The 55793-nt window shown below is 64.8% G+C and carries 52 protein-coding genes (1 of these 52 running past the window's edge); 25 read left to right on the forward strand and 27 right to left on the reverse strand.

Going from position 1 to position 55793, the window contains the following annotated elements:
- Positions 1-98 precede the first annotated feature (98 nt).
- From JQC81_RS09180 to JQC81_RS09215, 8 genes are all read right to left on the reverse strand, one after another.
- Positions 99-290 carry a hypothetical protein gene (locus JQC81_RS09180; protein ID WP_203271515.1) on the reverse strand — a complete coding sequence of 64 codons (192 nt, stop codon included), beginning with the start codon at positions 288-290 and terminating at the stop codon, positions 99-101.
- A gap of 124 nt (positions 291-414) precedes the next feature.
- Entirely contained in the window at positions 415-594 is a 180-nt protein-coding gene (locus JQC81_RS09185; protein WP_036347973.1) for a YqaE/Pmp3 family membrane protein, read from the reverse strand.
- A gap of 76 nt (positions 595-670) precedes the next feature.
- Complete coding sequence (locus tag JQC81_RS09190) at positions 671-1435, reverse strand: SDR family NAD(P)-dependent oxidoreductase (RefSeq protein WP_203271516.1); 765 nt, start codon at positions 1433-1435, stop codon at positions 671-673.
- Positions 1432-2673: an acyl-CoA dehydrogenase family protein gene (locus tag JQC81_RS09195; RefSeq protein WP_203271517.1), complete on the reverse strand. Its 1242-nt coding sequence runs from the start codon at positions 2671-2673 to the stop codon at positions 1432-1434. Before JQC81_RS09195 ends, JQC81_RS09190 begins: the two co-directional genes overlap by 4 nt.
- Positions 2674-2685: 12 nt before the next feature.
- A complete protein-coding gene (locus tag JQC81_RS09200) occupies positions 2686-3834 on the reverse strand; it encodes an acyl-CoA dehydrogenase family protein (protein WP_203271518.1) in 1149 nt (382 codons plus the stop codon).
- 120 nt (positions 3835-3954) lie between these two features.
- Positions 3955-5151: a pimeloyl-CoA dehydrogenase large subunit gene (gene pimC, locus JQC81_RS09205; RefSeq protein ID WP_203271519.1), complete on the reverse strand. Its 1197-nt coding sequence runs from the start codon at positions 5149-5151 to the stop codon at positions 3955-3957.
- A gap of 47 nt (positions 5152-5198) precedes the next feature.
- On the reverse strand, positions 5199-6872 hold the full coding sequence (gene pimA, locus JQC81_RS09210) for a dicarboxylate--CoA ligase PimA (protein ID WP_203271520.1): 1674 nt from the start codon (positions 6870-6872) through the stop codon (positions 5199-5201).
- A complete protein-coding gene (locus JQC81_RS09215) occupies positions 6869-7882 on the reverse strand; it encodes an NADPH:quinone oxidoreductase family protein (RefSeq protein WP_203271521.1) in 1014 nt (337 codons plus the stop codon). Before JQC81_RS09215 ends, pimA begins: the two co-directional genes overlap by 4 nt.
- Positions 7883-8144: 262 nt before the next feature.
- Here JQC81_RS09215 and JQC81_RS09220 point away from each other — a divergent pair, with 262 nt between their 5' ends.
- The 3 genes from JQC81_RS09220 to JQC81_RS09230 all read left to right on the forward strand — a co-directional run bounded on the left by JQC81_RS09220 (position 8145) and on the right by JQC81_RS09230 (position 12516).
- A complete protein-coding gene (locus JQC81_RS09220; protein ID WP_203271522.1) occupies positions 8145-9347 on the forward strand; it encodes an acetyl-CoA C-acyltransferase in 1203 nt (400 codons plus the stop codon).
- Between the two features lie 82 nt (positions 9348-9429).
- A complete protein-coding gene (locus JQC81_RS09225) occupies positions 9430-11499 on the forward strand; it encodes a 3-hydroxyacyl-CoA dehydrogenase NAD-binding domain-containing protein (protein WP_203271599.1) in 2070 nt (689 codons plus the stop codon).
- An 18-nt stretch (positions 11500-11517) separates the two neighbouring features.
- Entirely contained in the window at positions 11518-12516 is a 999-nt protein-coding gene (locus JQC81_RS09230; RefSeq protein ID WP_203271523.1) for an alpha/beta fold hydrolase, read from the forward strand.
- On the opposite strand, the gene JQC81_RS09235 is transcribed toward JQC81_RS09230, so the two are convergent.
- The gene (locus JQC81_RS09235) at positions 12414-13706 is read right to left on the reverse strand and encodes a TetR/AcrR family transcriptional regulator (protein ID WP_203271524.1); all 1293 of its coding nucleotides are present in this window, start codon (positions 13704-13706) and stop codon (positions 12414-12416) included. The two genes, JQC81_RS09230 and JQC81_RS09235, sit on opposite strands and share 103 nt — an antisense overlap.
- Positions 13707-14135: 429 nt before the next feature.
- Here JQC81_RS09235 and JQC81_RS09240 point away from each other — a divergent pair, with 429 nt between their 5' ends.
- The 10 genes from JQC81_RS09240 to JQC81_RS09285 all read left to right on the forward strand — a co-directional run bounded on the left by JQC81_RS09240 (position 14136) and on the right by JQC81_RS09285 (position 23329).
- A complete protein-coding gene (locus JQC81_RS09240; protein ID WP_203271525.1) occupies positions 14136-15002 on the forward strand; it encodes a branched-chain amino acid ABC transporter permease in 867 nt (288 codons plus the stop codon).
- On the forward strand, positions 14999-16015 hold the full coding sequence (locus tag JQC81_RS09245) for a branched-chain amino acid ABC transporter permease (RefSeq protein ID WP_203271526.1): 1017 nt from the start codon (positions 14999-15001) through the stop codon (positions 16013-16015). Before JQC81_RS09240 ends, JQC81_RS09245 begins: the two co-directional genes overlap by 4 nt.
- Positions 16008-16772: an ABC transporter ATP-binding protein gene (locus tag JQC81_RS09250; RefSeq protein WP_203271600.1), complete on the forward strand. Its 765-nt coding sequence runs from the start codon at positions 16008-16010 to the stop codon at positions 16770-16772. The genes JQC81_RS09245 and JQC81_RS09250 overlap by 8 nt, the downstream gene beginning before the upstream one ends.
- Positions 16759-17466 (forward strand): ABC transporter ATP-binding protein, encoded by a 708-nt coding sequence (locus JQC81_RS09255; RefSeq protein WP_203271527.1) that lies wholly within the window; start codon positions 16759-16761, stop codon positions 17464-17466. Before JQC81_RS09250 ends, JQC81_RS09255 begins: the two co-directional genes overlap by 14 nt.
- A gap of 117 nt (positions 17467-17583) precedes the next feature.
- Positions 17584-18750, forward strand: a complete 1167-nt coding sequence (locus JQC81_RS09260) for an ABC transporter substrate-binding protein (protein WP_203271528.1) — start codon at positions 17584-17586, stop codon at positions 18748-18750.
- Positions 18751-18817: 67 nt separating this feature from the next.
- Positions 18818-19297, forward strand: a complete 480-nt coding sequence (locus JQC81_RS09265; protein ID WP_203271529.1) for a PaaI family thioesterase — start codon at positions 18818-18820, stop codon at positions 19295-19297.
- 40 nt (positions 19298-19337) lie between these two features.
- Positions 19338-20978 carry a long-chain-fatty-acid--CoA ligase gene (locus tag JQC81_RS09270; protein WP_376772385.1) on the forward strand — a complete coding sequence of 547 codons (1641 nt, stop codon included), beginning with the start codon at positions 19338-19340 and terminating at the stop codon, positions 20976-20978.
- Positions 20979-20985: 7 nt separating this feature from the next.
- Complete coding sequence (locus tag JQC81_RS09275) at positions 20986-21816, forward strand: SDR family NAD(P)-dependent oxidoreductase (RefSeq protein WP_203271530.1); 831 nt, start codon at positions 20986-20988, stop codon at positions 21814-21816.
- A complete protein-coding gene (locus JQC81_RS09280) occupies positions 21813-22289 on the forward strand; it encodes a MaoC family dehydratase (RefSeq protein WP_203271531.1) in 477 nt (158 codons plus the stop codon). The genes JQC81_RS09275 and JQC81_RS09280 overlap by 4 nt, the downstream gene beginning before the upstream one ends.
- A gap of 5 nt (positions 22290-22294) precedes the next feature.
- The gene (locus JQC81_RS09285) at positions 22295-23329 is read left to right on the forward strand and encodes a phosphotransferase (RefSeq protein ID WP_203271532.1); all 1035 of its coding nucleotides are present in this window, start codon (positions 22295-22297) and stop codon (positions 23327-23329) included.
- 4 nt (positions 23330-23333) lie between these two features.
- Here JQC81_RS09285 and JQC81_RS09290 read toward each other — a convergent pair whose 3' ends face one another.
- The 6 genes from JQC81_RS09290 to JQC81_RS09315 form a co-directional block, all read right to left on the reverse strand.
- Positions 23334-23531 carry a hypothetical protein gene (locus tag JQC81_RS09290; protein ID WP_203271533.1) on the reverse strand — a complete coding sequence of 66 codons (198 nt, stop codon included), beginning with the start codon at positions 23529-23531 and terminating at the stop codon, positions 23334-23336.
- 131 nt (positions 23532-23662) lie between these two features.
- On the reverse strand, positions 23663-24463 hold the full coding sequence (gene iolB / locus JQC81_RS09295) for a 5-deoxy-glucuronate isomerase (protein ID WP_203271534.1): 801 nt from the start codon (positions 24461-24463) through the stop codon (positions 23663-23665).
- A gap of 12 nt (positions 24464-24475) precedes the next feature.
- The gene (gene iolE, locus JQC81_RS09300; protein ID WP_203271535.1) at positions 24476-25360 is read right to left on the reverse strand and encodes a myo-inosose-2 dehydratase; all 885 of its coding nucleotides are present in this window, start codon (positions 25358-25360) and stop codon (positions 24476-24478) included.
- A gap of 21 nt (positions 25361-25381) precedes the next feature.
- On the reverse strand, positions 25382-27229 hold the full coding sequence (gene iolD, locus JQC81_RS09305; RefSeq protein WP_203271536.1) for a 3D-(3,5/4)-trihydroxycyclohexane-1,2-dione acylhydrolase (decyclizing): 1848 nt from the start codon (positions 27227-27229) through the stop codon (positions 25382-25384).
- The gene (locus JQC81_RS09310) at positions 27226-28323 is read right to left on the reverse strand and encodes a hypothetical protein (protein WP_203271537.1); all 1098 of its coding nucleotides are present in this window, start codon (positions 28321-28323) and stop codon (positions 27226-27228) included. The genes iolD and JQC81_RS09310 overlap by 4 nt, the downstream gene beginning before the upstream one ends.
- 12 nt (positions 28324-28335) lie before the next feature.
- Positions 28336-30249, reverse strand: a complete 1914-nt coding sequence (locus JQC81_RS09315; RefSeq protein WP_203271538.1) for a bifunctional 5-dehydro-2-deoxygluconokinase/5-dehydro-2-deoxyphosphogluconate aldolase — start codon at positions 30247-30249, stop codon at positions 28336-28338.
- A 143-nt stretch (positions 30250-30392) separates the two neighbouring features.
- Between JQC81_RS09315 and iolG the strand changes: the two genes are divergently transcribed.
- The gene (iolG, locus tag JQC81_RS09320) at positions 30393-31382 is read left to right on the forward strand and encodes an inositol 2-dehydrogenase (RefSeq protein WP_203271539.1); all 990 of its coding nucleotides are present in this window, start codon (positions 30393-30395) and stop codon (positions 31380-31382) included.
- A 263-nt stretch (positions 31383-31645) separates the two neighbouring features.
- Here the strand turns inward: iolG and JQC81_RS09325 are convergent, their stop codons facing one another.
- Entirely contained in the window at positions 31646-32491 is an 846-nt protein-coding gene (locus JQC81_RS09325; protein WP_246520326.1) for a MurR/RpiR family transcriptional regulator, read from the reverse strand.
- 282 nt (positions 32492-32773) lie between these two features.
- Here JQC81_RS09325 and JQC81_RS09330 point away from each other — a divergent pair, with 282 nt between their 5' ends.
- The 4 genes from JQC81_RS09330 (at position 32774) to JQC81_RS09345 (ending at position 37305) form a co-directional block, all read left to right on the forward strand.
- Complete coding sequence (locus tag JQC81_RS09330; protein ID WP_203271541.1) at positions 32774-33715, forward strand: sugar ABC transporter substrate-binding protein; 942 nt, start codon at positions 32774-32776, stop codon at positions 33713-33715.
- A gap of 73 nt (positions 33716-33788) precedes the next feature.
- Positions 33789-34931, forward strand: a complete 1143-nt coding sequence (locus JQC81_RS09335) for an ABC transporter permease (RefSeq protein WP_246520327.1) — start codon at positions 33789-33791, stop codon at positions 34929-34931.
- Positions 34931-35716 carry an ATP-binding cassette domain-containing protein gene (locus JQC81_RS09340; RefSeq protein WP_203271542.1) on the forward strand — a complete coding sequence of 262 codons (786 nt, stop codon included), beginning with the start codon at positions 34931-34933 and terminating at the stop codon, positions 35714-35716. The genes JQC81_RS09335 and JQC81_RS09340 overlap by 1 nt, the downstream gene beginning before the upstream one ends.
- 464 nt (positions 35717-36180) lie before the next feature.
- A complete protein-coding gene (locus JQC81_RS09345; RefSeq protein WP_203271543.1) occupies positions 36181-37305 on the forward strand; it encodes a Gfo/Idh/MocA family protein in 1125 nt (374 codons plus the stop codon).
- Positions 37306-37478: 173 nt separating this feature from the next.
- On the opposite strand, the gene recQ is transcribed toward JQC81_RS09345, so the two are convergent.
- Positions 37479-39281 carry a DNA helicase RecQ gene (gene recQ / locus JQC81_RS09350; RefSeq protein WP_203271544.1) on the reverse strand — a complete coding sequence of 601 codons (1803 nt, stop codon included), beginning with the start codon at positions 39279-39281 and terminating at the stop codon, positions 37479-37481.
- A complete protein-coding gene (locus tag JQC81_RS09355) occupies positions 39278-40549 on the reverse strand; it encodes a BaiN/RdsA family NAD(P)/FAD-dependent oxidoreductase (RefSeq protein WP_203271545.1) in 1272 nt (423 codons plus the stop codon). Before JQC81_RS09355 ends, recQ begins: the two co-directional genes overlap by 4 nt.
- A 151-nt stretch (positions 40550-40700) precedes the next feature.
- Here JQC81_RS09355 and JQC81_RS09360 point away from each other — a divergent pair, with 151 nt between their 5' ends.
- Both JQC81_RS09360 and JQC81_RS09365 read left to right on the forward strand, forming a co-directional pair.
- Positions 40701-41165 carry a CAP domain-containing protein gene (locus tag JQC81_RS09360; protein ID WP_203271546.1) on the forward strand — a complete coding sequence of 155 codons (465 nt, stop codon included), beginning with the start codon at positions 40701-40703 and terminating at the stop codon, positions 41163-41165.
- 61 nt (positions 41166-41226) lie between these two features.
- Complete coding sequence (locus JQC81_RS09365) at positions 41227-43005, forward strand: SLC13 family permease (protein ID WP_203271547.1); 1779 nt, start codon at positions 41227-41229, stop codon at positions 43003-43005.
- Position 43006: 1 nt separating this feature from the next.
- Here the strand turns inward: JQC81_RS09365 and JQC81_RS09370 are convergent, their stop codons facing one another.
- Positions 43007-43270 (reverse strand): hypothetical protein, encoded by a 264-nt coding sequence (locus tag JQC81_RS09370; protein WP_203271548.1) that lies wholly within the window; start codon positions 43268-43270, stop codon positions 43007-43009.
- 215 nt (positions 43271-43485) lie between these two features.
- Here JQC81_RS09370 and JQC81_RS09375 point away from each other — a divergent pair, with 215 nt between their 5' ends.
- Together JQC81_RS09375 and JQC81_RS09380 are read left to right on the forward strand one after the other, a co-directional pair.
- Positions 43486-44232, forward strand: coding sequence for a hypothetical protein (locus tag JQC81_RS09375; protein ID WP_203271549.1), 747 nt, complete (start codon positions 43486-43488; stop codon positions 44230-44232).
- A gap of 68 nt (positions 44233-44300) precedes the next feature.
- The gene (locus tag JQC81_RS09380; protein ID WP_246520328.1) at positions 44301-45260 is read left to right on the forward strand and encodes a DMT family transporter; all 960 of its coding nucleotides are present in this window, start codon (positions 44301-44303) and stop codon (positions 45258-45260) included.
- On the opposite strand, the gene JQC81_RS09385 is transcribed toward JQC81_RS09380, so the two are convergent.
- Positions 45223-46176, reverse strand: a complete 954-nt coding sequence (locus tag JQC81_RS09385; protein WP_203271550.1) for a hypothetical protein — start codon at positions 46174-46176, stop codon at positions 45223-45225. The two genes, JQC81_RS09380 and JQC81_RS09385, sit on opposite strands and share 38 nt — an antisense overlap.
- 251 nt (positions 46177-46427) lie before the next feature.
- Between JQC81_RS09385 and ribA the strand changes: the two genes are divergently transcribed.
- Positions 46428-47540 carry a GTP cyclohydrolase II RibA gene (gene ribA, locus JQC81_RS09390; RefSeq protein WP_203271604.1) on the forward strand — a complete coding sequence of 371 codons (1113 nt, stop codon included), beginning with the start codon at positions 46428-46430 and terminating at the stop codon, positions 47538-47540.
- A gap of 203 nt (positions 47541-47743) precedes the next feature.
- Complete coding sequence (locus JQC81_RS09395) at positions 47744-48463, forward strand: DUF4198 domain-containing protein (protein WP_203271551.1); 720 nt, start codon at positions 47744-47746, stop codon at positions 48461-48463.
- Positions 48464-48532: 69 nt separating this feature from the next.
- Here the strand turns inward: JQC81_RS09395 and JQC81_RS09400 are convergent, their stop codons facing one another.
- Both JQC81_RS09400 and JQC81_RS09405 read right to left on the reverse strand, forming a co-directional pair.
- Positions 48533-49702, reverse strand: coding sequence for a M20 aminoacylase family protein (locus JQC81_RS09400; RefSeq protein WP_203271552.1), 1170 nt, complete (start codon positions 49700-49702; stop codon positions 48533-48535).
- 91 nt (positions 49703-49793) lie between these two features.
- A complete protein-coding gene (locus tag JQC81_RS09405) occupies positions 49794-51005 on the reverse strand; it encodes a peptide ABC transporter permease (protein ID WP_203271553.1) in 1212 nt (403 codons plus the stop codon).
- 125 nt (positions 51006-51130) lie between these two features.
- Between JQC81_RS09405 and JQC81_RS09410 the strand changes: the two genes are divergently transcribed.
- Positions 51131-52264, forward strand: a complete 1134-nt coding sequence (locus JQC81_RS09410; protein ID WP_203271554.1) for a slr1591 family oxidoreductase — start codon at positions 51131-51133, stop codon at positions 52262-52264.
- Here JQC81_RS09410 and mmsB read toward each other — a convergent pair.
- The 5 genes from mmsB to JQC81_RS09435 form a co-directional block, all read right to left on the reverse strand.
- Complete coding sequence (gene mmsB, locus JQC81_RS09415) at positions 52261-53151, reverse strand: 3-hydroxyisobutyrate dehydrogenase (RefSeq protein WP_203271555.1); 891 nt, start codon at positions 53149-53151, stop codon at positions 52261-52263. The genes JQC81_RS09410 and mmsB overlap by 4 nt on opposite strands.
- Positions 53148-53582 (reverse strand): DUF4267 domain-containing protein, encoded by a 435-nt coding sequence (locus tag JQC81_RS09420; RefSeq protein WP_203271556.1) that lies wholly within the window; start codon positions 53580-53582, stop codon positions 53148-53150. Before JQC81_RS09420 ends, mmsB begins: the two co-directional genes overlap by 4 nt.
- Positions 53579-53959 (reverse strand): DUF5367 family protein, encoded by a 381-nt coding sequence (locus JQC81_RS09425; protein WP_203271557.1) that lies wholly within the window; start codon positions 53957-53959, stop codon positions 53579-53581. Before JQC81_RS09425 ends, JQC81_RS09420 begins: the two co-directional genes overlap by 4 nt.
- A 140-nt stretch (positions 53960-54099) precedes the next feature.
- The gene (locus tag JQC81_RS09430; RefSeq protein ID WP_203271558.1) at positions 54100-55251 is read right to left on the reverse strand and encodes an isobutyryl-CoA dehydrogenase; all 1152 of its coding nucleotides are present in this window, start codon (positions 55249-55251) and stop codon (positions 54100-54102) included.
- Positions 55252-55401: 150 nt separating this feature from the next.
- Positions 55402-55793, reverse strand: partial view of a CoA-acylating methylmalonate-semialdehyde dehydrogenase gene (locus tag JQC81_RS09435; protein WP_203271559.1) — the 3' portion only. 1105 nt of this gene lie beyond the right edge of the window; 392 of the gene's 1497 nt are visible here — the last part of the coding sequence; its start codon lies beyond the right edge, outside the window — the gene reads right to left on this strand; the stop codon is at positions 55402-55404.

The following is a 55793-nucleotide window of genomic DNA, read 5'->3' on the forward strand; positions in this document are numbered from 1 at the left end:
GCGTCCGTCAAGACATAGCGATCCATCAAGAGCTTGAATCATAAGCCCAACCTCATGTGAATCCCCACAGACCTTAGGCGGGAAGTCCTTTCAACAGCTTATGCTTTGAAGCGTTTGCGGGAGTGGCTCTGAGACAAATCAGGAGACTTCGATCCTTCTCCCGATGCCTGGCCTGCACGAAACCGCTGCTCTCCTCCGGTAGGGCCTTCCTGTCTGATAATTGGCCGGTATGGCTTTTCTGAAAGATTGATCGTGATCTGACAGCCGGAGATGGGATCGAAGATCGTCATGAAGGTCTGCTCTCGTCGCGGCGCGAGGATCTCGCGGCCTGCATGAGAGAAACGGCCGGACCTGAACTCTGTTCGGGTGACTCATCCTGCGGTGTGCGCTCCAGCACCAGGATGAATGAGGGCTTCAGCGATAGGGCGATGGGTTCCGGCGCGCGATGATCCAGACCGCGTGGACGATGCCGGGAATGTAGCCCAGGATCGTCAGCAGGATGTTGAGCCAGAATTGACCGCCGAGGCCTACGGTGAAGAACACGCCGACCGGTGGCAGGAGGATGGCGAGGATGATACGGAGCAGGTTTCCCATAGGTCAGATCATTGGGCTCAGGTCTTGATGAGGGTCATCAGTGGAACGGTATCGCGCCCCTCCTGTTCCACCCTCGTCACGCAATCGTCACGCCGCCGTCCACGACCACGGTCTGCCCCGTCATGAAGCTCGATGCCGACGAGGCCAGGAAGGCGGCCACGGGGCCGATCTCGTCGGGCGTGCCGATCCGGCGCAGGGGTGTCTGGCTGTTGCGCTGCTCCAGCGCCTGCGGATCTTCCCAGAGGGCGCGGGCGAAATCCGTTTTGACCAAGCCCGGCGCGATGCAGTTGATGCGCACGTTTTGCGGGCCCCACTCCACCGCGAGATTGCGGGCGAGGGCAAAGTCCGCCGCCTTCGAGATGCCGTACCCGCCGATCACGCCGGTGCCGCGCAGGCCCGCAATCGACGAGACGATCACCACCGACCCGCCGCCACGCGCGGCCATCTCCGGCATGACGAGGTTGCAGAGCCAGAGATTGCTCTTCACGTTGGCGCCCATGATCTTGTCGAAGGCCTCATCGGTGAGGCTGCTCATGGGACCGTAGACCGGATTGACGGCGGCGTTGCAGACCAGGACATCCACTGGCCCGAGCCGCTCCCGCGTCTGAGCGACGAGCGCTTCGACTTCCGCTTTGCGCGAGATGTTGCAGGCAATGGCAATGGCCTCGCCCCCTCTCGCGCAGATACCCTCGACCACAGGCTCGCAGGCCTCGATCTTGCGGCTCGACACCACAACCCTGGCTCCGAGCGACGCCATAGTTTCCGCAATGGAACGGCCGATGCCGCGGCTCGATCCAGTGACGATGGCCACTTTTCCGGAGAGGTCGAAAGGGTTGGTCATGCGGCAGGCCCTGCATTGTGCGGCCGGTCGGCCGTCTTGTATTTGGCGAGCTCGATCTTGGCGACGGTCTCGCGATGCACTTCGTCGGGACCGTCCGCGAGTCTCAGCACGCGGGCGCGGGCATAGGCGTAAGCCAAGTGGAAGTCTTGGCTGACGCCGCCGCCGCCGCAAACCTGGATCGCCCGGTCCACCACCTTCTGCGCCACGTTCGGCGCCACCACCTTGATCATGGCGATCTCGGCGCGCGCCGCCTTGTTGCCGACCTCGTCCATCATGCGGGCGGCCTGAAGCGTCAGCAGGCGTGCCTGGTCGATCTCCATGCGCGACTCGGCAATCCAGTGGCGCGTCACCCCATGGTCGGCCACTGGCCTGCCGAAGGTGCTGCGGGACATTGCACGCTTGCATAGGGTCTCCAGCGCACGCTCGGCCAAGCCGATGGAGCGCATGCAGTGGTGGATGCGGCCAGGGCCGAGCCTGCCTTGAGCGATCTCGAAGCCGCGTCCCTCGCCGAGCAGGATGTTGGAGGCGGGCACGCGCACGTTCTCGAACACAACCTCCGCATGGCCGTGCGGCGCGTCGTCATAGCCGAACACGGTGAGCGGCCGAACCACCGTCACGCCGGGCGTGTCCATCGGCACCAGGATCATCGATTGCTGCTGGTGCTTGGACGCATCAGGGTTCGTCTTGCCCATGACGATGGCGATCTTGCAGCGCGGGTCCATGGCGCCAGAGGTCCACCACTTGCGACCGTTGATCACGTATTCGTCGCCCTCGCGGCGGATCTCGGTGCGGATATTGGTGGCGTCCGACGAGGCAACTTCCGGCTCGGTCATGGCAAAGCACGAGCGGATCTCGCCGTTCATCAGAGGCTTGAGCCAGCGCTCCTTGTGCTCCTCCGTGCCGTAGAGGATGAGCGTTTCCATGTTGCCGGTATCGGGCGCGGAGCAGTTGAACGGCTCGGCTCCGATGGGCGAGCGCCCCATGATCTCGCACACCATGGCGTATTCCAGATTCGATAGGGAATCCGGGTAGTGGCGCTTAGGGAGAAACAGGTTCCACAAGCCTTGAGCCTTGGCGCGCGCCTTCAGGTCCTCCATGACCGGCGCCACGCCCCAGCGGTTCGGCATGGCGTTGAGCTGCTGCTCGAAGATCTCTTCAGCCGGATAGACATGGGCCTCCATGAATTCCGTGACGCGGTGGCGCAATTCTTGAGCCCGCGGGCTTATGGGAAACAGCATCGGTCCCTCCTATCAGGCCGCAATCAGACCACCGGTTTCGGCAAGCTTGGAGAGATGATGATCGGCATCGCCGAACAGGGTGTCGATCATCGTCACGCGCTTGAAGAGGTGGCCGACCTTGTATTCCATGGTCATGCCGACGCCGCCATGCAGCTGGATCGCCTGCTGGCCGACGAAGCGGCCGGAGCGGCCGATCTGCACTTTCGCGGCCGAGATCGCCTTGCGGCGCTCCTCGGCATTCTTCTCCTGCGCCATCATGGCGGCGAACATTGCCATGCTGCGCCCTTGCTCGACGGCAATGAACATCTCGGAGGAGCGGTGCTGCAGCACCTGGAAGGATCCGATGGTGGTGTTGAACTGCTTTCGGGTCTTGAGGTAGTCGACCGTGAGCTTGAGCATCTCGTCCATGGCGCCAATGGCCTCGGCGGCGAGAGCCGCGATGGCGATGTCGGTCACCTTCTCCACGACCGGCAGGGCGCCTTCCGGATTGCCGATGACGTTCCCGGTATCGACGCGCACGGATTCCAGCGTCACCTCGGCGGCGCGCTGCCCGTCCTGCGTCGGGTAGCCCCGGCAGGAAACCCCAGGTGCATTCGCATCGACGAGAAAGAGCCCTATGCCTTCCCGGTCGCGGCGCGAGCCCGCGACGCGTGCCGTCACCAGGATCTTGTCGGCGGTGTCGCCGTGCAGCACGACGCTCTTCTGCCCGTTGAGGATGAAGCTGCCGCCGTCACGTTGTGCCGTTGTGCCGACGTCGAAGAGATCGTAGCGCGACTGCCGCTCCGTGTGCGCGAAGGCGAGGCGAAGATCGCCTGCAGCAACTTGAGGCAGGTAAGCCGTCTTCTGCTCCTCGCTGCCGCCGTGATGCAGCAGGCCGCCGCCGAGAATGACGGTGGCGAGATAGGGCTCGAGTGCAAGCGAGCGCCCGAACGCCTCCATGATCGTCATTGTTTCCACGGGCCCGCCGCCGAAGCCGCCATGGGCCTCGTCGAAGGGAAGTGCGAGAAGGCCCAACTCCGCATAGGCGCTCCACAGCGCCTGACTCCAGCCCTCCGGCTCCTTGGCGTAGCGCTGGCGCCTTTCGAAGTCGTAGCGGTCCGCCATCAGGCGATCGACGCTGTCCTTCAAAAGGCGCTGTTCTTCGCTGAGATCAAAGTCCATGTCGTGTCTCCTTGTCATTCCCGGCCGGAGCGCAGCGGAGGGGAAGGAAATCCATCAATTCGAGTGTACGGGTGGATCCCCTTCCCGGTCCTTTCGAACCGCCGGGGATGACATTCATCGTCAGAACCCCAGGATCGCCTTGGCGATGATGTTCTTCTGAATTTCGTTCGAGCCGCCGTAGATCGAGATCTTGCGCCAGTTGAAATAGGTCGGCGCCGCGGTGCTCGCCCAGTCCGGCCCGTCGGTGGGCTCGTTGCGGCCCTCTTCCTCCGGGTGGTAGGGCATGGCGAAGGGACCGACGACCTCCATCAGCAGCTCGGTCGTGGCCTGCTGAATCTCCGAGCCCTTGATCTTCAGGATCGAGGAGGCCGGGTCGGGTTTGCCCTTCTCGCGCCGGCTCTCGGCAGCCACCACGCGCAGCTGCGTCATCTCGAGCGCCTTCAGCTCCACCTCGACGGCCGCGAGCTTCTCGCGGAAGCGGGGGACATCGATCAGCGGCACGTCGCCGATGCGCTCCAGGCTTGCGAGTTCGCGCACGCGCTTCAGGCGCGCCTTCGAGATGCCGATGCGGGCAATACCCACGCGCTCGTTGCCGAGCAGGAACTTGGCGTAGTCCCAGCCCTTGTTCTCCTGGCCGACAAGATTCTCGACCGGCACGCGCACGTCGTCGAAGAACACCTCGTTGACCTCGTGTCCGCCGTCGATGGTCTGGATCGGACGCACGGTGATTCCCAGCGTCTTCATGTCGATGAGCAGGAACGAGATGCCCTCCTGCTTCTTCACGGCGGAATCCGTGCGCGCGAGGCAGAAGATCCAGTCCGCATGCTGGGCCAGCGTTGTCCAGGTCTTCTGGCCGTTGACGATGTAGACGTCGCCCTCGCGTTTCGCCGTGGTCTTGAGCGAAGCGAGATCCGAACCGGCGCCCGGCTCCGAGAAGCCCTGGCACCACCAGTCGTCGAGATTGGCGATGCGCGGCAGGAAGCGGCGCTTCTGATCCTCGTTGCCGAAGGTGTAGATCACCGGTCCGACCATGCTGACGCCGAAGGCAAGCGGTTCAGGAGCTGGCGCCTGCTGCAGCTCGTCACGGAAGATATATTGCTTCACCGGGCTCCAGCCCGTGCCGCCCCATTCCACCGGCCAATGCGGCACGGCCCAGCCTTTGGCATTGAGGATGCGGCTCCAGGTGACGAGGTCGTCCTTGCTCGGATGATGGCCCTCGATCATCTTGCGGCGGATCGAGTCGGGCAGGGCGGTGCGGAAGAATTCACGAACCTCGTCGCGGAAGGCGAGCTCCTCATCGGTGAAGCGCAGATCCATGGGCGATATCCTCTAGGCAGAGAAATGAAGGGAATGGGGGCGGCTGGTCATGGAGCGGCGTTTTCCGCCTTGCGCCGTTCGTCATCGCGCAGCTCGATCTTCGACAGCTTGCCGACGGAAGTGCGCGGAAGCGCGTCGCGGATTTCGAGAGCTGCCGGCATTTCGTGCTTGCCGACCTTGTCGGCGAGAAACGCCTGCAGCTCTTCCAGGGTGAAGCCTGGGGAATCGTTCTTCAGCTTCACGAACACCTTGGCGGCTTCGCCCCGATAAGTGTCCGGAATGCCGATCACGAGAGCTTCCTCGACCTGCGGGTGCTCGTAGACCGCCTGCTCGATCATCTGCGGGTAAACGTTGAAGCCGCCGGAAATGATCATGTCCTTGCGGCGATCGACGATGAAGAAGTAGCCGTCCTCGTCGCGATAGCCGATGTCGCCGGTGAGAAAGCCCTCGGGGGTGAAGGCCTCGGCCGTCTCCTGCGGCTTGTTCCAGTAGCCGCGGCTGACGTTGAGTCCCCGGACGCGAAGCTCGCCCGTCTCGCGCACCCCGAGCACGCGGCGGGGCTCGTCGAGAGACACGATGTCGAGCTCGACCCCCGGCATGGGGATGCCGATGGAGCCGGGCTTCGGTGGCCCGTTCATCGGCAGGTTCGTGCCGGCAGGAGACGTTTCCGTCATGCCCCAGCCGCCGAGAAGCCGCTGCCCTGTGAGACGATGGAAGCGCTCCCCGACCTCGACCGGCAGGGGCGCTCCGCCTGAGCTGAGATGGATCACCGAGGAGAAGTCGCGGGTCTCGATCCCCGGATAATTGGCCAGCGCGATCCACATGGTGGGAACGCCCGGAAAGGCGGTCGCCCGCTTCACCTCGATGTCGCGCAGCGTGGTCTCGGGGTCGAAGCGCAGGCGCAGCAGGATCTGGTTGCCGTTCCGGATCTGGCGCAGCAGGATCGTGGTCAGGGCGAAGATGTGGAACAGCGGCAGGACGCAGATCACCTTCTGCTCGCCGGGCCGCGTGTTGAGCTGCGGGCCGAACCACACCTCGTACATGGCGACAGCCGCCGTGAGATTCCCGTGAGTGAGAATGGCGCCTTTCGGCGTGCCCGTGGTGCCGCCGGTATATTGCAGAAGCGCAATGTCGTCCGGCGTGATCCTGGGCCATTGCGGCGGTGCAGCCGTATCGCGCGTGAAACCCTCGAAGGTGACGACGTCGGGCCGCTCCGGAATCGGCATCGTGAGTGCCAGGCACGGCCCCCACACAGCATCCTCGCCGACGATCAACCGATCCACATGTCCGGCATCCAGGAGCTTGAGCGCCATGGACAGCATGCCGGCGAGATTGGTCGTCACGAGAACGCGCGCGCCGCTGTCGTGCAGCTTGTGCGCCAGCTCCCGTTCGGCATCGAGCGGGCTCAGGTGAGCGAGCCTGATTCCGGCCTTGGCGGCGCCGAAGAAGGCATATGGGTGATAGGGCGTGTTCGGCAGATAGAGCGCGACCGCTCCCGTGACGTCGATTGCCGAGCGGAGGAGGGCGGCGGCGAACGCATCGGCCTGGCGGCCGATTTCGGTGTAGCTGATGGGCCGGTCCCGGTATTCGATGGCAGGCCTGTCGCCATAGGCCGCCACTGCCTCATCGAGGAGCTTGGGCAGCGTCGACGGCACGATGGGAGCATCCCAGCGGACGCCGGGCGGATAGGAGCGCTCCCAGGGAAAGGCCGTCCGGCTCATGATGCGTCCGCCCCGTTCATGGTGACGACGATCTTGCCAAGAGCCTTGCGCGCGCTCAAGGCCGCAATGGCCTCGCCGGCGCGGGCGAGGGGCACGCGCTCGGAGATCACCGGCTTGATTTTTCCGTCTGCATAGAGATCGAGAAGTTCTCTCAGATTGGCTGCGTTGGCCTTCGGGTCGCGCTTGGCGAAGGCACCCCAGAACACGCCGACGATCTGGCAGGATTTCAGGAGCGGCAGGTTGAGAGGAAGCTTCGGGATCCCGGCCGGAAAGCCGACCACGAGGAAGCGCCCTTCCCAGGCGATGGCGCGCAAGGCCGCTTCCGAGTAATCGCCGCCTACGGGGTCATAGATCACGTCGGCACCGTTCGGACCGCAGGCTGCCTTGAACTGCTCGGCCAGAGCCTTGACGCCATCCTTGTCGAAGGGACCGGACGCATAAACGAGGCTCTCGTCGGCGCCGTGCTGTTTTGCAAGGGTCGCCTTCTCGTCCGACGAGACGGCGGCGATGACTCTCGCGCCCATTGCCTTGCCAAGTTCTACAGCCGCGAGCCCGACGCCTCCGGCTGCGCCCAGCACCAGCAGGGTCTCGCCTGCCTTCAGCCCGGCCCGGTCCTTGAGGGCATGGTAAGTGGTGCCATAGGTCATGACGAAGGCGGCTGCTTCGTCGAAGGGCATGGCGTCCGGCATCGGGATGCAGCGGTCGGCCGAGAGGGTGAGCTTCTCGGCCATGCCGCCCCAGCCGCAGGAGCCGATCACCCGGTCGCCGGCTTTCAGGAACGACACGCCTTCGCCCACCGCCTCGACGATGCCGGAGACCTCGCTGCCGGGGGCAAAGGGGCGCTCGGGCTTGAACTGGTAGCGGTCCTCGATGATCAGCGCGTCGGGATAGTTCACCCCGCAGGCCTTGACGGCCAGCAGGATTTCGCCCGGCTTCGGGCTGGGCTCGGCCACGGATTCCAGCACGAGCGTATCGGGTCCGCCCGGCTGTTTGCTGAGTAGGGCCAGCATCCTTCGCTTCCTCCCCAGAAAGCGCATAATCTTTATGAGAGGTAGGGTATCCGGGCCGTCTCCAGATGCAAGCCGATTTTTCGAAAAAATTTGGAGGCGTGAATTTTCCTCATATTTTCAAAAGGATTTGGGCTAGACAAAAACATACCGCTTTTGTCATTAATAGCACCAGACAAGGTCAGGAGCGCTCGCCGCCGCCGGCGCCGGGTGGCTTGGAATGAAGGGGCTGCAACCGCCCCAGCGATCCAGGGAGGATCCCAAGATGCGTGAAGCTGTCATCGTTTCCACCGCCCGCACCCCCATCGGAAAAGCCTATCGCGGCGCCTTCAACGACACCCAGGCTCAGGCGCTGGGCGGCCATGCCATCGCCGAGGCGGTCAAGCGCGCCGGCATCGATCCGGGCGAGATCGGCGACGTGGTGATGGGCGCGGCGCTGCAGCAGGGCTCGACCGGGTCGAACATCGCCCGCCAGGCGGCCCTGCGCGCGGGCCTGCCGACAACCGTCGCCGGCATGAGCATGGACCGGCAATGCGCTTCGGGGCTCATGGCGATCGCAACCGCCGCCAAAGAGATCGTCGTCGACGGGGTCGGCATCGCAGTGGGCGGCGGCCTCGAATCGATTTCCCTGGTCCAGAACGAGCATGCCAATCGCTATCGCGCCAAGGACCCGGCGCTCGTGGAGACGGTTCCGGCGCTCTACATGAGCATGCTCGAGACGGCCGAGACGGTGGCCGATCGCTATGGCATCTCCCGCGAAGCGCAGGACGAATACGCCTTGCAGTCGCAGCAGCGCACAGCTCAAGCCCAGGCCGAGGGTCGCTTCGCCGCCGAGATCGTGCCCATGACGACCAACATGGTCGTGGTCGACAAAGCCACTGGCGCCACCTCCCAGCGGGAGATCACGCTCTCGCAGGACGAGGGCAACCGGCCCCAGACGCGGCTCGAGGACCTCAAGGCGCTGAACCCGGTCTTCAAGGATGGGCTGCGCGTGAAGGAAGGCCGCTTCATCACGGCAGGCAACGCCTCGCAATTGTCCGATGGCGCGTCGGCGGCCGTCCTGATGGAAGCCAAGGAGGCAGAGCGTCGTGGCCTGCAGCCCCTCGGCGCCTATCGCGGCATGGCGGTGGCCGGCTGTGATCCGGACGAGATGGGCATCGGGCCCGTCTTCGCCGTACCGAAGCTGCTCAAGCAGCATGGCCTGACGGTGGACGACATCGACATTTGGGAATTGAACGAGGCCTTCGCCTGCCAGGTGCTCTATTGCCGCGACCGGCTCGGCATACCCAACGAGAAGCTCAATGTGAGCGGCGGCGCCATCTCCATCGGCCATCCCTATGGCATGTCGGGGGCGCGCATGACCGGGCACATCCTCATCGAGGGCAAGCGCCGCGGCGCGAAATACGGCGTCGTCACCATGTGCGTGGGCGGCGGCATGGGGGCTGCCGGTCTCTTCGAGATCTACTAAGACACGTCCTCAAGACAAGCGCACCGAATCAGGGGAGGAGAGCAGCATGAGCAGCGCGGCCGAGACGAGTTCCGCAACCCGCATCAATCCCGTCGTCGAGCTGAGACGCGACGGCGAGATCGCCGTGCTCGCCGTCAACTCGCCTCCCGTGAATGCGCTCTCGGCGCAGGTGCGCGAGGGCATCGTGGAAGGCATCCGGCAAGCCGGAGCGGATGCGAGCGTCAAGGCCGTGGTGCTGCATTGCGAGGGACGCACCTTCTTCGCCGGCGCCGACATCAGCGAGTTCGGCAAGCCGCCGAAGCAGCCAATGCTGCCGGAGGTGGTGGACTTCATCGAGGCTTCGTCGAAGCCGGTGATCGCCGCCCTTCACGGCACGGCGCTCGGCGGCGGTCTCGAGACGGCACTCGCCTGCCATTACCGCGTGGCCGTGCCCTCAGCCAAATGCGGCTTTCCGGAAGTGAAGCTGGGGTTGCTCCCGGGTGCCGGCGGCACGCAGCGCCTGCCGCGCCTCGTGGGGCCGGAGCGGGCCATGGAGATGGTCACCTCTGGCAGCCCGATCTCGGCGAAAGCCGCAAAAGAGATGGGCATCGTCGACGAACTCGTGGACGAGAGTGATCTTCTGGCGAGCGCTATTGCCTTCGCGCGCAAGGTGGTCGCCGAGAACCGTCCGCTCAAGAAGGTGCGCGACCTCGACGACAAGATTGCTGTGGCCCGCGGCAAGCCCGAAATCTTCGATGCATTCCGCAAGGCGAACGCGCGCAAGTTCCGCGGCTTCCAGGCGCCGGAATACAACGTCCGCTGCATCGAGGCGGCCGTGAACCAGCCCTTCGACGAGGGCATCAGATTAGAGCGCCAGCTGTTTCAGGAACTCGTGAGCGGCGAGCAGTCGGCGGCCCAGCGCCACGTGTTCTTCGCCGAGCGCCAGGTCTGGAAAATTCCGGATATCTCCGACGACACGCCCACCCTGCCGGTGAAGAAGGTCGGCGTCATCGGCGCCGGCACCATGGGCGGCGGTATCTCGATGAACTTTGCCAATGCAGGCCTGCCCGTCACCATCGTCGAGGCGAAGCCCGAGGCGCTGGAGCGGGGCCTTGGTGTGATTCGCCGCAATTACGAGAGCACGGCCAAGAAGGGCCGCATGAGCATGGAGGATGTGGAGCGCCGCATGGGGCTCCTCACCGGCAGCCTCAAGCTCGAAGACCTCGCCGATTGTGATCTCATCATCGAGGCGGTGTTCGAGAACATGGCGATCAAGAAGGAGATCTTCTCCAAGCTCGATGCCATCGCCAAGCCCGGGGCGATTCTGGCCAGCAACACGTCTTATCTCAACGTGAACGAGATCGCCGCGATGACGAAGCGGCCGGAATACGTTCTCGGCATGCACTTCTTCTCGCCGGCGAACATCATGCGCCTGCTGGAGGTCGTGCGCGGGGAGAAGACCGACAAGCGCGTGGTCGCCACCGCCATGCAGCTCGGCCGTCAGATCGGCAAGATCGCCGTGCTGGTGGGCGTCTGCCACGGCTTCGTCGGCAACCGCATGCTCGAGCCGCGCCAGCGCGAGGCCAATCGCCTGATTCTTGAGGGCGCGATGCCGTGGGATGTGGACCGCGTTCTCTACGAGTTCGGCTTCCCCATGGGGCCCTTCGCCATGGCCGACCTTGCCGGCCTCGACATCGGCTGGTCGCGCGAGACCTCTAAGGGCGAGACGGCCCGCGAAATCCTGTGCGAGCAGGACCGTCGCGGCCAGAAGACGGGCGCGGGCTTCTACGATTACGACGAGAACCGCAACGCCAAGCCGTCAAAACTCGTGGAGCAGATCATCCTCGACCTCTCGGCCAAGAAGGGCATCACGCGCCGGGAGATTTCCGATCAGGAGATCCTGGAGCGCTGCGTCTATACGATGATCAACGAGGGCGCGAAGATCCTGGAGGAGGGCATTGCCATCCGCTCCTCCGACATCGATATCGTGTGGATCAACGGCTACGGTTGGCCGGTCTATCGCGGCGGGCCGATGTTCTATGGCGAGCAGGTGGGCTTGGGCAAAGTGCTCGACCGGTTGCGCGCCTACGAGGCCAAGTTCGGAGCTGACTTCAAGCCGGCCGCGCTGCTCGAACGTCTCGTTGCCGAAGGCAAGGGGTTTCGCGATCTCTGACCAGGGATCGCGCCTGCCATGAACGACACGGCTCCCAACCTGCGGCGTCAGACGCTGCTTGCATCGCTGGCCGGTGCACGCCCGAGCGCGCCGCCTTGGTTCGATCAGGCCTTGGCGGATGCGCCGGAGCGCGGCTTTACCGAGGCAGCGGGCGCCCGGATCGAGACGCTCACCTGGGGCGAGCGCGGCAGGCCCGGGCTCCTGTTCCTGCATGGCAATGGGGCGCATGCGGATTGGTGGAGCTTCATCGCGCCGTTCTTCTCAAGTGAGTATCGTTGCACGGCTCTGTCCTGGTCGGGCATGGGCGGGTCGGACCGGCGCGAGCGCTATTCTTTCGATATCTTCGTCAAAGAGGCGATGACGATTGCCGAGGCGACAGGGTTGTTCGAGAACGGAGCTAAGCCTGTCTTCATCGGCCATTCCTTCGGAGGCTTTCCCATCATCGAGGCGGCCGCGCGGCATGGGGAGCGTCTCGGCGGCGGGATCATCATCGACACGCCGATCTTCTCCCCCGAGAGGCGCAAGGAGCGCAAGGAGAAGGGCGCCGCCTGGGAGATGCGCCCGCACAAAATCTATCCGACCCTGGAGGATGCCCTGCAGCGCTTCCGACTGGTGCCCGCTCAGCCCTGCGAAAACCTCTTCATTGCGGACTTCATTGCCCGGACGTCGCTGACACAGGTTGAAACCGCGGAGGAAGCCGGCTGGACCTGGCGCTTCGATCCGTATCTGTGGCGTGACTACGAATGGGAGGATCCGGCTCCGGCTCTGTCGGCTCCGAAATGCCCCCTCGCGGTTCTGCTGGGCGCCCGGTCCACCCTGATGCAGGAGGGGGACATCGCGCGGATGCGGAAGCTTCTGCCGCCCGGCACCCCGGTTATCGACATCCCCGAGGCCTACCACCATGTGCCGATCGATCAGCCTCTCGCGCTGGTCGCGGCGCTTCGTGCCGTGCTGGCCGGCTGGGCCTCGGCTTCCGCTTCCGGCGAGAACACGCCGATGAACAGCGGTCTGGCATAGATATCCGCGGCCGTTTCCCGCGTGACGCCCGAGATCCAGCGCTCAAGCTCGGCCGCCGCGTTGATGGCGCTGTCGACCACATGGGCGGCCACGAAGGGATCGAGCGGACGGATCGAGCCGTCCACCATACCGTCGACCACGAAGCTGCCGAATCGCTGCGCCAAGCGATCCATGGTGCGCTTCGTCTGGCCTCTCAGGCCCTCTGGCAGGGCGCTGAAGGCGGAGATGCGCAGCAGCGGCCCCTGATCGGAGAGCTGGTAGCGGATCAACTCGCTCGTTGCGGCGCACAGACGATCCCAGCCCGTCTCCCCGTCCGCCTCTGCAGCCTGCTGGACCTGCCGCACCACCGCGAAGGTGCGCTCGAAGCAGGCGGTCACGAGATCGTCCTTGTTGTCGTTGTGATGATAGAACGAGCCTTTGGTGACGTTCAGCCGGGCCGAGATCTTCTCCACGGAGGCGCCCCGATAGCCCTGTTCGTTGATCAGGATGGTGGCCGAGCGCAGGAACGCCTCGGGTGAAACCTCCTCGACGGAGGGCCAGGTCATCTGCGGCAGCACTGACGGGCGCCAGGCCGATTGCGGCGCGGCAAGCCCGTGGATCAGGATATCGCTGATCCTGTCGGCGACGCGTCGGTAATCCTGGGGCTCGTAATGATCGATCCAATGCCGGACGCCATGCATGACGGAAATCAGCAGATGGGCGCGTGCATTCTTCTGGGCCCGGCTCAAGGGCGGCGCGCCGTCGATATCGTACAGGCTGCGCAGGTGCCGGAACATCTGGTTGTAGGTGTCGAACACCAGCTCCACATGCGGGCTGGTCAGGGACCGCATGTCGCTGAAGCTCATGAGCGGCGGCCGGTCTCCCGAGGCGCTCTCCGCCAGCCTCTCGCAATAGAGCCGCAGGACCGTCCGCAGGCGCTCCTCCGGCGTCTTCCGCTGCAGGGCGGTGGCGATGAGCGCCTCCAGCGCTTCGATGGAGCGCAGGAGGCAGGCCGTCGCCAGCTCCTCCTTCTTACGGTAGTAATAGGTGACGCTGTTGGTGATCAGCCCGACGCTCTGGGCCACATCGGCCAGGGTCGTCCCCTTCAACCCTTTCTGATTGAAGAGCTGGACGGCCCCGTCGAGGATGGCCTGTCGCTTCTGCTCGTACCGCTTGGTCTGGCGCGGAAGAGCGTTGGAGGTCGGCGTCATGGCAGTTTCGTGGCTCCTGGCCGAGGGCAGGCCCAAAGCCGCCCATGGTTGAGCTCCTAACACGAATTGATGCCGGGAGCGATGCCGCGCGTGCAACAGTTCGACTGTACCGGTTATTCTAAGAGGGAGTCGAGGGTGAATTCCAGGCTGCCGGAAATCGGTGCAATTCTGCTTCCATGATCCGTTGACGAGGCCATGGTCTCGTGTCAGTCTCCTATCAGACACAGGACAGGGCCAATGAAGCCCTGCCAGCGGTGCGACCCTAAAAAGGACCGTACCGTTCATTCGAGAGGAAACGATCCGAGGAGTCCGGTTCGTCCGGTTTGAGGGTCCGGTGCCGCAAGTCACAGGTCCTCAGTTCCTGCCCCAGCCAGGCGGGAATCGCGGTCGAGCACGGGAGCCCGGAGCCCAGGAGGAGGACGTGGCTCCTTGAACATCTTTTTTCAGCAGGTTCTGAACGGGCTGACGCTCGGGAGCGTCTATGCGCTCGTGGCCCTTGGCCTCACGCTCGTCTATGGGATTCTTCATATCCCCAACTTCGCCCATGGCGCCCTGTATATGGTTGGCGCCTACATGGCCTTCTATCTCGTGGGCTCGCTCGGCGCGAACTACTGGGTCGCCATGGCGGGAGCGGCACTCGTGGTGGCTCTTCTCGCCGTCCTGTCGGATCGCCTCATCTTCCATCGACTTAGAAATGCACCGCCACTGCACGACATGATCGCGGCGATCGGCCTTCTCCTGTTTCTGGAAGCGGGCATTCAGGCAATCTGGGGTGCGGAATTCCACCGCCTTGCGCCGCCTTACCCGCAGATCGTGCGCATCTTCGATCTCGTCGCGCCCGCGCAGCGCCTTATCATCATCGCGGCGGCGTTCGGCCTGATGTTCGTGCTTCATCTCTTCCTCACCCGCACGCTCACCGGCTCCACGATCATCGCCATGGCGCAGAACCGGGAAGGCGCCTCCCTGGTCGGCATCGATGCCACTAGGGTGTCGGTTCTCACCTTCGCGATTTCCGGGGCCCTTGCTGCGGTGGCCGCAACGCTCTTCGCGCCGATTAACCTGATCTACCCGTCCATGGGCCATCTGGTGATCATGAAGGCTTTCGTAATCATCATCCTGGGCGGCATGGGCAGCATTCCCGGCGCCATTGTGGGTGGGTTGGTGATCGGCTTCGCCGAGAGCTTCGGGGCCTTCTATGTCTCCACGAACTACAAGGACATCATCGCCTTCGCGCTGCTCGTCCTGATCCTGTCGTTCCGGCCCCAGGGCCTCTTTCCCAGCGGAGCCCGGGCATGATGTCGAAGACCTGGCAGAAGCCTCTTCTCGCCGTCCTGCTCGCTTTGGCCATCATCTTCCCGATGTTCGCAGCGAACGACTATTACATCTACGTGATGTCGCTCGCCTACATCATGGCGATTGCCGCGGTGGGCCTGAACCTCATCCTGGGCTACACGGGCCAGCTCAACCTGGCGCATGCGGGCTTCATGGCCATCGGTGCGTACACGGTCGGCATCCTAACCGTCGATTACGGGGTGCCCTATTGGGTCGCTTTCGTGATCGCCGGGCTTTTGAGTGCCGTCATCGGCTTCTTCGCGGGCCTGCTTTCGCTGCGGCTGAAAGGGCACTTCTTCTCGATCTTCACCCTTTGCGTGGGCTTCATGATCTATCTGATCATCGAGAAGTGGGACACGCTGACCCATGGAACGGTGGGCATCATCGACATTCCGGCGCCTACCGGCATCGGTCCGATCCGCTTCGACAACACTTGGTCGCAGTATTACCTCGTGCTGTTCTTCCTGGTGGTAAGCCTGTGGCTCATGAGCCGGATCGTGCATTCGCTGCTCGGCCGTGCCTTCATCGCCATCCGCAACGGTGAGGACCTCGCCGAGACGCTGGGCATCAACCTGATGCGCACCAAGGTGCTCGCCTTCGTGCTCTCCACCTTCTACGCCGGCATGGCCGGCGCGCTCTATGCCGGTTTCGTGCGCTTCATCGGCCCGGCCATGGCGCTGGAGAGCCACACCTTCGACATGATCGCCTTCATTCTCGTCGGCGGCATCGGCACCCTGTTCGGGCCGCTGCTCGGGGCGATCCTGCTCACCTGGCTCACCCAGTCGCTGCAGTTCCTGCAGGACTTCCGCATGATCGTGTTCGGTCCGCTCCTGATCCTCCTGGTCATGTACTTTCCGCAAGGCCTCATCGGCTACTGGCGCGAACGGCAGGCGCGGCGGGCCGCGGCTTCCATGCAGGACAGGCGCCTTCAGCGATCCGTGATCGGCTCGCAGCAGGAGGTCGGCACCAATGCTTGAGATCCAGGGATTGACCAAGCGCTTCGGCGGCCTCACCGCCGTGCGTGACGTGACCACCACCTTCGAGAAGAATCGGATCAATGCGATCATCGGCCCGAATGGCGCCGGCAAGACTACGTTCTTCAATCTGGTGAGCGGCTATCACAAGCCCACCACCGGGCGCATCATCTTCGACGGGCAGGACGTGACGGGGCTGCGGCCCGATCAGGTCGCAACGCTCGGTGTTGCGCGCACCTTCCAGTCGACCACCCTGTTCGACAAGGCGACGGTGCTCGACAATCTCATCGTCGGGCATCGGCTGCGCACCACCTCCACCTTCTGGGACGTGGTGCTCAACACGCGCCGTCTGAAAGAGGACGAGCATCGCTGCCGCGCCAAGGCCGAAGAGGTGCTCGATTTCGTTGGCCTCTCCTCGGTGGCGCATCACTTGGCGGCGGACATCTCTCAGGAAGAGCGTAAGCGTGTGGCGTTTGCCCTGGCGCTCGCCACCGACCCAAAGATCGTGCTGCTCGACGAGCCTGCCGGCGGCGTCAACCCGGAGGAGACGCTGGGTTTGGCCGAACTTATCCGAAAGATGATCCGCAAGGGCCTGACCGTGTGCCTGATCGAGCACAAGATGGACATGATCATGAGCCTCGCCGACAAGATCGTGGTGCTCGACCACGGCGAGATGATCGCCGAGGGCACGCCCGCGCAGATCCGGTCCGACCAGCGCGTCATCGAAGCCTATCTGGGAGCTGACTATGCTGCGGCTTGAGGGAGCACAGCTCAATTACGGCAGCTTCCGCGCGCTCGATGGAATCTCCATTCATGCGGAGCCCGGCGAACTTGTGGTGATGCTCGGTGCCAATGGCGCCGGCAAAAGCTCGCTGTTTCTCGCCATCAGCGGGTTGCGCAAGCTCACCCGCGGCAACATCTGGTTCAGGGATCAGAACATCGCCGGGCGCAAGCCGTCGCAGATCGTGCAGTCCGGCGTGGTGCATTGCCCGGAGGGGCGCAAGCTCTTCCCGGAAATGTCCGTGCGCAAGAACCTGCTTCTCGGCGCCTATGTGCATCGCCAGGACAAAAAGGAATCCGAGAAGATCCTCGATCAGGTCTTCGAGATGTTCCCGATCCTCTACGAGAAGCGCCACGACATGGCCGGCTCCTTGAGCGGCGGCCAGCAGCAGATGGTGGCCATCGGCCGTGCCCTGATGGGACGGCCGCAGGTCCTGCTGCTGGACGAGCCGTCGCTCGGTCTTGCGCCCCTGGTGGTCAAGCAGGTGCTCGGCGTCATCAAGGCGATCAACGACAAGGGCACGACGGTGCTGCTTGCCGAGCAGAATGCCTATGCAGCCCTGCAGATCGCCCACCGCGCCTACGTCATCGAGAGCGGCCGGATCGTCATGGAAGGCGATCGCGATACCCTGCTCAACGACGAGCGTGTTCGAAAAGCCTATATCGGCGCCTGATCCGGCGCCGGTTGTGGAAGCCTGCGAGCCTTAAAAAAGTTCGCCAACAGAGAGACGGGAGCCGACCACGGTCGAACTCCCGCCCCATGAAGAAAAAACAAGAGGAGAGGAAAACAAATGGCTCTTTGGAAACACTTGGTTCACACCGCAGGCGCAGTGACGCTTGCGGCCGGCTTCGCGTCCGTGGCATCGGCTCAGGAGACCGTCAATATCGGCTATACCGGCCCGCTCAGCGGCGGCGCTGCGCTCTACGGCAAGAATACCCTGGTCGGCCTTGAGATGGCCGCGAAGGAGATCAACGACGCCGGCGGCTTCGATGTCGGCGGCAAGAAGTACAAGTTCAACATCGTGGCGCTCGACGACAAGTACTCGCCCAGCGAAGCGGCCGTCAACGCCAAGCGCCTGAAGGCGCAGAACAACACGCCCATGGTCTTCACCCCCCATTCCGGCGGCGCCTTCGCGATCCAGGCTTTCAACGAGCAGGACAACTTCATTCTCGGCGCCTATACCAGCGTGCCGAACATGACCGAGCGCGGCAACAAGCTGACCCTGCGCATCCCGCCATCCTTCGCAGGTTACGTGCAACCCTTCATCAGCGTGCAGATGAAGACCTTCGGCAAGAAGCTCGCCATGGCCGGCGGCGATCATGACTATGCCAAGGCCTGGGCTCAGCTCTTCGGCCCCGCCTGGACTAAGGCCGGCGGCCAGATCGTTGCCGAGAACCCGATGTCCTACAACAAGGACACGGATTTCTACAGCGGCGTCAGCCGCGTGCTGGCAGCGAGCCCCGACGTGCTGTTCGTCGGCGGCGCCTCGGAGCCGACAGCTCTGGTCGCCAAGCAGGCGCGCGAGCTCGGCTTCAAGGGTGGCTTCGCCGTGATGGATCAGGCCAAGCTCGACGAGATGGCAGCCGTCATCGGCGGCATGGAGATGCTGGAGGGCGCGGTCGGCGTTCTGCCGCTGATCTACGACAAGCGTCCGGGCACGGAAAGCTTCATCGCCAAGTTCAAGAAGCAATACGACCGCAATCCGGGCACGGAAGCCTCCTACCACTACTCGACCCTGAATGCCGTGGCAGAGGCCATGAAGCTTGCGGGCTCCGTCTCCGACCCGAAGGCGATCCACGCCAAGCTCAGCGAAGCCTATGGCAAGCTGCCTCCGGAGAAGAACCCGGCGCGTATCACCAGCGTCGATGACCGCGGCGGCACCAACGCCAACATCGTGGTCGGCGTGGTCAAGGGCGGCAAGGTCGAGACCGTCGAGGCGGCAAGCCTCGGCCAGTAAGAGCCTTGATGAACAGGGCCGGCCTTAGAGCCGGCCCTGCTTCTTCCGCAGAGGGCAAGCGACCTGCATGGATGCAATCCCATTTGAGAGCCGCGCCGCCGGCATCCGGGAGCGAGTGGCCCTCCAGGGCTTCATGCATCTCATTGGCGCGCAGATCGATGATCTGGCGCCTGGCTCCGCAACGATCTCCGTCAACCGTCGCAATGATCTGCTTCAGCAGCACGGCCTATTTCACGGAGGCGTCACGGCTTTCCTGATCGACAATGGCACAACCATTGCGGCCGCGACCGTTCTCAAGCCCGGCCAGGGCGTCCTCACGGCCGAATATAAGCTCAACCTGTTCTCGCCCGCCGATGGCGACCGGCTCATCTGCCGCTCGCGGGTGGTCAAGCCCGGCAACCGCATGATCATCGTGGCGGCGGACGTGTTCACCGAAAAGGACGGGCGCGAGAAGCAGACGGCAGTTGCGCTCGCCACCATCGCGGTCCTCGACCAGGCCTCAATGCCGCCTCTGCGGCAGGCTGGACAAGTCGCGAGCGGCCGATAAATTCCTGACAATAAGCAAAAATCGGAGGGAAGAAACGATGTTGAAGGGAATGATGATGGATCGGCAGCTGTCGATCCCGGCAATCATCGATCTGGCAGCGGAGGTGCACGCCAATACGGAGATCGTCTCGGTCGCGACCGAAGGCGGCATCCACCGCACCACCTACAAGGATATTCATAAGCGCGTCGCTCAGCTGGCGCATGGTCTGCGGGCGCTTGGCGTCAAGCCGGGCGATCGCGTGGCAACGCTGGCCTGGAACGGCTACCGGCATTTCGAGCTCTATTACGCCATCTCCGGCATTGGCGCGGTATGCCACACCATCAACCCGCGCCTGTTCCCCGAGCAGCTCGTCTACATCATCAACCACGCGCAGGACACGGTCTTCTTCTTCGACATCACCTTCGCGCCGCTCGTCGCCGCCCTGCGGCCGAAGCTGCCCCAGAACATCACCTTCGTGGCGATGACCGGCCGCGAAACCATGCCGGCGCAGGAGGGGCTCGATGGTCTCCAGTGCTACGAGGATCTGCTCACCGGGCAGCCGGACACCATCACCTGGCCCGATCTCGACGAGAACACCGCGGCGGCGCTGAGCTACACCTCCGGCACCACGGGCGAGCCCAAGGGCGTGCTCTACTCGCATCGCTCGCAGGTGATCCACGCCATGACGTCCGTGATCGGCGCCTCGCGCTATTTCGGCATGGGCAAGAAGATCCTGCCCGTCGTCCCGCTCTTCCACGTCAATGCCTGGGCGCTGCCCTACTCGGCCCCGATCTCCGGCACGTCGTTGATCTTTCCGGGGGCGAAGCTCGATGGCGCGAGCCTCTTCAACCTCCTGGATGCCGAGAAGGTCGACAACACCTGGGGTGTGCCCACCGTGTGGCTCGGACTTCTGCACGAAATGAAGCAGAGAGGGTGCAAGCCGGAAGGTCTGACCGATGTGATCATCGGCGGCTCCGCGGCGCCGCAGCCGATGATCGAGGCTTTCGAGCGCGATTACGGCATCAGCGTGTGCCACGGCTGGGGCATGACCGAGATGAGCCCCATCGGCACCTTCGGCATGCTGAGCCCCGAGATGGAGCAACTGCCGCTTGACGAGAAGGTCGCACTCAAGGTTCGCCAGGGGCGTCGTCTTTTCAGCGTAGACATGAAGATCGTCGACGAAAACGGCAAGGAACTGCCAAAGGACGGCGAGGTCTTTGGCGAGCTCTGCGTGCGCGGTCCTGCGGTCGCCTCAGGCTACTACAACAACGAGGCTGCCACAGCACAGGCGCTTGATCCCGAAGGTTGGTTCAAGACGGGCGACGTCGCCAAGATCACGCCGGACGGTTTCTTGCAGATCGTGGACCGCACCAAGGATCTGGTGAAGTCCGGCGGCGAGTGGATCTCCTCCATCGATCTGGAGAACGCAGCCCTGGGTGCGCCTGGCGTTGCCAACTGCGCCGTGCTCGCCATGCCGCATCCGCGCTGGGGCGAGCGGCCGCTTCTCGTCGTGGTTCCGAAGCCCGATGCGAGTCCTGCCAAGGAGGACATCCTGGCCTATCTCACCACCAAGGTCGCCAGCTGGCAGGTGCCCGATGATGTGCTTTTCGTCGAGAGCATTCCGCTGACGGCGACGGGCAAGATCTCCAAGCTCGAGCTGCGCAAGATCCTGAAGGACTATGTCCTTCCCACGGCCGCGTGAGCGGACGATGACGGAAGCTTACCTGAACTTCCTGTTCTCGGTCGCGGGCAAGACGGCGCTCGTGACCGGGGGCGCCACCGGGATCGGCCGCATGATCGCCGAGGCTCTTGTGCGGGCCGGAGCCCGGGTGCTGATCGCCTCGCGCAAGGGCGAGGCCTGCGAAGCTGTGGCGCGGGAGCTGAATGCGCTTGATGCCGGCGGCAAGGCGGAAGGTTTCGCCGGCGATGTGGGGACAGAAGCCGGCGTGATGGCGCTAGCTTCCGAGGTGAAGGCACGCACGGCGCACCTTCACATCCTCGTCAACAATGCGGGCAAGACCTGGGGCGAGCCGCTGGATACCTTTCCGCACAAGGCTTGGGACGGCGTGTTCTCCGTCAATGTGGCCGGTCTCTTCACGCTGACCCAGCGGTTGCTGCCCCTGCTGGAGGCTGCAGCCAGTGACGACGATCCCGCCCGTGTCGTCAATCTCGGCTCCGTCATGGGGTCGGCGCCCATCGGCGACAATGCCTATTCCTATGCGGCGTCAAAGGCCGCCGTGCATCATCTCACGCGAATCCTGGCGAAGGAATTCGCCGAGCGCCGGATCACGGTGAATGCCTTTGCGCCGGGGCCCTTCCAGAGCCGCATGACGGCTTTCGCCACGGCTGACGAGCACAAACGTGCATTGGTCGCTGCCAGCATCCCGTTCGGCCGCATCGGTCGGCCTGACGACATCGCAGGGGCGCTGCTGTTCCTCTGCGGTCGCGGCGGAGCCTACACGACCGGCGCCATCATCCCGCTCGACGGCGGCATCGGCGTGGAGACAGGTCACAAGATCTTCGGCGAGGCATCGCTATGAATGTGCATGCGCCGCTCTCCGTCCCCATCGACGAGTTGAAGAACCGGGTCGGACAGGAGGTCGGAGTCTCGTCCTGGAAGGTGATCGATCAGGACAGGATCGACCGCTTCGCAGCCGTCACGGAAGACCTCCAGTTCATCCACATCGACCCCGAACGTGCCCTCGCGGAGACGCCCTTCGGCGGTACCATCGCGCATGGCTTCCTCACCCTGTCGCTTCTGTCAGCCATGGGCCAGGAGGCGCTGCCGGTGCTCAGGAACCGGACTATGGGCATCAATTACGGCCTGGAGCGTGTCCGCTTTCTCTCGCCGGTGGCGGTGGAAGCGCGGGTGAGGGGACGCTTCACCCTGTCCGAGGTTTCCATGCGTTCCGACACACAGGCCATGCTGCGCTATCAGGTGACTGTCGAGATCGAGGGCGCGGAAAAGCCGGCCCTTGCGGCCGAGTGGATCACCTTGGCCGTGCTCGGATAATGCTCATGACAGCGCAGGCAGCAGCCCATCTCGACACGGAGCGTCTCGGCCCCTATCTCGCCGCGCATGTTCCGGGCTTCGGTCAACTGGTTAGCGCGGAAAAATTTGCCGGTGGGCAATCAAATCCAACATTCCTGATTACTTCCACGAAAGGTCGTTTTGTCCTGCGGCGCAAGCCGCCCGGAGCGCTGCTGAAATCGGCTCATGCCGTGGACCGCGAGTACCGGGTCATGGCGGCGCTTGCCCACAGCGACGTGCCGGTGCCGCGCGTCCTGCACCTGTGCGAGGACGAGACGATCATCGGCTCCATGTTCTATGTGATGGACTATATCGAGGGGCGCATCTTCTGGGACGGCAAGCTGCCGGATCTCCAGATCGCCGAACGCAGCGCGATCTACGATTCCATGAACGCGGCGCTTGCCGCCTTGCACAAGGTCGATCCCGCAAGCGTCGGCCTTGCCGACTACGGCAAGCCGGGCAGCTATTTCGAGCGCCAGATCGCCCGATGGACGGGCCAGTACCGCGCCTCCGAGACGCACCCGATCCATGAGATGGACGACCTCATCGCATGGCTGGAAGGCAACACGCCGGAGGATGATGGGCGGGTGAGCCTCGTCCATGGCGACTACCGGCTCGACAACATGATCTTCGAGCCGGCTGGCACACGCATCCTGGCGGTGCTCGACTGGGAGTTGTCCACCCTGGGCCATCCCCTGGCCGATCTCGCGTACCAATGCATGCAGTGGCGGCTGCCCTCCGAGGGAGCGTTCCGCGGCTTGGGCGGCATCGACAGGAAGGCTCATGGCATTCCCACAGAAGCCGAGTATGTGGAGCTTTATTGCCGACGGACAGGAACCGAAGTGATCGGCAATTGGCCCTTCTACCTCGCCTTCAGCTTCTTCCGCCTCGCCGCCATCCTGCAGGGCGTCTACAAGCGCTCCCTCGACGGCAATGCCTCCAACCCCGAGCGTGCCCGCCGCATGGGCGAGGCCGTGCCGATGATGGCCGGAATGGCCCTGGAGGTAGTTGGCGCCCGCTGATTGGTCAGCGGTCCCACTTGATGTTGAGAGCGCTGGTCACGAGGCGGTCGACGAGGATCGGCGCATCAGCGGCCATGCGCTCAATGCCAGTCACGGCTTGGCGCGTCATGCGCCCGTTCAGGAACGCGTAGTCCATCACGATGGCGCTGACGAGCGCGATCACGGTCTTGAAGGCGCGCGAGGCGAGATCGGACCAGGTCATGAGGCCTCTCAGGGAAACGATGTTCGCCTCATGCCCGAAAGGCTCAGGCAGATCAAGCGACAGACGGTCTCAGGCTTAGCGCATCGTGCGGAGAAGTGGTTCCGGTTCTCCGCTCTCGACGATGCGCCAAGTCAAGATTTCAGCATCCACTCGTGATCCGGGTCGTTGTGGAACTTCCAGACCCGCTTCGGGCCGGCCATAACGTTGAGGTAGTAGAGCTCGTAGCCATGGGGCGCACCGACCGGGTGATAGCCCTTGGGCACCAGCACCACGTCACCGTTGGCTGCCGCCAGGGTCTCGTCGAGGGAGCGGTCGTCCGTATAGACCCGCTGCAGGGCGAAGCCCGAGGGCGGGTTGAGGCGGTGGTAATAGGTTTCCTCGAGCAGCGACTCATGGGGCAGCATGTCCCGGTCGTGCTTGTGCGGCGGGTAGCTCGACCAGTGGCCGGATGGCGTGATGACCTCGACCACGAGGAGGCTCTCCGCCGTCTCCGTTTCGGGCAGGATGTTGCGCACATGGCGCGTGTTCGTGCCCTTGCCGCGGGTTTCCTGACCCACCTGATCGGGACGGATCACGCGCGCCGGCAGCTTGCCCTCAGCCGGCGCGGTGCAGACAGCGATCTCGCAATCCGTCTCCGCTGTCAGAGACCACTCCGAGCGAGCCGGCGCATAGAGCGACCACGGATCCGGCTCGAACGGCGAGGATCGCCCGCCGATGGTGCCGAAGTCCTGGCCGGCGCCGCCGACATGTGCGCGGCCTGAGAGCATGACGATGCAGGCCTCTCGTTCTCCCGTCGCTTGTTTCAGGCTCTGCCCGCTTTTCAGCCCGTAGACCTCAAACCCCACATAGGTCCAGCCGGCGGATTCCGGCGTGATCGCGTGGATGCGTCCGTTATCATTGGGCGCCGACGGTTTGACGAGAAGCTTCGACATCGCATGTGGTCCTTATCGCAGGCCGGCTTCCTTGAGGTACCGGGTGAGATTGGCATAGCCCATCTTGGCATAGGTGAGCGGATGCGCCTTCTTCGGATCCTGCTCCGCCTCGATCACCACCCAGCCGCTGTAGCCCGGCAGTTCTTTGAACACGGAAACGAAATCCACTATGCCGTCACCCGGCACGGTGTAGACGCCCTCGATGACCGAATCGAGAAAGCTCCAACCTTCCGCGCGCGAGCGCTCCATCACGCTTTTGCGCACATCCTTCGTGTGCACGTGGCTGATGCGGCTGCGGTAGCGGCGGGCGAGCGCTGCCGGATCAGCCCCGCCCCAGGTGGCGTGGCCCGTATCGAGGAGGAGATGAACCGCCTCGCCCGTTGAGCGCATAAAGGCGTCGATGTCGGCTTCCGATTCCACGATGGTGCCCATGTGGTGGTGGTAGACCACGCGCACCCCCTCCTGCAGCGTACGCTCCGCCACTTGCGTAATGCGGCGGCCGAACTCGGCCCAGTCGCCGTCCTTCATGACGGGACGCTGCGACAGGGGCTTGGAACGGTCGCCATGAATGGCGTTCGAGGTCTCGGCGAAGACGAGGACGTTCGAACCCATGGACTTCAACAGGTCGAGATGTGGGCGCAAGGCCTTCATCTCCGCGTCGGCGTCGCGCATGAGAAGCTCGGCGGAATACCACCCGGACACGCAGGCCATGTCGAACGGCGCGAGCGCCTTCTTCAGGGCTTCCGGCTGGCGCGGAAACTTATTGCCGAGTTCCATGCCCTCGAAGCCTGCTTCCTTGGCCTCAGCCAGGCACACCTCCAGCGGCGTCTCGCCGCCGAGCTCCGGCATGTCGTCGTTGGACCAGCCGATGGGATTGGCCCCGATGCGGATCGTCATGTTCTTAATCCCTTTGTTGTGTCAGTCGCCCACCCGCTGCGCGGCGAGGGCTGCCTCATAATCCTTGCGCGCGGCTTTTACCTGATCGCGCGACGAGACCTCCGGCACCGCCACATCCCACCAGTGGCCGCCTTCATCCGTGGAGGCGAGGGGGTCGGTGTCGATGACGATCACGGTGCTTCGCTCGGCGTTCCGCGCCTTCTTCAGCGCATCCTCCAGCTCGCCGATGCCCTTCACCTTCACGGCCTGCGCACCGAGGCTTGCGGCGTGCGCGGCGAAGTCGATGTCGGGCAGCGTCACGTGGTTGGTGTGCTGCAGGAGATTGTTGAAGCTCTCGCCGCCTGTGGCGCGCTGCAGACGGTTGATGCAGCCATAGCCGCGATTGTCGAGGAGTACGACAGTGAGCTTCCGGCCCAACATCACGGAGGTGGCGAGTTCCGAATTCATCATGAGGTAGGAGCCGTCGCCCACCATCACGATCACCTCGCGGGAAGGGTCGGCCATCTTCACGCCGAGCCCGCCGGCGATCTCGTAGCCCATGCAGGAATAGCCATATTCCATGTGGTAGCCCAGCGCGGTGCTCGCCTTCCAGTGCTTGTGCAGTTCGCCCGGCAGGCCGCCGGCCGCGCAGACCACCACGTCGGTCGGCTGCGAATTGCGCTGCACAGCGCCGATCACCTGCGCGTCGGAGGGCAGTTCCGCGTTGGTCGGGTCGGTGAAGCGCGCAGCGGTATCGAACCAGCGGGTCTTTTCCTCGCGCGCCTTCCCAGTCAAAGCTTCCGGTGCCTTCCAAGTGCCGAGCGCCCGGCTCAGCTCTTCGAGGCCCACGCGGGCGTCAGCGACGAGCGGCAGCGCATTGTGCTTTGTTGCGTCGAAGGCCTGCACGTTGAGGCCGACGATGCGCCGGTTCGGGTTCTTGAACAGAGCCCAGGAGCCGGTGGTGAAGTCCTGCAGGCGGGTTCCGACTGCGATCACCACGTCGGCATCCTCCGCGAGCGCATTGGCAGCCCCCGTGCCGGTGACGCCGACCGCACCGAGATTAGCCTGATGGTCATGGGGCAGGCTCGACTTGCCGGCCTGCGTTTCGCCCACGAAGAGGCCGTGCTTCTCGGCGAACGCCGCCAGCGCCTGCTCCGCGCCCGAATAGAGCACACCGCCTCCGGCCACGATGAAGGGCTTCTTCGCGTTTCGAATGAGATCGGCGGCTTCGGCAAGTTCCGTCTCGTCCGGGCGGATGCGGCGCGGCGTCCAGATCTTCCCTGCGAAGAAGCTTTCCGGATAATCGTAGGCCTCGGCCTGGGTATCCTGACACAGCGCGAGCGTCACCGGACCGCAATCGGCAGGATCCGTGAGCACGGCCATGGCGCGCTGGAGCGCCGGGATGATCTGCTCCGGGCGCGCGATGCGGTCGAAGTAGCGCGAGACAGGCCGGAAGCAGTCATTGGCCGAAACCGTTCCATCGGAGAAGCTCTCGATCTGCTGCAGCACCGGATCGGGCCTGCGGTTGGCGAAGACGTCCCCGGGCAGAAGCAGCACCGGCAGGCGGTTCACATGCGCCACGGCTGCCGCCGTCACCATGTTGGTGGCGCCGGGACCGATGGAGGTGGTGCAGGCCATCATACGCCGGCGACGCGACGCCTTGGCGAAGGCGATGGCCGCATGGGCCATGCCCTGCTCGTTATGCGCGCGGAAGGTGGGAAGCGTCTCGCGAACTCCGTGCAGGGCCTCGCCCATGCCCGCCACGTTGCCGTGGCCGAAGATGGCCCAGACGCCGCCGAAGAGCGGCATCACCTGTCCGTCGATCTCCGTCTTCTGTGCCGTCAGGAACCGGGCGACGGCTTGCGCCATGGTCAGGCGGATCGTGCTCATGCGTGCTCCAATCGAAGGGCGTCGGCGTGGGGCGGACGCAGTTTCTTAAGGGTATCCGGCAGGTGATCTGCCATCCAGTTCGAAAGAGTCTCGTGATACCGGTGCAGGAGCAAGCCAGCGGCGATGACCAGAATGCCGATGAAGGACAGGGCAAAGGGGAAAAGCAGCGAATCGGCAAAAACCTTGCTGGCTAAATGGCCGAGATAGAGGCAAACGCCGATGGCGCCGAACAAAGCATAGGCCCGCCGCATCAGGAAGACCGACAGAAGGATGAGACCCACGTTGATGAGGCAGTAAATGGCCTTGGCGACCTCGCTGTCGCTGCTCGAAAAGGTTAGGCCTCCCCAAAACGCCATGAGCCCCGACAGGTGAAGCCAGAAGGCGAAATCATGATCCTTGCTGCGCTTCACATCCACGACCCATGCCGTGAGCATGACCACAAGGCCGAACGCCATCGAGACGTTCTTCCGCGCCCCCCAGTTCAAATCGTCGTTCTGGAACAGCCAAGGAGTCAGATCCATGGACATGAACCAGAGCGCATAGGCGATGACGAAGACGATGAAGGAAAAAGGATAGAACCGCAGGGCCAGGAGGCCGACCAAGATGGTGACAATCTCCATAGGCAGCCAGCTGCTTTTGATCCAGACGTGAAAGCCCTGGTAGCGGCCAGGTGCGCCCGCTTCATCCCACCAGCCCATGGCATCTTGGATGCCGAAAACCACGAGCGGAGCCATGGCCACCGCAACGGTCACCAGCAGCCCAGCGGGCGTCTTCAGGTTGCGACCGTGCCACAGGACGTGTCCGCCTAACGTGAACAGGGCAGCGTAGATGATGCCAATGATCGCGAGAGCGCCTCCGCCCAGCATGTTGAAGGCAAGGGTCGTGAAGAGGCTCATGGCCCCCATGATGATCAGCGCGCCGGCATACCAGAGCAGACGCGCGAGATCGAAGCGGACCTGCTCGTGAGATGGCTGAACGGCCTTTTGCGGAACGGAGGCCCGGGCACGCAGCACGGCGAGGAGGCCGCTGATCTGGTCGTCCCGGAGTGCGATGGCGCGTCCTGCTGCTTTGACGTCATCTTCCGAATAAGCCATGGCCGCCTCCGGTCACGCAGCTTTTGCGCGGCCGGACACCCGCTGCCAGGCGTCCACGAGGCGCTGGAACCGGGCAGCCATGTCGGCGATGGCCGCCTCGTCGTTGATCTCACCTTTCAGCCAGCGGCGCGCGGCGTCGTTGAAGATCGTGCGACCGACGGCGAAGCCCTTTACCTGCTTCTCGCTCGCAGCGGCCGCAAACGCTGCTTCCAGCTCGTGCTCCGGCGCTTCGAGGCCGAGCAGCACGATGCCGCGGCAATACGGGTCGTTCACTGTGATCACTTCGCCGATAGCATGCCAGGCGGCATCGTCGCGCTGCGGCTCGAGCTTCCACCAATCGGGCTTGATGCCGAGATCGTAAAGGCGCTGCAGGATAACCGCAAGGGTATCGGTCTTGAGTGCCCCATGCTTGCCGGCGATGATCTCGACCAGCAATTCGCGGCCGATGCGGCGCGCGGCATCGTGGAGGCGCAGCAGGTCGCGCTCCTGGCGCTCCTTCAGCTCCGGCGGATCGTCGGGATGGTAGAAGCACAGGCACTTGATGGTGTGCCCCACCGGCCATTCCACGAGCTTCGCGCCGAGCGAGCCGCCGCCCTCGAAATCGAGCGGGCGCGAGCCCGGCAGTTCCACCGGACGGCCGATCCAGAACGGGTGGTCGGCAGCGCGGAACAGGGCCTCGCGGCCATAGGTGCCGTCGATCAGCATGCCGAAGCCGGGGCGGCCATCCGCCACCCGCGCTGCGGCATGTACAGCCAGCACCTTGAAGTCGGGGATGCGCTCGACCGGCGCGCCGATCTCCTGGGCCATCGCTTCCAGCTGCATGCGGTGATCGATGGCAAGCGCCATGAGGGTGTCGGGTTGCGGCCGACGTGTGGTCGCCCAGTGAATGTGGTTGATCTCCTGGTCGAAGCGCAGCGCCTTGTGCCGGCTGCCCGTTTTCAGGAAATGCTGCAACTCCGGGAAGGTCGGGATCTCGGGTGAGCAGAGCAGGCGCGAGACTGCAAAGGCGCCGCTCGCATTGGCATAGGCGCAGCAGGTCTCGAGCGGTTCGTTGCGCAGCCACCCGCGCAGGAAGCCGGACAGGAAGGCGTCGCCGGCACCCAGCACGTTGTAGACCTCGACCGGGAAGCCGGGCCCCTTCACCCCATCATCAAGCGAATCCGGAATGGCATCGGGAAAGACTACGCAACCCATGGGGCCGCGCTTGCACACGATGGTCGCTTTCGAGGCTGTGCGGATGGCACGGATCGCCTCCAGCGTATCCTCGGATCCGCCCGCGATGTGCAATTCTTCTTCCGTGCCGACGATGAGATCGCAATCGGCCAGGATCGGCTGCAGATGCTCTGTGACTGCATCGGAGCGCACATAGCGCGACTCACCCGCGCCATGGCCGAGCAGGCCCCAGAGATTGGGGCGGTAATCCACGTCGAACACGACCTTGCGTCCATTCGCTTTCGCCACGCGAATAGCCTTCTTCTGCGCGGCGGCGGTCGTTTCCCGGGAAAAATGCGTGCCTGTGACGACAATGGCTGCCGCCGAAGCGATGAAGGTCTCGTCGATGTCCTCTTCCGTCAGCGCCATATCGGCGCAGTTGTCGCGGTAGAAGATGAGCGGGAACGAGTCCTCATCGCGCACGCCGAGGATCACGAGCGCCGTCAGGTGCTGCTTGTCCGTGATGATGCCTTGCGTGGAGACGCCCTCGCGCTCCATCTGCTCGCGGATGAAGCGGCCCATGGCCTCGTCCCCGACGCGGGTGACGAGGCCGGATTTCAGGCCGAGCCGGGCCGTGCCGATGGCGATGTTGGCCGGGCAGCCGCCGACTGCCTTGGAGAAGGAGGCCATGTCCTCCAGCCGCCCGCCCACCTGCTGGCCATAGAGATCGACCGAGGAGCGGCCGATGGTGATGACATCGAGGGCTGGCTTCATGCTATTCCTCCCGCTCTCGGGTGTAAGCACCGGTCGAGGGCCGTTCGGCCCTTGCGGCTATAGAACGTTTATTCTATTAGCAAGTTATGTTGGAATATCAATTCTAAATATTGCCGTAGCCGGCAAAGGATCTGAGGGGAAGCATGATCAGGATCGCCGTTCTGGGCGCTGGCCGAATTGGCCGTATTCACGGGCGCAATGCCGCCAGCCATCCCGATGCCCGCCTCGTGGCGGTCGCCGATCCACATGCTCCTGCGGCGCAGGAGCTGGCGGCAGCGACAGGCGCGGAGGTCGCGTCCCTGGACGAGATCGTCGAGCGCTCCGATGTGGACGCCATCCTCGTCTGCACCCCGACCACCACCCACGCCGACCTGATCGAGCGCGGGGCGCGTGCCGGCAAGGCGGTGTTCTGCGAGAAGCCGGTTGATCTGTCGAGCGCCCGCATCGAGGCCTGCCTCGCCACGGTGGAGAAGGCCGGCACGCCGCTGATGATCGGCTTCAACCGCCGCTTCGATCCGAACTTCGCCGCCTTGCGCCGCCGCCTTGCCGACGGCGAGGTGGGCGAGGTGGAGCTTGTGACGATCCTCTCCCGCGATCCCGGCCCGCCGCCGGTGAGCTACATCGCCACCTCGGGCGGCCTGTTCCGAGACATGATGATCCACGACCTCGACATGGCCCGCTTCCTGCTGCTCGGCGACGAGCCGGTGGAGGTGCATGCGGTCGGCTCATCCCTGGTGGACCCGGCCATCGGCCAGGCGGGCGACGTGGACACTGCTGCCGTGATGCTCAAGACCGCCAAGGGCCGGATCGTCCAGATCTCCAACTCCCGCCGCGCCACCTATGGCTACGACCAGCGCATCGAGGTCCACGGGTCGAAGGGCATGATCCGCGCCGGCAACATCCATCGCACCACCGTGGAGGTGGCGAACGCGTCCGGCGTCACCGCCGATCCGGTGCAGGACTTCTTCCTTGAGCGCTATGCGGATGCCTATCGCGACGAGCTCACCACGTTCCTGAACGCCATCCGTGACGGCAAGCCGTGCAATCCCACCGGGCACGACGGCCTCATGGCGCAGCGCCTCGCGGATGCGGCGACTGAGTCAGCTCAGAGCGGCAAGCCTGTGCGGCTGTAATCCCACGCGTCATCCCGGACGAAGCGCAGCGAAGATCCGGGATCGCGCAAACCAATCTGGCACTGTCATCCCGGGGCGGCGCAGCCCAGCCCGGGATCCAAAACCGCTGACGGTGCAGAACAAGTCGCGACGCTGTTCGACCTCTCCTGAGACGTCGTGTTTATGGATCCCCGCCTGCGCGGGGATGACAGCGTTGAGTTTCAGGCGCCACATCCATCAATCGATCCCGGATCGGCTTCGCCGTCCGGGATGACACCCTGTCCCTACCCCTCCGCCCGCTTCTCTGCCGTACCCACGGCAAGCGCCATCGCCAGCGCGAACGATGCTGAGAGCGACCGGAACGCACCGAAATCGGCCTCCGCCACTTCAAGCCAAACATCGGCGCTCGTCACCAGCGGGCTGAAGGCGGAATCCGTGATCGCCACCACGGGCACGTCGCGCTGCGCCGCTGCGGACGCGAGGTCGGCGGTAACAGGCGCATAGGGCGTGAAGCTGATGGCGAGCACCGCGTCGCGCTTGGTGGCGATGGCGAGCTGCTCCGGGCCGAGCTGGCCCACATGGTCGATGAGAATGGCCCGCACCCCCAGCTTGCCGAAGGCATAGGCACAATAGGCGATGACGGGAAACACCCGGCGAGCGCCGAGCAGATAGATCGTATCCGCCTTGGCGAGCGTCTCGATGGCGCGGGACAACTCCTCCAGGCGTACGGAATCGCTCATCCGCTCCAGCGACACGGTGGCCGCATGGGTAAAGCCCTCGAGCAGGGACGCGGCGTGCACATGGTGCCCCTCCGCCTCGCGCAGACCCTTCAGCCGCTCGCGATAATCGGGAAACCGCTCCCGTAACCGGTCGCGAAAAATCTGCTGCAGGTGGGAAAAGCCGTCATAGCCCAGGCTCTTGGCAAAGCGCACAAGGGTGGAGGGCTGCACGCCGGCATGCTCGGCAATGCCCGCTACCGTGCCGAAGGCCACGTCCTCCGGGTGTTCGAGTGCGAAGGCGGCGAGCTGCTTCAGGCGTTTGGGCATCGCATCGCGACGGCCGAGCAGAAGCGCCTTGAGCCCTTCGTAGTCGCCCGGGGCTTCGCTCACCTGCGCGTCTGCGCCGTTCATGCTGTCCCCTGGCTCCATGCGCTCACCCCAGGTCCAGATCGGACCTTGACCCGATCCTACAAAAATGGAATAAAAATTCCAATATATAAAGAAAAAGGTTCTGGCGTTCCGCACAGCGGGATGACCGAACTGGAAGAGGGAACGCCAGGAAACGGACGATTCGCTCTCGAATCTCTGGTGTTTCCCTGACAACCCATACCAGCGGCCCTGGAAGCCGCAGCGCTCGGACAGGCCAAATCTCTGGCAGATCGCGCGTATGAAATACCAGTTGGGAGGAAGCACATGAAATCACTTGTCACAGGCCTTGCCGCAGCCGCCGCTCTGACCCTCGCGGCGATGGCGCCGGCTGCCGCGCAGCAGAATTCCCGCATCATCGTGGTCAGCCACGGCCAAGCCAACGATCCCTTCTGGTCGGTGGTCAAAAACGGCGTGGCGGCAGGCGGCCAGGACATGAAGGTCCAGGTCGATTACCGCGCGCCCGAGACCTTCGACATGGTCGCCATGAGCCAGCTCATCGACGCCGCCGTGAACCAGAAGCCGGCCGGCCTCATCGTGTCGATCCCCGATGCCTCGGCGCTCGGGCCGTCGATCCAGAAGGCGGTGGCGGCCGGCATTCCGGTGATCTCCATGAACTCGGGCTCCGACGTGTCGAAGAAGCTCGGCGCTCTGCTCCATGTGGGGCAGGACGAGGTCGAGGCCGGGCGCATCGCCGGCGCCAAGCTCAAGGAGATGGGCGGCAAGGTCGGCCTGTGCGTGAACCAGGAGGTCGGCAACGTCTCGCTCGACCTGCGCTGCAAGGGCTTCACGGAAGGGTTCGGCGGCAAGGTGACGGTTCTGCCGGTCTCCAACGATCCGGCGGATATCCGCGCCAAGGTGAAGGCGGCGGTTGCGGCTGATGCCTCCATCGACACGATCCTGGCGCTGGGCGCCGGCACGGCCGGTGAGCCGTCGGTTGCGGCCGTGAAGGAAGCAGGCAAGACCGGCGCCATTCGGGTTGCCACCTTCGACATGTCGGCGGGCTTCCTCAAGTCGGTATCCGCCGGCGAGGCTGTTTTCGCCATCGACCAGCAGCAGTACCTCCAGGGCTATCTGCCGGTGGTGTTCCTGGCCAATTACGCCAAGTACGGCCTGATGCCGGGCGGCGACGTGGCCTCGGGTCCGAACCTGATCACCAAGGAGAAGGCCGCTCAGGTGGTCGACCTGTCCGCCAAGGGCATCCGCTAAACGATACTCAAAGCCCGCGGTTCACGTGGATCGCGGGCTTTTCTTTTCAATGTATTTATTCGGGGAGGCGCCCATGGTGAACACCACTCAGCCGACCGCAGATCTCAGCCCGCCTCCAACGGTCAAGCAAATTCAGGACGAGCGCCTGAGGGATGTCTCCCTCGTCACCAAGATCATGCGACGTCCCGAACTCGGCGCCTTGGCCGGCCTCATCCTGGTCGCGATCTTCTTCGTCTCCACGGCTGATGCGTCCATGTTCACGCTCGCCGGCATCATGAACATCCTCTCGCCGGCAGCGCAGCTCGGGATTCTCGCCATCGCGGCGGCGCTCTTGATGATCGGCGGCGAGTTCGATCTCTCCATCGGCTCGATGGTCGCCTTCACCGGGCTCATCTTCGGCGCGTTCCTCACCCTCAACAGCTGGCCTCTGCTGCTGGCGATCGCTGCCACCTTCGTTGTTGCAGCCCTGCTTGGGGGGCTCAACGGCCAGATCGTTATCCGCAGCCGGCTGCCATCCTTTATCGTGACGCTGGCTTTCCTGTTCATCCTGCGCGGGCTCTCGCTGGTGGGCTTGAAATGGGCCACCGGAGGCTCGACCCAGATGCGCGGCATCGGCGATCAGGCCGGTGAGGGCATCATACGAGAGCTGTTCTCCGGCGTTGCCTTCGAGGGCGTGTTCGCGTGGCTCGCCGCCAACGACCTCATCGGCAAATTCCCCAATGGCACACCGACGGTCACGGGCGTTCCGGTCTCCATTGTCTGGTTCGTCGGCTTCGCGCTTCTCGCCACCTGGGTTCTCCTGCGCACGCGCGCGGGCAACTGGATTTTTGCAGCCGGTGGTGATCCCAATGCGGCACGCAATTCCGGCGTCCCGGTGGATCGGGTCAAGACCGCGCTCTTCATGCTCACCGCCGTTGCGGCCGCGCTCGTGGCCGTTCTCACAGTGCTCGATGCGGGCTCCACCGATGCGCGGCGCGGCTTCCAGAAGGAGTTCGAGGCGATCATCGCGGCGGTGATCGGCGGCTGCCTGCTCACGGGCGGCTACGGCTCGGCCATCGGTGCGTTCTTCGGCGCCATCATCTTCGGCATGGTGTCCATCGGCCTCACCTACACGCGGTTCGACTCCGATTGGTTCCAGGTGTTCCTCGGCGCCATGCTGCTGCTCGCGGTGCTGTTCAACAACTTCATCCGCCGGAAAGTCACGGGAGAGCGCTGATGGATAGCCAAGTTCCGCTCATCGAGATCCGCAACCTCGTCAAGCATTTCGGCTCGGTGATCGCGCTCTCCGGCGTGTCGCTCAGCGTCCATCGCGGCGAGGTCATGTGCCTGCTCGGCGACAACGGTGCCGGCAAGTCAACGCTGATCAAGACCCTCGCCGGCGTTCACCGCCCGACCTCGGGCGACTTCCTGGTGGAAGGAAAACCTGTGAGCTTCGCCAGCCCGCGCGATGCGCTCGATGCGGGCATTGCTACGGTCTACCAGGACCTCGCGATGATCCCGCTCATGTCGGTGACGCGCAACTTCTTCATGGGCCGCGAGCCGGTAAAGGGCGTCTGGCCATTCCGCCGGGTCGACTTCGATCATTGCGACGAGGTCACCCGCGAGGAGATGCACCGGATCGGCATCGACGTGCGCGACCCGCATCAGGCGGTCGGCACCCTGTCGGGCGGCGAGCGCCAATGCGTGGCGATTGCCCGCGCGGTCTATTTCGGCGCCAAGGTGCTGATCCTCGACGAGCCGACTTCGGCGCTCGGCGTGGCACAGACCTCCATGGTGCTGAAATACATCCATCAGGTGCGCCAGAAGGGGCTGGGCGTCATCTTCATCACCCACAACGTGCGCCACGCCTATGCGGTGGGCGACCGCTTCACGGTGCTCAACCGCGGCAAGACGCTCGGCACATACGAAAAGTCGGGAATCCAGATCGACGAGCTGCAGAACCTCATGGCTGGCGGCAAGGAGCTGCAGGCGGTGTCGGCGGAACTCGGCGGGATGGTGTGAGAGGTGATCGAGTCTGAACGAGCAGCCGCATGAGGAGAATGCTGCGTATTGCTGAGAGCGGATTTCTCTTGTGGTGGCTCTTAGCTTTGAGCGTGACGAATCTGTTCACACACTCCTTACCCTCATGGAAGGTGGACTACCAAGGCTGCGTTCGAGTGCCCGATATGATTTCATATGTTGAATGTGGGCAGTCCTGGTTAGGGCAGATTTTGGGCGGCTTTCTGACATGGGCCGCGATGTGGACAGACGCCGCATATGTAATCATGGACATTCTATCGGTCCCTGTCCTGTTACCCCTGGGGCTGGTCTGGATAGCATCCGTCATTCTCGCTTTGGCTTGTTTGGTACGCTTGATACTCGCTCTGGTCCGAGCCTATCGGGGCGTGAAGGCATGATGTCCTTTCAACGGATCTAGCGCCTCTAGTGCGGTGCAGCCTTACCCACAGACCTGTAAGGAGAAGGGAATGCAATCTCTCGGTATCGGCCTCATCGGCACAGGCTACATGGGCAAGTGCCACGCGCTCGCCTGGAATGCCGTCGCGGCGGTGTTTGGCGACGTAGCCCGACCGCGCCTTGCGGTGCTGGCCGAGCACTCGCAGGAGCTGGCCGAGCGAAAAGCGCGCGAGCTCGGCTTTGATCGCGCCACCGGCGATTGGCGCACGCTTGTTGCCGATCCGGGTGTCGATGTGGTGTCGATCACCACGCCCAACGCCTTTCATCCCGAGATGGCCATCGCAGCGCTTGAAGCGGGCAAGCATGTGTGGTGCGAGAAGCCGATGGCGACACGCTTGGAAGATGCGGAGCGCATGCTGGCGGCGGCCCGCGCGTCGGGCAAGGTGGCGGCGCTGGGCTACAACTACATCCAGAACCCGGTTATCCGTCTGATCCGGCGCCTGCTCGACGAAGGTGTGATCGGGGATGTGAACCATGTGCGCCTCGAGATGGACGAGGATTTCATGGCGGACCCGGAGGCGCTGTTCTACTGGAAGAGCGAGGCGAATTCGGGCCATGGCGCGCTCGACGATTTCGGCGTTCACGCCTTGAGCCTGATCCGGGTTCTGTTCGGCGGCGTGCGCCGCGTCTGCGGCCACATGGCCAAGCCCTATGCCGATCGGCCGGTGCAGGGCGGCGGACGCCGCGCGGTCGAGACCTATGACATCGCCACGACCCTGATCGAGTTGGAGACCGGCGCCTCCGGGGTGATCGCGCTCAACCGTTCCGCCTGGGGCCGCAAGGGGCGCATCTTCGTGCAGCTTTTCGGCGCGAAGGGAACCATCGTGTACGACCAGGAGCGCATGAACGAGGTGCAGCTCTATACAGTGGATGGAGCCAAGGAGACCCAGGGCTTCCGCACCATTCTCACCGGGCCGCAGCATCCGCCCTACGACACGTTCATTCCGGCGCCCGGCCATGGGCTCGGCTTCAACGACCTGAAGATCATCGAATGCCGCGAGCTGATCCGGCGCATTTCAGGCGAGGCGGCGCACCTGATCACGTTCGAGGACGGCATCCGCATCGAGCGCACGGTGAATGCGATTGCGCGCAGCGCGCATGACGGGCGGTGGGTGGAGGTGGAGGGCGGGAACTGAGTTCAGTGAAAGCCTCACCGCTGTCATTCCGGGGCGAGCGTCAGCGAGAGCCCGGAATCCATAACCGCTAACAGTGCAAGAGGAGGCGAAACGCTGCCCGTCCCTTCTTGAGACATGCCGTTTTATGGATTCCGGGCTCCGCTCAGAAAGCCGCTCCGGAATGACAGTGGTGTTCAACCCGCGTGCGCTCTCACGACCTCAAGAAACGCATCCGCGTAGCGGTCGAGCTTGGCTTGGCCGACGCCGTGGATCTCGCCGAAGGCGCGCACGGTCACGGGGCGCTTCACCGCCATGTCGATGAGGCTGCGGTCGGAAAAGATCACGTAGGCCGGCACGCCCTCTTCCTTGGCGAGCTTCGTGCGTAGGCCCTTGAGGTCGAGGAGCAGTGGATCGTCGGACGGCACCACGGATTCCGCTTCCATGCGGCCGCGCCGGCGGCGGCGCTCTGCCGGCTTCATCAGCACGTCGGAGCGCAGCTCGATCCGCTCCTGGCCTTTGAGCACGGCAACGCCGCGGTCGGTGAGAGTCCAGCGGCCGTATTCGGCCAACTCCAGGCCGATGAGGCCGGCGGCATAGATCTGCCGCAGCAGCGAGCGCCATTCGGGCTTCGAGCGGTCGCCTCCGACCCCGAAGGTCTTCAGCTTGTCGTGGCCGAAGCGGCGGATGGAGTCCGTCTCTTCGCCCACCAGGATGCTGATGAGATGCTCCGTGCCGAAGCGCTCGCCCGTGCGCACGATGGCCGAGAGAATCTTCTGCGCCTCGATGGTGCCGTCGAAGGACATCACACCGTCGATGCACAGATCGCAGTTGCCGCAGGGCTCGGTGGTTTCGCCGAAATAGGCCAGCAGGGTCTGGCGGCGGCAGCGCGGCGCCTCGCATAGGGCGACGAGCGCGTTGAGGCGCTGGCGCTCGACGCGCTTCTGCTCGTCGGCCGCATCGCTCTCCTCGATCTGCAGGCGGCGCAGCCGCATGTCGTCGAGGCCGTAGAGGGTGAGCGTGTCGGCTGGCGCCCCGTCGCGGCCCGCGCGGCCGATCTCCTGGTAATAGGCCTCAATGGATTTCGGCAGCGCCGCGTGCGCCACGAAGCGCACGTCGGGCTTGTCGATGCCCATGCCGAAGGCGACGGTGGCCACCATCACCACGCCGTCCTCCTGCAGGAAGATGTCCTGGTTCTTGGCGCGGTCGGCCTGGTGCATGCCCGCATGGTAGGGCAGGGCGCGATAGCCCGCCTGGCTCAAGGAATCGGCCAGCCGCTCCGTGGCGTCGCGGGACGAGCAATAGACGATGCCGCTCTCGTGCCGGTGCTTGTCGAGGAAGCCGAAGAGCTGGCGCTTGGAATTCTCCTTCGCCTGCATGGCGAGCCGCAGGTTCGGCCGGTCGAAGCCGTGGATGAAGAGGCGCGGCTCCTCCTCGAAGAGCCGGTGCATGATGTCGCCGCGGGTCGCCACATCGGCCGTGGCGGTGAGCGCGATGGTCTGCACGTTGCCGAGCCGCTGGCGCACCTCGCCGAGCATGGCGTATTCGGGCCTAAAGTCGTGACCCCATTGCGAGACGCAATGCGCCTCGTCGATGGCGAGCAGGTTGACGCCCGAGCGGGCGAGCCATTCGGTGGTGCTGGTATTCGCAAGACGCTCCGGCGAGGCATAGAGAATGCGCATGCGGCGGTCGCGCACCGCATCGACCACGCGGCGGTTCTCCTCCGGGTCGTTGGCGGAGTTGAGGCTGCCGGCCTCGATGCCGAAATGGCGCAGCGCCGCCACCTGGTCGCGCATGAGGGCGATGAGCGGCGACACCACGAGAGTCAGACCTTCCCGGGCCAAGGTGGGCAGCTGGAAGCAGAGCGACTTGCCGGCGCCCGTGGGCATCACGGCCAGAACGTCCTCGCCGGCCAGCACCGCGCGCACGATCTCCTCCTGTCCTTCGCGGAAGGAGGGGAAGCCGAAAACGTCGTGGAGGATTTTAACCGGATCGATCACGATTGCCGTGTGGCCGATGAGGGCTCCAAGGTCAATGCGGCATCGGGAATCTGAAGAGAGGCCAGCACCCCACGGGCGGCCGCGATCCCCGAGGCGAAGGTGGCCTGGAGCAGATAGCCGCCGGTGGGCGCCTCCCAGTCCAGCATCTCGCCGGCCACGAATACGCCCGGGATCCGGCGCAGCATCAGGTGTTCGTCGAGCTCGCTGAACGGCACGCCGCCGGCGGTGGAAATGGCACGCTCCAGGGATTTCGCGCCAGTCAGAGTGACGGGCACGGCCTTGATCAGACGGGCCAGCGCCTCGGGCTCGGCCGGCAGGGCCGGGGAGGCCTCCCGCAACAGCGCGATGCCGACCGGGCTTAAAGACGCTGCTTTCCGCAGGAAGGTGGAGGCGGATTGGCCTTTTCGCGGCGTGTCGAGCTTTCTCAGCAGGGACTCGGGCGAAAGGTCGGGCCGGAGATCGATGTGCAGGAGGGCGCTGCCATCCTGTTCGATGGCATCGCGTAAGCGTGCCGACAGGGCATAGACCGCCCCCCCCTCGATGCCGTCCTGCGTGACGATGGCCTCTCCCTTCACGGTGGCGCCCTGGAAGGTGAGGGCGATCCGCTTCAGGGGCTCGCCCGCAAAGCGGCTGCGCATGATCTCGGACCAGGGGCAGGTGAAGCCCATATTGGCCGGGCGCAGGGCCGAGACCGCTATGCCCCGTTGGGCGAGAAGCTCCACCCAGGTCCCATCGGAGCCGAGGCGGGGCCAGCTGGCGCCGCCGAGCGCCAGGATCGTGGCGTCGGGCTTGGCCCGCATGGACTTGCCCGCCGCATCGGTGAAGACCAAGCGGCCCTCCTCGTCCCAGCCCTGCCAGCTTTGGCGCAGGGCGAAGCGCACCTCCAGGATCTCGAGCCGCGAAAGCCAGGCGCGCAGCAGCGGCGAGGCCTTGAAGGCTTTGGGGAACACCCGTCCGCTCGAGCCCACGAAGGTTTCCTGGCCCAGTTCCTCGCACCAGGCGCGCAGGTCTTCGGGACGAAAGGCCTCGATCAAGGGTTCGAGCTGCGGCCGGGCCTCGGCGTAGCGGGCGACGAATCGCGCGAACTCCTCCGAATGGGTCAGGTTCAGCCCGCCCCGGCCCGCCATAAGCAGCTTGCGGCCCACCGACGGCATCCGGTCGTAGACCGTGACGGCAACACCGGCGCGCGCCAAAACCTCCGCGGCGATCAGGCCGGCAGGGCCGCCGCCGATGACGGCGGCTTCGGGAGATGTGGCGGACGGGAGCATGCGGTCAGCTGACGCGGGTTGATGAGGAATCTGGACCCTCACGCTGCAACATGGCATGCAGCGGCATCGGGTTCATGGCTCCTGCACATGAACGCCACAGGTCTTTTTTTCAAGGGGAGCGGCGCCTCAACGCCGCCCGAAGGGGAATGCGATGCGTGCTCTTTTCATCCTCGGCTTGATCGCCCTGGGGCTGGCCGGCTGCGCGGGCGATTCCGCGCTCACGCCCACCGATACCGTCCTGGCGAGTTCGACAAACGATGCAGCCCAGGCGGCCGCCCTCATCTCGGCCTATCGCGTGTCGAAGGGCCTGAGCCCGGTGACGGTGGATCCTCGCCTCAACAAGGCGGCGGAGCACCAGGCGCGGGTCGTGGCGGCGGCCGGCCGGCTCAGCCACGGAAGCTTCGTGAGCCGCATGGATCAGTACGGGATCAGCGGCTATTCCGCCGAGAACCTGTCGGCGGGCTCGGCCTCCGTGGATGGCGCCATCAGCCGCTGGAAGGCCTCGCCCGGCCATAACAGCAACCTCCTGATGCCCCAGGCCCGCAAGATCGGGCTGGCCCGCGCGGATGCCAACAACCGCTACGGCCGCTACTGGGCGCTCGTTCTCGGGCAATAACAAAGGCACTAATGTGGAGGTGACGCGTTAGGACTCCGGTTCCTCTCGCTTCGCGCTCTCCATGACCCAGCCACAAATGCTTTCCTTCGCCATCGTCGCCGGGATGATGGCCCTCTTCGTCTGGGGTCGTTTCCGCTACGATCTCGTGGCGGTCCTGTCGCTTCTCGCGGCCGTGCTGGTCGGCATCGTGCCGGCCGACAAGGCCTTCGAGGGTTTCAGCGACGACATCGTCATCATCGTGGCGAGCGCCCTCCTGGTCAGCGCCGCGGTGGCGAAGTCAGGCATTCTCGAAGCAGGCCTCAACCACGTCGGGCCATATTTACGCACCACGCAGATCCAGATCGTGGTGCTGGTGGGCGTCGTGACGGTGCTGTCCGCCTTCGTGAAGAACATCGGCGCGCTCGCCATGATGATCCCGGTGGCGTTCCAGATCGCGCGGCGCACCAACACGCCGCCATCGAGCTTCCTCATGCCGATGGCGTTCGGTTCGCTTCTCGGCGGCATTGTGACCCTGGTGGGCACCTCGCCCAACATCATCGTGTCGCGGGTCAGGGGCGAATTGCTGGGCGAGCCCTTCGGCATGTTCGACTTCACGCCCGTGGGCATCGGCATCGCGCTGGCGGGCGTGGTCTTCCTGGCCTTCGGCTACCGCCTGCTGCCACAGGGCCGCAAAGGAGCCGCATCCCTCGATGCCGCCCTCGACATCAAGGACTACGTGACCGAGGCCCGCGTGACGGCGGAGTCCGACGTGGTCGGCCAGACGGTGGCGGACCTGCACAAGCTCGCCAACGGGGAGGTCAAGGTCGCGTCGATCATCCGCAACGAGACCCGCAGCTCGAGTCCGCTGCCCGATGCCACCATCCGCGAGAACGACGTGCTGATGCTGGAGGGCGAATCGGACGCTCTCGAGAGCGCCGTCTCGCGGGCCGGGCTGAAGCTCAGCCGCGACCACCGGCTGCCGGAAACCGACGAGGCCACGGACGAGATCGGCGCCATCGAGGCCATCGTCGGGCCCGGCTCGGTGCTGACCGGGCTGTCGGCGGAGCGCATCGCCCTCTACGAGCGCTTCGGCGTCAACCTCATTGCGGTGAGCCGCAGCGGCGAGCGCTTCAAGGAGCGCCTGCGCACTATCACCCTGCGGGCCGGCGACGTGATCGTGCTGCAGGGCAATCTCAAGCGGCTGCCCGATACCCTGCGGGACCTCGGCTGCCTGCCGCTCGCGGAGCGCGAGATCCGTCTGGGGAGCGCGCGCCGGAGCCTGCTCCCCGCCGCCATCCTGATGGGCACCATGGTGCTGGTCGCATTCAATATCCTGCCGGTGGCCATCGCGTTCTTCGGGGCCGGCGTGCTTCTCATGCTGTTCGGCTCGCTGACCCTGCGCGAGGCCTACGAGACCGTGGAGTGGCCGATTATCGTGATGCTCGGCGCCCTGATCCCGGTCAGCGAATCGATCCGCACCACGGGCGGAACGGACCTGATCGCCGGCTGGCTCTCCACCGCGGCCAACATGCTGCCGCCGACAGGCGCCCTCGTGCTCATCATGGTGGCCGCCATGGCGGTGACGCCGTTCCTCAACAATGCCGCGACCGTGCTGGTGATGGCCCCCATCGCAGCGAGCTTCGCCACTCAGCTCGGCTTCCGGCCGGATGCCTTCCTGATGGCGGTGGCCATCGGAGCGGCCTGCGACTTCCTCACGCCCATCGGGCACCAGTGCAACACCCTGGTCATGGGGCCGGGCGGCTACCGGTTCGGGGATTACTGGCGGCTCGGGCTGCCCTTGTCGATCATCGTGGTGGTGGTCGGCATCCCGCTGATCATGCTGGTCTGGCCTCTAAACTGATTCAATTCAGGAAGGCCGTGAGCAGCAGGGTGGTGCCCGCCGCCGAGGTCGAGAGAGCCACGATCATGGCCCAGATGTGCAGCCGGTCCCGCTCCTCCTGGTTGAGGAGCGGGCGGTAGCGCGAGTCCGACCGGCCGAAGATGAAGCTCGTGTTCCGCGCCGGACGCGGATCGTGAGGCATCACGCAGAAGCTCGACCGGGCTACGGATCGCACCGGCTGATGGTGGGCGCTGTAGGACGGCTCGCGAGACATCGGCAGGGTCATGGCTTACGCAACACAGGAAAAATCGTGAGCCAGACGCTCGCCCCCAAGCCATGAACGCGAGGTAAAGATGCCGTGTCACTTGCCGGCGTCGTAAACCAAACCTTTATGGAGACCTAATCTTGCCGGTGGACAAGTGTGACCGCTGCAAGCCGCTCGTCCACTTTTCCTGCACCCCTTCTTACGTTACTACGTAGCGTAAACGTGCGGAGCGAATCATGATCAAGATCTTGAACCCGGCAGTCGTACTGGTAGTGGCGCTCTCTCTGGCGGCCTGCAATCAGACGGGCGCTGGCGGGTCTATCGCGGCCGGAGCTGCAGCGGCCTTGGACCCGACGGGATTGTCCGGCGCAGCCCTCGACATGGCCCAGGCTCAGGCCGATGCCGACGCCAGTGCGTCCATGGATTTCAGCTCCTTCGCACCGCGCCTGTCCGACATCGCGGCAGGCAATATCGCGCCACCGAACTACATGGGCGAGGTCAACAAGATGACGGGCCGGATCATGGCCAGAGAGAGCGCCAGAATGGCCCGAAACGTCGCTCAGGCTGGTGTCGACGCAGCTCTCTCCGGTGGCCTCAGTCTGGCGGGCGCTGGCCCGCAGCTCGCCATGCAGGGCATCGGAACCGGCGTTGTGGCGGCCCAGGTTGCCGCCGCACAAAGCCAAGCCGGCGCCAGCGCCGCCATGGCCTCGGCTCAATTCGCCGCTTCGCGCTTTCTCCCGGATGCGGATCTCCCGGCCGAGGCCCAGGCCGCTCTGTCGGTGCTCAATGGAGGGGGCAGCTCTGCCTCCTGGCAGAGCCCATCGGGAGCTTCAGGCAAGGTCAGCCTGAAAACCTCGAACCGCAAACTGTTCGGCGGCATGGATTGCCGGATCCTGCGGCGGGAGGCGCGAAGCGGTGGCCAAGTGCGCACCGGCGAGATGCTGGCCTGCCGCAACAATGGAGAATGGTACGACCTCTCCTGACCGCAGGAAACGGGTCGCCGAGCGGCTGAACCTGTGTCATCCGTCATCGAGCAAGAGAGACACGGGATATGACGCAGGCACCCATCCATAAGACCATGACGGCGTCCGACTGGGCGCTTCTGATCGCCCTCTCGGTTGTGTGGGGCGGATCATTTCTCTTTGTCGGCATTGCCGTGAAGGAGCTGCCGCCGCTGACCATCGTGGCATCCCGCGTGGGGATGGGAGCCGTGGCGCTGCTAGCCGTGTTGCGCCTCATGGGCCTTCAACTCCCCCGCACCCGTCAGGCCTGGGCAGCCTTCCTGGGCATGAGCATTCTCAACAACGTCATACCCTTCACCCTGATCGTCTGGGGGCAGAGTCACATCGCCAGCGGGCTGGCTTCGATTCTCAACGCAACTACGCCGCTCTTCACGGTGATCGTGGCGCATTACCTGACGGCGGACGAGCACCTCACAGGGCAGAAATTCGCAGGCGTCCTCGTGGGCTTCTTCGGCGTGGCGGTCATGATCGGTGCTGCGGCCATGGCCGCCTGGGATACGAGCATCCTGGCGCAGCTCGCCATCCTCGGAGCCGCCCTGTCCTACGGCTTTTCCGGCGTGTTCGGGCGGCGGTTCAAGACCCTGGGCATTCCGCCGCTCGCCACTGCCGCCGGGCAGGTGACGGTGTCGAGCGCGCTGCTGCTGCCGGTGGCGCTGATCGTCGACCGGCCCTGGACTCTCGGTCTGCCGAGCACGGAAGCCATCCTGTCGCTTGCGGCCCTCGGTCTCGTCTCGACGGCCTTTGCCTACCTGATCTTCTTCCGCCTGCTGGCGCGGGCGGGAGCCACCAATGTGGGGCTCGTGACCTTCCTCATCCCGGTGAGCGCCATCCTGCTCGGCGTGCTGGTTCTCGGCGAGACACTGGCCGCGCGCCACGTCGCCGGCATGGCGTTGATCGGCGCGGGGCTCATCCTCATCGACGGCCGCGCGGTGTCGGCGCTGAACGCCCGATTCACCGGGAAGCGGCTGGCTCCGCGCGGAAACGGTTGAACATCATGTCCGGCGCGCTGGTGTTGTGGCGCGACGGCACGAGCCGGCCCATCCATGCATCGGTGGCCTTGCCGCCCCGGAAATTCATGATCATGTCCTCGCGCCAGGAACGGGCGCGTTCCTCCCGCACGGCAACGCGGGCCACGTCCGCGTTGAACTCGGTCACGTACATGGACCTGAGCCCCGCGAAAGGCAGGCCGGAGACCGCCTGATCGAAGGCGACGTCGAGGGTCATGCGCTCCTCGCTGAGCGCCTTCATGGCAACACTCGCCTTGCCGCCCCTGGCCAGGGTGAGGGTGAAGGTCATGGTTGCCGGATCGAAGGCGACATCCTTCAGGTTCACCACGGGGCGCTGGTCGAACTCCACCGGGCCGACCAAGAAGGACGAGCCGTAGGAGGTCCAGTCGAGATGCTTAGGCGGCAGCGGCTTGATGCGCCAGTAGCCGTCGCCCGGATAGATCACGAGCACCTCCACGGCCTTGTCGCCGCGCTTCTTGAGCAGCTGGAGCATGTGGATGTTGCGCTCGACCTGCGTGCCGATGGTCACGGTCACGTCGCTGGGGCGCCAGAACTCCGTGAAGGACAGGCCGATGATCCGCACGTTGCCGTCCTCGTGGAGGGTCGACATGGTCGGGTGCGGCTTGGTGGAGGTCTCCTCGGAAATATCCTCGCAGGCGGTCCAGTCCGGCTCCCAGCGATCCTGCTGCAGGGCGCCCATATAGGCCGGATGCACGGCCTCGATCTGGAAGTGGCGTACCTCGGATGACGCGAAGTTGATCGCCACATTGTCCTTTTCGGCGCAGAGCACCGGCTCGCTGGTGTTCGTCACCTCGACCGCCAGGCCGTCGAGGGTGGCGGCATGGGCCGCACTGGCAAGGCCGAGAAAGCCGAGAGCGAGGAGCCTGGGAAAAAGCATGGGAATTCGTCCGGTGTGTCTGCGCAAGCGGGGCTGGTAGATAGCGCGGACCGACTATGCCGTCGAGCCAGGAGACGTTTGCACGAGGGCGCGTTGATCCGACATGGCAGATGTCACATCTCTGGCATTAGAGATCGGACCGTGCCTGTGCTAGGGTGCCGGCGAGACCTGAAGCTTGGCTTAATGAGCCTGTGGCTCCGATACACCCGATTGTCCGCCAGATGTGAGGCTGTTTGCCCGAGTTTTCGATGATGCGCCTGACCTTGAGCCTGTCCGACAACCCCGCCACGACCCTGGTCGAGCGGGCGATCATGGAGTTCCGCAGCGCCCGTCCCGTCGTGATCGACGGGGGTAAGGGCAGCGCGCTCGTGATCGGTGTCGAGGATCTGGACGAGGCCAGGGCCACGGAGATCGGCGCCGTTGCCGGCGGCCATGCCCATCTCGTGCTGCCGGCGGCCAGGCTTCGCCGCCTCGGCCTCGAGCGGGAGGTTCCCGGGCGCGTGGCCCTGCCCGTGGTCGATGGAAGCCGCGTGGAGGCGCTCGCCCTCAAGGTGGACGGCCGCATCGATGCGCCGGTTCGGGCGATCGACGCCCTCGACGAGGAGGCGCTGGAACTCGCCCGTCTATCCCTGGTCCTGCCGGCCGTGATCGTGGTGCCGCTGGCTCAAGGCATCGAGATCGATCCGTCGCTGATCCGCGTCCCGGGCGAAGCCATTCGCAGCTACCGCCGTGTCAAGGCGGCCGATCTTGCCATCGTCAGCCGCGCACCTGTGCCGCTTGAAGGCGCGCCCACCAGCGAGTTCGTGGTGTTCCGCGGCGGCGAGGGCCTGCGCGATCAGGTGGCGATCATCGTCGGCAAGCCGGATCTCTCGAAGCCTGTGTCCGTACGGCTGCATTCGGCCTGCCTCACGGGCGATCTCTTCGGCAGCCTCAAATGCGATTGCGGCGACCAGTTGCGCGACACCGTGCGGTTCATGGCGCAAGCTGAGGGCGGCATCCTGCTCTATCTCGACCAGGAGGGGCGCGGGAACGGCATCAGTAACAAGATCCGGGCCTACAAGCTCCAGTCCCAAGGCTACGACACCTACGACGCCGACGAGGTGCTGGGCTTCGAGGCGGATCAGCGCCGGTTCGATTTTGCGGCCGTGATGCTAAAAGAATTAGGCGTCGGCAAGGTGCAGCTGATGACCAACAACCCCGAGAAGATCGCGGCCCTCAGCCAAGCCGGGCTCGAGGTGATCTCCGATCACCGCGTGCTGGGCCGCCCCACGGCGGAGAACGTGAGCTATCTTGCCGCCAAACGGGATCGGGCCGGGCACTATATCGATCTCGAGGGCATGCTCGCCTGCTCGAGCAAGGACTGAGCCACCCGTTCAGAGCACAATCCGTTTGACCGCCTGCAGGACCTGAAGGTTCCTGTGGATTTTGTGCGCTGAGCGTACGGTGCCGGTAGCTCAAGTCTCTGCAATCATTGCCTTTCACCTGCTGAAAAGCTCCCGCCTTGCAGCTCAAATCATCTGAGTATAGTATACCATACGTAGCTCATGAGGCGAGGAGACATCAACGCATGCTGCGTCAACTAACGCTTGCCCTGGCAGTCGCCGGAACCCTGACAAGTACCGCCTACGCCCACGGAATCTGGACGGCCCAACGCCACGGCGATCTCGCCATCGTCTATGGCCATGGCGCTGGGGACGACGCGTACAAGCCGGAAAAGGTGAAAAGCGCCATCTCATATCTCGCCTCGGGCGAGAGGCGGGACAGCAAGGTCGTGCATCAGGCCAAGAACGCCCTGGTCGAGCCCGCTCAGGATGCGGTCGCCCTGACCGTAATCCTCGACAACGGCATCTGGACGAAAGGCCCCGATGGCAAGTCGGTCAACAAGCCGAAGAGCCAGGTGTCAGGCGCTCAGTCGGCGAGCCATTCGATCAAGATCAACACGACGATCCTGAAAAGCGGTGCCGTGCTGAAGCCGACCGGGCAGGGGCTTGAGATCGTGGCCCTGGTCGATCCCATGACCCTGAAGATGGGCGACGATCTTCCCGTTCAGGTCTTCGCGGACGGCAAGCCGCTCGCGGGCGTTCCGCTCTACGTCGATTACGTGAACGACGGGCATGCTCAGAGCAACAAGACGGATCAGGATGGCAAGGTGACGCTGTTCGTCCGCAACGATGGGCTCAACGTGATCGGCGTGTCGCACGCAAAGAAGACGCCTGACAATGCGGAGATCGATCAGGTGAGCTACTTCGCGACCCTGTCCTTCACTCTGCCGCACGGCGAGGATTGATCGCGGTAGAGCCGCACTGTTTCTGAAAAGAGAAGGCTGGCCTCTCCTGTGAGAGGCCAGCCGTTTTTGTTATCGCGCCGGCATGCCTGTCTCGACAATCTTCGCCCACAGCGAGACGCCATAGGGGCTCGCTTCGTCGTTGAAGTCGTAGGCCGGGTGATGGACGCCGGCCGTGTCGCCGTTGCCGAGGAAGATGTAGGCGCCCGGACGCTGCTCGAGCATGTAGGAGAAGTCCTCCGCGCCCATGAGCGGCGGCACGGTGGTGTCGACCGCGTTCTCGCCGGCCACCGCACGGGCGACGCGGGCCATGAACTCGGTCTTGTCGGGGTCGTTCATGGTCACCGGATAGCCGCGGTCGTAATCGACCTCGGCCTTCGCGCCGAAAGCGGCGCACACGTTCTCCACGATGGCGCGGATCCGGGTCTCGGCAAGGTCGCGCACCTCCGGCGAGAGGGTGCGCACGGTGCCGAGCAGCATTGCGGTCTGCGGGATCACGTTGAAGGCTTCGCCGGCCTTCACGGTGCAGACGGACACCACCACGGATTCGAGTGGGTCGGCGTTGCGCGAGGCAATCGTCTGCAAGGCCGTGATCACCTGTGCGGAGATGACCACCGGGTCGATGCAGTCATGGGGCCGCGCCGCGTGGCCGCCCTTGCCCTCGATGGTGATGGTAAAGCGGTCGGCGGCCGCCATCATGGCGCCGGCCCGGATGGCGAACTGGCCCACGGGAATGCCCGGCATGTTGTGCATGCCATAGACCTCCTGCACGCCGAAGCGCTCCATGAGGCCGTCCTTCACCATCTCGTTGCCGCCGCCGCCGCCTTCCTCCGCGGGCTGGAAGATCACCACGGCAGTGCCGTCGAAATTGCGCGTTTCGGCGAGATATTTCGCGGCGCCGAGCAGCATGGCGGTGTGGCCGTCATGGCCGCAGGCATGCATCTTGCCCGGCACCTTGGAGGCGTGCGGCACGTTCGTCGCTTCCTCGATGGGCAGGGCGTCCATGTCGGCCCGGAGGCCGATCACCCGGCCGGAGGTGTTCGTGCGGCCCTTGATCACGCCGACGACGCCGGTCCGTCCGAGACCCGTGACGACCTCGTCGCAGCCGAAGCTCTTGAGCTTGTCGGCCACGATGCCGGCGGTGCGGTGAACATCGAACAGGAGTTCCGGATTTTCGTGGAAGTCGCGACGCCAGGCGGTGATTTCATCGGCGAGATCGGCGACGCGGTTGATGATCGGCATGAGGGATCCTCGAGCAGGGAAGCAGGAACCCTCAGCCAAGCAGAGGCAGGGGCCTTCCGTCAACCGTTACGGCATGGTCTGCTGCAGGATGTCAGAACTTCTTGCGCAGGACGGCCTTGGGCCGGGTGGTGCGGAACTGGCCCCGCTCAATGGCCACGAAAATCAGCACGAGAACCACCAGCGCGGTGAACCACCACACCTGCGTCGTGCCGATGCCGAGGCAGCCGAGCGCATAGGCGCAGGCAAAGGCCGCCATGATGCCGGGGGCTACGGTGGCGCGGTGGCTCTGGATTCCCACCACGGCCCGGTAGAGCAGCAGGCTTGCCGCCACGGCCCCTACGAGGCCGAGCTCGTACCAGATCTCGAACAGCAGGGTGGAGGGGGCGTTGCGGGGAACCAGACCGAAATACCGGCCGCGCAGGGCGGTTTCCAGCCCATGCCCCGTGAGCAGCCGCAGGGGCTCGCTGAGGATGATCTGGCGCCAGGCTTCAAGACTCGCGGTGACCGGAGCCCTCGCACCGAGCAGGGCTGCAGACAGCGGCTTCAGGAGAAAGGGCAGGAGCGGGGCCAGCAGCAGGAGGCCCGCCATGACCATTCCAACCAGGCGCGGCCCGAGCCGGGGGCTGGCCGCTGTCAGCACGAACACGACGGCGCCGGCGGCAAGGCCGTAGAGGGGCAGCCCCTCCCGGGTGAGAAGGGCCGCAACCGCCACGGCGAGCGCCAGGGCGACGGCCTCCAGGTTCCTGCCACGGGAATGGAGCCAGGCGAGCGCCGGCCAGACCAGCAGGGCCAGCATGAGCATGCCGCGCTCGAGGCTCAGGCCCTCCGGGTCGAAACGGCTGCCGCCTTGGATCGCCAGGAGGATGCCGATCACGGCGGCCAGACCCACGCCCACGGGCAGGAGGTAGAGATTGGCCGCACGCATCCGCTCCGGCACGGCCAGATAGCCGCCGAGCCCCATGAGAATCATGCCCGCGATGTTGAACAGGCGCTCCGACGCCTCGGGCAGGAACGGGGTCCAGACCAGGGACAGCCCGGCCCAGAACAGCAGGACCAGTCCGGCAATCCCGCCCGTGGAGGTCGCGAGCGCCAGCATCTTCTCCCGGGCATGCCTGGCGCTGCCGTCCAGCACGGAAGCCAGAACGAGGAGAATCACCGCGAGCGGCGCCATCACCACGAGGGCGCGCCGCGTGAACAGGGCCGCCAGGGGAACGGCGAAGAACAGGGTCGCGAAACCGAGGCGCCGCAGCATGGCGGCGGCATCGGCGGAAGGATTGGCCGTCTGGGAAACGGGGCGGACCATGCGGTGGGCTATCGACCTTGGGACATTCAGGGACCGGGAGCCTAATGGACGAAAGGGCCAAAAGCTGTAGGTGTCATGCAACACATCCTGTTCCTGTGTGTCCCCTCCGGGAGAGCACGACCCTCATGGCATCGAGCGACAAGAAAGCCGGCAAGCGCCTCCTCCTGGTGGGCGGCGGGCACGCTCATGTTCTGGTGCTCGAAACCTTTGCCCGAAAGCCTGAGCCCGGCCTGACCATCACCCTGGTCAGCAAGGATTGCCTGACCCCCTATTCAGGCATGCTGCCGGGGCATCTGGCTGGAGCCTACACAAGAGACGAGATCCATATCGACCTGGAGCGCCTCGCCCGAGCGGCCCGCGCTGGATTGATTCTCGATGAGGCTGTCGGGTTCGACAGGGCGGGCCGGCGCGTGCGGCTGAAGGGCGGCGGGGAACTGACTTACGACATCGTCTCGGTCGATATCGGCATCACGCCGGACCTGTCGGGGATCGCCGGAGCGGAGGAGCATGCACTCGCGGTCAAACCCATCGGCAGCCTGCTGGACAAATGGGACAGTCTCGTAGACAGCGCTCTCGCGCCGAACGGCCCGCGCCGCGTCGCCATCGTTGGAGGTGGGGCAGCGGGAATCTGTCTCGCCTTTGCGGTTGCCGCCTTTTTCAGGAATCGATTGAGCGATGCGATCAAGGTCTCGCTGATCGGTGCATCCAACGCGCCGGGCATCAATGCCGGCATGCAAAGACGCATCGCACGGGCGCTCAAGCGCCGCGGAATTGCGGTGCATGCCGATGATCCAGCCTTGCGCATCGATCAGAACGGCGTGACTCTCGCGAGCGGCCGGTTCGTGCCGGCCGATGCCGTGCTGGTCTCGACCCATGCGGCGCCCCCGCCGGTGCTCGCCACAGCAGACTGGGCCAAGGACGAGAGCGGCTTCCTGGCCATCGGTCCCACGCTTCAGATCCTGAACGATAAGGCTGCTTTCGCCGCCGGCGACTGCGCAATCATGGTGGCGCATCCGCGCCCCAAAGCCGGCGTCTTCGCCGTGCGGCAGGGGCCGGTGCTGGCGCGCAACCTGAGACGGGTTGTGCGCGGCGAGGCTCTCGAAACCACCATCCCGCAGCGCGATCACCTGCTGCTGATCGCAACGGGCGACGGCCGCGCCATCGGCGGTCGCGGCCGGTTGCTCGCCTTCGGGGGCCGCCTCGCGTGGCGGCTGAAGGATTTCATCGACCGGCGCTTCATGCGCCGGTTCGAGCTTTAGCTCTTCTGCCCGCGCAGGAAGTTGACTATGCCAGAAAAGTCGTCGCCGTCATGGCCCGCATTGGCGAAGAGCGCGTACAATTGCGCCGCTTCGGCACCCAGCGGCGTCGAAGCGCCGGAGGCGAGCGCCGCTTCTTGCGCGAGCTTGAGATCCTTCAGCATCAGGGCGGCGGCAAATCCCGGCTTGTAGTCGTTGTTCGCCGGCGAGGTCGGCACCGGGCCCGGCACCGGGCAATAGGTGGTAAGCGACCAGCACTGGCCTGAGGATGTGGAGGCGACGTCGAACAGCGCCTGATGCGACAGCCCGAGTTTCTCCGCCAGCACGAAGGCTTCCGACACGCCGATCATTGAGATGCCGAGAATCATGTTGTTGCAGATCTTCGCCGCCTGACCGGCGCCCGCTTCGCCGCAATGGACCACCTTCTTGCCCATCCTGGACAGGATCGGCTCGGCGCGGTCGAACGCCACTTTCGCCCCGCCTGCCATGAAGGTGAGCGTGGCGCCCTTCGCGCCGCCGACGCCGCCGGATACCGGCGCGTCGAGGCTCGTGAGGTTGCGGTTCTGCTCGCTGGCCAACCCATGCGCCTTGCGGGCGCTTTCGACATCGATGGTGGAGCAGTCGATCAGCAGCGTGCCGTCCTTCACCGCAGGCAGGATTTCGGTCCAGACCGAGAACACGTGCTTGCCGGCAGGCAGCATGGTGACGACGATCTCCGCATCCCGCACGGCCTCGACCGTCGAGGACGCAACGGTCACGCCGTCGTTCTTCGCCTGATCGCAGGAGGCGGGCGACAGGTCGAAGCCGGTGACGCTATGCCCCGCCTTGACGAGATTGGCCGCCATGGGTCCGCCCATGTTGCCGAGGCCGATGAACGCGATGCTAGTCATGATGTTCCTCCCGTGTTGTCGTGTGATGATTGGCGGAGCAGCCACAGCGCGCTTGCCGCCATGACGAAGCCGCTGCCCGCGTGCAGCAGAAGATGTTTTGGGCTCTCGAAACCCTGTTCCAGCAAGACGAGAATCACGTCACCCGCCGGGATCAGAACCGTCAGCCCGAGCACGGTGCCCACCGCGCGGCGTGTCGACAGGCGCGACAGCGCGGCGAGATAGCCTCCAAACGCAAGGTCGCGCAGGCCGATGGCCGAGACATAGGACAGCCCCGGCCCTTCGGGCGCCGGGATTCCGAACACGGCAGCGCCGACGCGCGGGGCGAAGACGAACAGCAGCCCGAGGAGAACGAAAACAGCGGACAGGGCGAGCACGAGCCAGGTGCTGGGTGCGGAGAGGGGCAGTCCCGATCCTTCGCTCCGCCTCGTCATGCGCGCCGCGCCACCCATAGGGCTCCCGCGAGCGAGAAGCCGTAGAACCACAGCATTAGGGATCCGAAGACCTTGTCGAGGGCAGGATCGAGCCGCGGAAAGAACACGGCGAAATGCGAGCCGACGGCGGCCATGATCAGCATGCCGGGAACAGCAGTGAGACCCATGGCCGGCACGGCGGCCTTTCGTGGCACCTGCAGGATGCGGGCGATCATCAGACCAAGCCCCAGACCGAGCGCGGCACCAGCCGTGAAGTTAAGCTGGAACGGCCGCCGCCCGTCGAGAAAGAACCACGGGCCTGCAAAGTGGAACAGCGCGAAGATCGCAGCAGTGATGCCGAAGCCGAGGATGAGGGATCTAAGAGCGACACTTGTCATGCTCCAACCTCATCCTGAGGAGCAGACGCAGTCTGCGTCTCGAAGGAGCCTCCAGAGAGCACTGAAGACGCCCTGATCCTTAGAGACGGCCTGCGGCCTCCTCAGGATGAGGGCTGGGGAAGAGAGCACGTCTCTCACCATCACCGATTCCCGCGCCCCACCAGATCGCGCGCCACGATCAGGCGCATGATCTCGTTAGTGCCTTCCAGGATCTGGTGCACGCGCAGATCGCGCACGATCTTCTCCACGCCGTAATCGGCGAGATAGCCATAGCCGCCATGGAGCTGCAGGGCGTCGTTCGCCACCTGGAAGCCCACATCGGTGGCCATGCGCTTGGCCATGGCGCAGAGCTTCGTGGCGTCGAGCGCTTTGGCATCGAGCGCTGAGGCCGCGCGCCACAGGAAGGTGCGCGCGCATTCGAGTTCGGTCGCCATGTCGGCGAGCTTGAACTGCAGCGCCTGGAAGTCCGCGATGCGCTTGCCGAAGGCCTTGCGGTCGCCCGTATAGGCGAGCGCCTTGTCGAGAGCGGCCTGCGCACCGCCGAGCGAACAGGCGCCGATATTGATGCGCCCGCCGTCAAGGCCAGACATGGCGATCTTGAAGCCCTGGCCCTCGTCCGAGAGCCGGTTGGCCACGGGCACGCGTACGTCCTCGAAGATCACGGCGGCGGTGGGCTGCGCGTTCCAGCCCATCTTCTTCTCCTGAGCCCCGAAGGACACGCCCGGCATATCCTTGTCGATCACCAGGGTCGAGATTCCGGAGGCGCCTTCCTCGCCGGTGCGCACCATGGTCACGTAGATGTCCGAGGTGCCGGCGCCCGAGATGAACTGCTTGACGCCGTTGACGATGTAATGGTCGCCGTCGCGCACCGCCCTGGTCTTGAGCGCCGCCGCGTCGGAACCGGAGCCCGGCTCCGTTAGGCAGTAGCTCGCGATCAGCTCCATGGTGGCGAGGCGTGGGATGTAGCGCTGGCGCTGCTCCTCATTGCCATAGCGGTCGATCATCCAGGCGGCCATGTTGTGGATCGACAGATAGGCCGACACCGCCGGGCATCCGGTGGCGAGCGCCTCGAAGATCAGCGCCGCGTCGAGCCGCGTCATGCCGGATCCGCCGACATCGTCGCGGGTGTAGATCGCCGCCATGCCGAGGGAGGCGGCCTCCCGCATCACGTCCACGGGAAAATGCTTCTTCTCATCCCATTCGAGGGCATGGGGCGCGAGGTTGTCCGCCGCGAAGGCCAGCGCCATGTCGCGGACGGCGATTTGATCGTCGGTGAGGGAAAACTGGGTCATGGTCCTAAATCGTCACGGCAGAGGCGGTTGTGCACCCCGACTTTGGATCTAGAGCATCTTTCGGCGAAATGGTCTCAGGTGCCGTTGGAAAAAGATGCGACTCTGAAAACAAAAAGGCCGGGGTGAACCCCCGGCCATGACTGTGTTGTTTTACTTCATCGTCGGAATGGAGAATTCCGCGCCTTCCTTGATGCCGGACGGCCAGCGGGACGTGACGGTCTTGGTCTTGGTGTAGAAGCGCACCGCGTCGGGGCCGTGCTGGTTGAGGTCGCCGAAGCCGGAGGCCTTCCAGCCGCCGAAGGTGTAGTAGGCGAGCGGCACCGGGATCGGCACGTTGATGCCCACCATCCCCACGTTCACACGCGAAGCGAAATCGCGGGCGGCGTCGCCGTCGCGGGTGTAGATCGCGACGCCGTTGCCGTATTCGTGGTCGGAGGGGAGGCGCAGCGCGTCCTCGTAATCCTTGGCGCGCACCACGGAGAGGACGGGGCCGAAGATCTCCTCCTTGTAGATGCGCATGTCGGTGGTCACCTCGTCGAAGA

The sequence above is a fragment of the Microvirga arabica genome (assembly GCF_016811235.1).
GTDB classification, from domain to species: Bacteria; Pseudomonadota; Alphaproteobacteria; order Rhizobiales; family Beijerinckiaceae; genus Microvirga; species Microvirga arabica.

What these genes read in the sequence shown, in the direction of transcription:
- JQC81_RS09400 (WP_203271552.1), bottom strand. Translation starts at nt 49,702, where the DNA reads ATGCCGATCATCAACCGCGTCGCCGATCTCGCCGATGAAATCACCGCC.
- JQC81_RS09280 (WP_203271531.1), top strand. Translation starts at nt 21,813, where the DNA reads ATGAATGTGCATGCGCCGCTCTCCGTCCCCATCGACGAGTTGAAGAAC.
- iolD (WP_203271536.1), bottom strand. Translation starts at nt 27,229, where the DNA reads ATGAGCACGATCCGCCTGACCATGGCGCAAGCCGTCGCCCGGTTCCTG.
- JQC81_RS09185 (WP_036347973.1), bottom strand. Translation starts at nt 594, where the DNA reads ATGGGAAACCTGCTCCGTATCATCCTCGCCATCCTCCTGCCACCGGTC.
- JQC81_RS09410 (WP_203271554.1), top strand. Translation starts at nt 51,131, where the DNA reads ATGGCATCGAGCGACAAGAAAGCCGGCAAGCGCCTCCTCCTGGTGGGC.
- JQC81_RS09385 (WP_203271550.1), bottom strand. Translation starts at nt 46,176, where the DNA reads ATGCTTTTTCCCAGGCTCCTCGCTCTCGGCTTTCTCGGCCTTGCCAGT.
- JQC81_RS09420 (WP_203271556.1), bottom strand. Translation starts at nt 53,582, where the DNA reads ATGACGAGGCGGAGCGAAGGATCGGGACTGCCCCTCTCCGCACCCAGC.
- JQC81_RS09375 (WP_203271549.1), top strand. Translation starts at nt 43,486, where the DNA reads ATGATCAAGATCTTGAACCCGGCAGTCGTACTGGTAGTGGCGCTCTCT.
- JQC81_RS09405 (WP_203271553.1), bottom strand. Translation starts at nt 51,005, where the DNA reads ATGGTCCGCCCCGTTTCCCAGACGGCCAATCCTTCCGCCGATGCCGCC.
- iolE (WP_203271535.1), bottom strand. Translation starts at nt 25,360, where the DNA reads ATGACGATCCGCATCGGGGCCAATCCCATCGGCTGGTCCAACGACGAC.
- JQC81_RS09345 (WP_203271543.1), top strand. Translation starts at nt 36,181, where the DNA reads ATGCAATCTCTCGGTATCGGCCTCATCGGCACAGGCTACATGGGCAAG.
- iolG (WP_203271539.1), top strand. Translation starts at nt 30,393, where the DNA reads ATGATCAGGATCGCCGTTCTGGGCGCTGGCCGAATTGGCCGTATTCAC.
- JQC81_RS09255 (WP_203271527.1), top strand. Translation starts at nt 16,759, where the DNA reads ATGCTGCGGCTTGAGGGAGCACAGCTCAATTACGGCAGCTTCCGCGCG.
- JQC81_RS09330 (WP_203271541.1), top strand. Translation starts at nt 32,774, where the DNA reads ATGAAATCACTTGTCACAGGCCTTGCCGCAGCCGCCGCTCTGACCCTC.
- JQC81_RS09200 (WP_203271518.1), bottom strand. Translation starts at nt 3,834, where the DNA reads ATGGACTTTGATCTCAGCGAAGAACAGCGCCTTTTGAAGGACAGCGTC.
- JQC81_RS09365 (WP_203271547.1), top strand. Translation starts at nt 41,227, where the DNA reads ATGACCCAGCCACAAATGCTTTCCTTCGCCATCGTCGCCGGGATGATG.
- JQC81_RS09230 (WP_203271523.1), top strand. Translation starts at nt 11,518, where the DNA reads ATGAACGACACGGCTCCCAACCTGCGGCGTCAGACGCTGCTTGCATCG.
- JQC81_RS09370 (WP_203271548.1), bottom strand. Translation starts at nt 43,270, where the DNA reads ATGACCCTGCCGATGTCTCGCGAGCCGTCCTACAGCGCCCACCATCAG.
- mmsB (WP_203271555.1), bottom strand. Translation starts at nt 53,151, where the DNA reads ATGACTAGCATCGCGTTCATCGGCCTCGGCAACATGGGCGGACCCATG.
- JQC81_RS09355 (WP_203271545.1), bottom strand. Translation starts at nt 40,549, where the DNA reads ATGCTCCCGTCCGCCACATCTCCCGAAGCCGCCGTCATCGGCGGCGGC.
- JQC81_RS09250 (WP_203271600.1), top strand. Translation starts at nt 16,008, where the DNA reads ATGCTTGAGATCCAGGGATTGACCAAGCGCTTCGGCGGCCTCACCGCC.
- JQC81_RS09275 (WP_203271530.1), top strand. Translation starts at nt 20,986, where the DNA reads ATGACGGAAGCTTACCTGAACTTCCTGTTCTCGGTCGCGGGCAAGACG.
- JQC81_RS09325 (WP_246520326.1), bottom strand. Translation starts at nt 32,491, where the DNA reads ATGAACGGCGCAGACGCGCAGGTGAGCGAAGCCCCGGGCGACTACGAA.
- JQC81_RS09360 (WP_203271546.1), top strand. Translation starts at nt 40,701, where the DNA reads ATGCGTGCTCTTTTCATCCTCGGCTTGATCGCCCTGGGGCTGGCCGGC.
- JQC81_RS09215 (WP_203271521.1), bottom strand. Translation starts at nt 7,882, where the DNA reads ATGCTGGCCCTACTCAGCAAACAGCCGGGCGGACCCGATACGCTCGTG.
- JQC81_RS09290 (WP_203271533.1), bottom strand. Translation starts at nt 23,531, where the DNA reads ATGACCTGGTCCGATCTCGCCTCGCGCGCCTTCAAGACCGTGATCGCG.
- iolB (WP_203271534.1), bottom strand. Translation starts at nt 24,463, where the DNA reads ATGTCGAAGCTTCTCGTCAAACCGTCGGCGCCCAATGATAACGGACGC.
- JQC81_RS09430 (WP_203271558.1), bottom strand. Translation starts at nt 55,251, where the DNA reads ATGACCCAGTTTTCCCTCACCGACGATCAAATCGCCGTCCGCGACATG.
- pimC (WP_203271519.1), bottom strand. Translation starts at nt 5,151, where the DNA reads ATGGATCTGCGCTTCACCGATGAGGAGCTCGCCTTCCGCGACGAGGTT.
- JQC81_RS09425 (WP_203271557.1), bottom strand. Translation starts at nt 53,959, where the DNA reads ATGACAAGTGTCGCTCTTAGATCCCTCATCCTCGGCTTCGGCATCACT.
- ribA (WP_203271604.1), top strand. Translation starts at nt 46,428, where the DNA reads ATGCGCCTGACCTTGAGCCTGTCCGACAACCCCGCCACGACCCTGGTC.
- JQC81_RS09245 (WP_203271526.1), top strand. Translation starts at nt 14,999, where the DNA reads ATGATGTCGAAGACCTGGCAGAAGCCTCTTCTCGCCGTCCTGCTCGCT.
- JQC81_RS09195 (WP_203271517.1), bottom strand. Translation starts at nt 2,673, where the DNA reads ATGCTGTTTCCCATAAGCCCGCGGGCTCAAGAATTGCGCCACCGCGTC.
- JQC81_RS09310 (WP_203271537.1), bottom strand. Translation starts at nt 28,323, where the DNA reads ATGGCTTATTCGGAAGATGACGTCAAAGCAGCAGGACGCGCCATCGCA.
- JQC81_RS09335 (WP_246520327.1), top strand. Translation starts at nt 33,789, where the DNA reads ATGGTGAACACCACTCAGCCGACCGCAGATCTCAGCCCGCCTCCAACG.
- JQC81_RS09265 (WP_203271529.1), top strand. Translation starts at nt 18,818, where the DNA reads ATGGATGCAATCCCATTTGAGAGCCGCGCCGCCGGCATCCGGGAGCGA.
- JQC81_RS09260 (WP_203271528.1), top strand. Translation starts at nt 17,584, where the DNA reads ATGGCTCTTTGGAAACACTTGGTTCACACCGCAGGCGCAGTGACGCTT.
- JQC81_RS09380 (WP_246520328.1), top strand. Translation starts at nt 44,301, where the DNA reads ATGACGCAGGCACCCATCCATAAGACCATGACGGCGTCCGACTGGGCG.
- JQC81_RS09395 (WP_203271551.1), top strand. Translation starts at nt 47,744, where the DNA reads ATGCTGCGTCAACTAACGCTTGCCCTGGCAGTCGCCGGAACCCTGACA.
- JQC81_RS09285 (WP_203271532.1), top strand. Translation starts at nt 22,295, where the DNA reads ATGACAGCGCAGGCAGCAGCCCATCTCGACACGGAGCGTCTCGGCCCC.
- pimA (WP_203271520.1), bottom strand. Translation starts at nt 6,872, where the DNA reads ATGAGCCGGACGGCCTTTCCCTGGGAGCGCTCCTATCCGCCCGGCGTC.
- JQC81_RS09220 (WP_203271522.1), top strand. Translation starts at nt 8,145, where the DNA reads ATGCGTGAAGCTGTCATCGTTTCCACCGCCCGCACCCCCATCGGAAAA.
- JQC81_RS09340 (WP_203271542.1), top strand. Translation starts at nt 34,931, where the DNA reads ATGGATAGCCAAGTTCCGCTCATCGAGATCCGCAACCTCGTCAAGCAT.
- JQC81_RS09235 (WP_203271524.1), bottom strand. Translation starts at nt 13,706, where the DNA reads ATGACGCCGACCTCCAACGCTCTTCCGCGCCAGACCAAGCGGTACGAG.
- JQC81_RS09190 (WP_203271516.1), bottom strand. Translation starts at nt 1,435, where the DNA reads ATGACCAACCCTTTCGACCTCTCCGGAAAAGTGGCCATCGTCACTGGA.
- JQC81_RS09180 (WP_203271515.1), bottom strand. Translation starts at nt 290, where the DNA reads ATGACGATCTTCGATCCCATCTCCGGCTGTCAGATCACGATCAATCTT.
- JQC81_RS09315 (WP_203271538.1), bottom strand. Translation starts at nt 30,249, where the DNA reads ATGAAGCCAGCCCTCGATGTCATCACCATCGGCCGCTCCTCGGTCGAT.